The sequence below is a fragment of the Lactobacillus sp. M0393 genome (genome assembly GCF_016102025.1).
Lineage (GTDB): Bacteria > Bacillota > Bacilli > Lactobacillales > Lactobacillaceae > Lactobacillus > Lactobacillus melliventris.
Genome location: NZ_JACFPK010000002.1, coordinates 144,898 through 202,568, shown reverse-complemented (window position 1 = coordinate 202,568; position 57,671 = coordinate 144,898). Strand labels below are relative to the sequence as shown.

Here is a 57,671-nt window from a genome sequence, read left to right as displayed (position 1 = left end):
ATTCAGGACCATATTGACTGTATTTTTATCAATATCCTGCAGTAACATGTTAGATATTTTACTCAAACGAGATTCAGTATAACGCATAGCTGCGGGACCATCCCCGTCCATTGAGCCGTTATTACCATGCATTTCAATTAATGGCTCACGCATTTTCCAATCTTGTGAGAGGTGGACTAAAGCTCCATAAATTGAACTGTCACCATGAGGGTGAAAATTACCCATAATATTACCCACAGCTTTAGCTGCTTTTTTAAATGGTTTGTCGTAAGTATTGTTATCCTGGAACATGGCATAAAGGATTCTTCTTTGCACGGGTTTTAACCCGTCACGAATATCCGGTAAGGCCCGTTCCTGAATAATGTATTTGGAATATCTTCCAAAACGTTCACCCATGACCTGCTCAAGCGGCATTTCACGAATTCGTTCTTTTGTAGACATTAATTAAAAACCTCTTTTATTCATTTTCTTCTTCTAAAATTGAAGTGTTATCGCCTAATCTAAACTTAACATTTTCTTCAATCCATTTTCGTCTGGCTCCAGCCTTATCTCCCATTAATGTGGTAACGCGCCGTTCTGCCAAAGCAGCATCATCGATTTTGACACGAATAAGCAGTCTGGTTTCCGGATCCATAGTTGTTTGCCATAATTGCTCAGCATTCATTTCTCCCAGTCCCTTAAATCGCTGTAAAGTATAACCGCGACCCATTTTCTTTTCAGCGGCAGCAAGCTCTTCATCGGTCCAGGAATATTGCACTTGAGCCTTTTTACCACGACCTTTTTGCAGACGATAAAGAGGAGGCAGAGCAATATAAACTTTACCATGTTCAATCATTGGCCTCATATAACGGTAGAAAAAGGTTAACAACAAAATCTGAATATGGGCACCATCATCATCGGCGTCCGTCATGATAATTACCTTATCGTAATTGGAATCTTCCACGTTAAATTCGGCTCCGACTCCGGCGCCGATAGTGTAGATCATGGTGTTAATCTCTTCATTCTTAAAGATATCTTGGAGCTTGGCCTTTTGGGTATTCAAAACTTTACCACGTAAAGGCAAGATAGCCTGGAACTTACGGTCTCTACCTTGTTTTGCGGAACCACCAGCTGAGTCACCCTCAACCAAAAATAATTCGTTCTTTTTGGGGTTGCGTGATTGTGCTGGAGTTAACTTACCTGAAAGCACTTCTTTTTTGCGCCGTTTTTTACCATTTCGACTTTCATTGCGCGCTTTTTTGGCAGCTTCACGAGCATCCCTTGCTCTTTGCGCCTTTTTTACCAGCTCTTGAGCCAGCTCGCCTTTTTCCATTAGGTAGTAAGACATTTTTTCATAGACAATCGCATCAACTACAGATCTTGCTTGCGGAGTACCTAATTTACCTTTAGTCTGCCCTTCAAACTCCAATAGCTCTTCTGGGATCTTAACTGATAAAACCGCGCTTAAGCCCTCACGATAATCCGACCCGTCAATATTTTTATCTTTTTTCCCTAACAAGCCCTGCTTTTTAGCATAGTCGTTAAAAGCACGCGTAAAGCCACTACGAGCTCCTACTTCATGAGTACCACCGTCTGAAGTGCGCACATTATTAACAAAAGAAACCAGATTTTCTGAGTAGCTGTCACTGTATTGACCGCTAAACTCAACTTCAATTTCATCTTGTTTTCCGGAAAAATAAAAAACATCGCTTAAAGAATCTTTACCCTCATTGAGATATGAGACAAAAGCTTTAATGCCATCATCATATTTAAAGTCATCATGATGTTCGGGTTCACGTTCGTCAGTTAAAACAAAGCGTACGCCCTTTAACAGAAAAGCAGATTCCCTGATGCGCTCTTGAATAGTTTCATACTTATATCTGATTGTTGAAAAAATTTTCTCATCAGGTTTAAAAGTAATGGTAGTGCCTGTCGGCTCTTTAGTTTTACCCAAACATTTTAAAGTTCCAACTGGATGACCACCATCTTTGAACTCTTCTTCATAAGCAGTGCCTTCTCGCACAACTTTCACATCCATATAACTGGAAAGAGCATTAACCACAGAGGATCCAACCCCATGAAGTCCACCTGAAGTTTTGTAGTTTTGCTCGGTAAACTTACCCCCAGCATGTAAAACGGTTAAGATGACTTCAATAGTGGGCTTACCCGATTTATGCATTCCAGTAGGCATACCCCGGCCAAAGTCACGAACCGTCACACTGTTATCTTTATGAATCGTCACGTCAATTTCGTTACCGAATCCGGCCATTGCTTCATCAACCGAGTTATCTACAATTTCGTAGACTAGCTGGTTTAAGCCATGCACATCAGTCGACCCAATGTACATTCCCGGCCGTTTACGCACGGCCTCCAGACCATGAAGAATCTGAATTGATGAGTCATCATAAGAATTTATTTTTTTATTTGTTTTAACCAAATAGACTCCTCCAGTTAAAAATCATTTATTATTTAGCCCGCAAACGCAATAATCTCTGCTAAAATAGCATTAGACTTTAAGAGAGTGGGATAAAAATGATAAATTTAAATTTAATTCTGATATTTATTCTAGCATATTTAATAGGGTCTTTTCCTACAGGCGTGATCGTCGGTAAAATCTTTTTTGCTGAAGATATTAGAAACTATGGCTCCGGCAATATCGGTACCACCAACTCTTTTCGCGTCTTCGGACCATTTGCCGGCAGTGTGGTTCTCATCGTTGACGTTTTAAAAGGAACACTCGCTACCAACTTGCCAAGGATATTCCATCTTAATGTGCCCAAATATATCCTATTAATTTCGGGTGGTCTGGCGATCTTAGGACATACATTCTCTATTTTTCTCAAATTTAAGGGCGGTAAAGCTGTAGCAACCAGTGCCGGCCTCTTCTTAGGTTATAATCTCAAGTTCTTTGGCATTTGTGCTCTTATTTTTCTACCATTAGTTTTTATCACGTCTTATGTCAGCCTTTCAAGCCTGATTGCTGTGGTTCTGATATTTATTGCAACTTTCTTTTTTCATGATGTTTTTTTGGAGATCATTGTTGGCTGCATCATGATTATCTTGTTTATTCGTCACAGAAGCAATATTAAACGCTTATTGCAGCACCAAGAAAATATTATTCCCTTTGGCTTGTGGTATTGGTATAAGAAAAAGCACCACAAACTATAATTGCATAGCAAATAAATACGGCTAGCCTCAACAGCTAGCTATTATATTATAGATGTATGAACACTTGTTCGCAATATTTAATTTTTATTTTGGTGATATAAAAAAAGGAAGTCTGGTACTTCCTTTTTTGCGTCTATTATCTTGAACTCAAAATTTATTCGTCTTGGTCATGGAAAGCCATGCTAAAACCAGCAGTAAAAGTTTCTCCCGCTTCCAGATGGTTCATACCATACTTCTCTTCCAGCTTTTGGTTGGTATCAAAGCGGTCTGCTATCCCCCACCACGGTTCAATACAGACATAATCGGCAGTTGTTGGATATTGTGACCACACACCCACAAAAGGTGCATCTCGCAACCACACATTTACATGAAAATTATTAGCATCAGTTTTTAAAGATATCCTATTATCGTGGCCGCGCATTTGAAAAATCAGCGCGTCATTTTTAAATAGATGATCACTAAGAGTAATTAAGCTATTAGTAGAAGCCAACGACCGATTAGGCCAATCTAGAAATGCGCCCTTCAAAGGAATATGAACACGCGCACGAGAAGGTTTGGTACTAAAGTAAAAATCTTCCTTAGATAAGGTATTACTTGTAGGAATATTGAATCCAGGGTGACCACCAATACCAAAGATCATTTCGCTATCCGTTTTGTTAACAACAGAGAAGTTTTCTTCTAAGAGATTATTGAGTAAATTGTAATTCACTCGTAGTTCAAACTTGAACGGATAAACCTTCCTGGTCTCTTCAGAGTCAGTCAGCAAAAATGTAATACTTTCATCTGTATGACGCACCACTTGAAACTCTAAATCACGGGCGAAACCATGTTGAGTTAAATGATAGGTTTTCCCTTGGTAAGTATATTCGTCATTTTTTAGTCTGCCGACTATTGGAAAAAGAACAGGTGCATGCCGATTCCAGACTTGAGGATCTGCCTGCCAAATATACTCGTATCCACTATGTAAACTTTTTACACTTTGCACTTCAGCACCCTTACTAGCGATTTCAACTTTAAGAATGCTATTTTTGATAGTGTAATTCATGTTTAATCATCACCTTTGTTAAAGAATGAACTTAGTTAGATCTTTATTTGTTATTATATCACTAAGTTTTTCATTAACATATGCTTCAGTTACAGTAATTTCTCCCATTGTCATGTCCGGTCCTTCGTATAAGACATCTTCCAGCAACTTCTCAAGAATTGTTGACAACCGTCTGGCACCAATATTATCTGTTCCCTGGTTAACATCGTAAGCAATTTGCGCAATCCGCTCAACTGCTTCTTGTGTGAAGACTAACTTTATCCCATCGGCTTTCATCAATGCTACATATTGTTCTAATAATGAGTCCTCTGGGTCCTTAAGTATTTTAACGAAGTCATCCTTTGACAAGGCATTAAGTTCCACTCTAATTGGGAAACGTCCTTGTAATTCGGGGATAAGGTCACTCGGCTTGGACTCTGAAAAAGCGCCAGCTGCAATGAAGAGAATATGGTCTGTAGTTACCGGGCCATATTTAGTTTGAACTGTTGAACCTTCAACAATTGGCAAAATGTCTCTTTGCACACCTTCACGCGATACTTCACCGGAAGTTTTTTGGTTGCCAGCTGTAATCTTATCAATTTCATCAATAAAAATGATTCCATTATTGGCGGTACGTTCAATTGCCTTTTGATAAAGAGAATCATAATCAATCATTTTGCGGGATTCTTGCTGAATTAAAACTTCCCGGGCATCTTTGACAAGGAGAGTTCGTTTGATTTTCTTCTTAGGTACTAAATCATTGAGCATTGAACTCATATCAATTCCCATTTGCCCCATCATGTCACTCATCGGGTTAACCTTTGGTGCCTGGTCAACTTCGATTGTAACCTCACGATTTTCAAGGAGACCTTTATTCAACTGTTCTGAAACAGTCAATCTCTCATTGCGAATATCATCTGTTATTTCTTCTTGATCTGCTGGTGAATTCTGGTCATTGTTTTGACCAGCCGCCATAATCATCGACATCATGTCTTGCCATTCCTGCATTTGATTCTTGCGTTTGTCACGCTTAATTCCGGGCACAAGCAAGCGCACTAAAATTTTATTGGCTTCTTTAGCTGCCTGAGGGCGAACGCGATCAAATTGATCCTTTTCTTCCATACGAACCGCTTCATTGACCAAATCGCGGACCATCGATTCCACATCACGACCCACATAGCCAACTTCAGTAAATTTAGTCGCTTCTACCTTAACAAACGGAGCATTGACAATTGCGGCCAGCCTTCTAGCAATTTCTGTTTTACCAACACCAGTAGGGCCAGCCATTAACAAATTCTTAGGAGTAATATCCTCCTGCATTTTCTTTGGCAGTTGCATTCTGCGATAACGATTATACAAAGCAACAGCAACAGCCTTCTTGGCCTCATCCTGTCCGATTATATATTCATTAAGTAAGTTAACTATTTGTTTAGGTGTTTTGGTTTCCATATTTTTTACTCTCCGTTATTACAATTCGTCTGTGATAATCTGATCATCAGTGAAGATATCAATTCCAGAGGCTATTTCAACGGCTTCATGAGCAATTTCACTGGCAGTCATATTAGAAGAATGTCTGGTCATTGCAATTGCAGCCGCTTGGGCAAAATTTCCGCCAGAGCCAATCGCCACTACATTTTCATCGGGTTCAAGCACTTCACCGTTTCCCGAGATTAGCAAAAGATCTTTTTCATTAAACGCAATCAGCATTGCTTCCAGCTTTTGCAAAGTGGCATCCTTACGCCAAGCCTGGGCCATTTCAACGGCTGCCCTGCGTAAATCTCCACCAAAAGCTTCCAGTTTACCTTCAAGCATATCCTGCAAACTGACAGCATCGGCTACACCACCAGCAAAACCAATTACCACTTGATCATGATAAATTCGTCTTATTTTTTTAGCAGTAGCTTTGGCTATTACTTTTTCTCCTAAAGTAACCTGGCCATCACCAGCAATTGCGGTTTTACCATTAAATTTTACTGAACATATTGTTGTCATTATTTTGCCTCATCTTTCTTATCGTTGCGAGCAAAGTATTTTTCATAGTTTGCCTGCAAATGACTCATAGTTACATGCGTGTATATTTGAGTTGTTGACAAATTATCATGGCCTAAGAGTTCTTGTACACTACGCAAGTCGGCGCCGTTATTCAACATTGCCGTTGCAAATGAATGGCGCAACTCGTGCGGATGTACTTTACCATTAATGCCAGCTCCATTGAAAACTTTTTGCATGATATACTCGATACCACGTTCTGTTAGCCGCTTTCCTGTGTTGTTTAGAAATACATAGCCTAAATCTTCCTGATCATTTAAAAGTTGCTTGCGACCATCTTCCAAGTATTTGACCAAAGCAGCTTTAGTCTGATCGTCAAAAGCAACATACCGATCTTTATTACCCTTACCATGAACTAAAATTATCTTTAAATCTAAATCTATTTGTTTTCTTTTTAAATTGCTTACTTCACTGACCCTCATCCCCGTAGTATAAAACAATTCAATTAATGCCAAGTTACGCAAAGTTAACGGGTCAGTTCCAGATAATGAGTCAAAAACCTGCTTAAGTTCAGGAGCATAAAAGAACTGAGGTAGTTTGCGCTCTTTGGCACGTAGAATTATAGTCTGGGTTGGATCTATTTTAACAATTTTGCGTCTAGTTAAAAAGCGGTAAAACGATCTAAGACTAGACATCTTGCGCGACTGTGTCGAACGCGCTAAATTTTGATCGGCTAAGTGCTGCAGATATATTTCAATGTCTCTTCTACCTATTTTTTCCCAACCATCAAATCCCCCTGAATCCTGCCAAAACCTTTTTGCAGATTTTAAGTCGGTTTGATAGGAGACAATTGTTTTAGGGCTGTACTGACGCTCATTGAGTAAATAGTCGGTAAAAAGAACTAGTAAATCATCTTGTTGCTCATTCATTTAATTCAATACTTTCTGTTGAAATTCCTTTAAGTTCTCTAAACTTCTCTGGCTTATTTGTAAATGACGTTCTTTCTTATTACGGATCTTACGCCCTTCTAGTCCAGGAATTAGTGCAAAGCTGGCATTCATTGGCTGAAAATGCTTAATATCGGCGCTAGTGACATAATTAGCCATCGAACCTAAAGCAGTTAATTTGGGAAAAGTCACCGGTTCTTGACCATTAGCTCTTCTGGCAGCATTAATTCCACAAACAAGACCACTGCCGGCACTTTCAACGTAGCCTTCAACCCCGGTAACTTGACCAGCAAAAAATAAACCAGGCTGCTTTTTTGCCTCATACGCTGGAGTTAAAACTGCTGGTGAAGCCATATAAGTATTGCGATGCATTTTACCGTACCTAATAAAACGAGCATGAGCAAGTCCGGGAATCATTGAAAAAACCCGTTTCTGTTCACCGTATTTAAGATGCGTTTGGAAACCAACTATATTATACATTGTTGCTATTGCATTATCCTGCCTGAGCTGAACCACAGCATAAGGAATTTTACCAGTAGTCGGATCTTCTAACCCTACCGGCTTAAGGGGACCAAAAAGCATTGTCTTAGGTCCTCTTTTTGCCATGACCTCAATCGGCATGCAACCTTCAAAAACATCACTGTTTTCAAAGTCGTGAACTTCAGCCGTTTCGGCATTGACTAATTCCCGCGCAAAATTCTCATACTCTTGCTTTGTCATGGGGCAGTTTAAGTATGCAGCCTCTCCCTTGTCATAACGTGATTTCTTATAAACGATATTCATATCGATCGAAGCAGCAGCAATTATCGGAGCTGCGGCATCAAAGAAATGCAAACTTTCTGCACCAGAAAACCTTTGTATTTCTGCGGCAAGCTTGTCACTAGTTAAAGGACCCGTTGCAACAATGGCAATCGTGTCAGACGGGATTTGTGTAATTTCTTTTGTATGAAAATTAATGTTAGGTAAAGAGTGCAACTTGCTTGTGACATAGCCGCTAAATTCAGTCCGATCAACTGCAAGTGCTCCTCCTGCAGGAACTTGAGATTGATCAGCAGCCGCCATAATTAATGAATCAAGTTGCCGCATTTCTTCTTTTAATAATCCAACCGCGTTAGATAATTGATTCGAACGCATTGAGTTAGTACATACCAGTTCGGCCAGCTGGTCTGTTTTATGAGCAGGTGTCATTTTTTGCGGACGCATTTCATAAAAATCAACCGTGATTCCACGTTTGGCTAATTGCCAAGCTGCTTCACTACCAGCCAAGCCACCACCGACTACAGTTACTTTTTCAGGCATATCATCATATTCCTTTACTAAAATTATTTTCTTATATACAAGAATATCATCAAACCACAAATGATCTGATGATATTAACATAAATTTAACTTTCTATCGGGTTTTTCTCATTATTAGCTTCTTCTTTATAATCGCCGTTCGGACAGAGGACAACAGGCCCCTTTTTATTTCTCTTTTCAATGAGAAAATGACCACAGTTGGGACAATTACGGTTAATCGGTTTATCCCAGGAAACAAAATCACAATCCGGGTAGCGCGAGCAACCATAAAATTTACGGTTACGCTTAGACTTTTTCTCAATTACGTCACCCTTACCACATTTAGGACAGGTAACGCCTATTTTTTTCACTATTGCTTTAGTGTTACGACAATCAGGGAAACGAGAACAAGCATAAAACTTACCATAACGTCCCATTTTAATAACCATTGGTGCGCCACAGATGTCACAATTAAATCCTGCAGGCTCATCTTTAATTTGCACCTTTTTAATACCGGCATCGGCCTTGTCTAATTCTTTTTTAAAGGGATGGTAGTACTCATCAATGACTTTAACCCAGTTTTTCTTACCCTCTTCGATTCCGTCAAGGTCATTTTCGAGTTGAGCCGTAAAATCGATATTGACGATGTCAGGGAAAAACTGCTCAATTAAATTGTCTACGATCTCTCCCAACTCGGTTGGGACAATTGCTTTACCATCCAACTTCACGTAATAACGCCGCTGAATTGTATCAATAGTAGGCGCATAAGTTGAAGGCCGACCGACACCATTTTCTTCTAGCGCATGAACCAAACTTGCTTCGGTATATCTAGCAGGTGGCATGGTAAAATGTTGCTTATTATCTGATTTAGTCAGTTTGACTTCATCGCCATTATTTAATTCCGGCAGTTCAATATTGGTTTCCTGCTGGTTGTCATAAACCTTGGTAAAACCGGCAAATTTCATTTTAGAACCGGTTGTTCTAAAAATTATCCTATTTTGAGTGATATCTGCTCTGACCGTATCATATACAGCTGGGGTCATTTCACTGGCTAAAAAGCGGGACCAAATTAATTTATACAAACGATACTGTTCAGTTGTTAAAACGGATTTAAGCGACTCTGGTGTGCGATAGACGCTAGTTGGACGAATTGCTTCGTGAGCATCTTGAGCATCTTCTTGATTTTTAAAATGGCGAGTCCCTTTGGCAGCGTATTCTTTACCGTATTTCTCGTTTAAAAATTTGGAAGCTTCAGCCTGCGCTATGGGAGAAGTACGCTTGGAATCCGTTCTCATATAAGTAATTAGACCAACAGTACCCTGCTTACCCAGACTAATTCCTTCATACAATTGTTGAGCAATACTCATTGTTCTTCTAGTACGATAATTCAAGCGCTTATTGGCTTCTTGTTGCAAAGTGGATGTAGTAAACGGAGCAGCTGGTTGGCGCCGGCGCTCACGTTTAACCACATTCTCAACCTGAAAAATTTTCTTTTTATCGACTTGAGTTAGAACTTTTTGTACGGCATCATTATCAGGTAAATCAGTCTTCTTGCCGTTTATACCCCAAAATTGACCTTTAAAAGTCTTGGCCGCTTTTTTGAATTCGGCATCAATTGTCCAGTATTCCTGGGGCTTAAAGTTCTTGATCTCTTTTTCCCGATCAATCACCAGCTTTAAAGCAACTGACTGAACACGTCCAGCACTCAAGCCTTTTTTAACTTTTTCCCATAAAATAGGAGAAAGAGAGTAGCCCACAATTCTATCCAGAATTCTCCTGGCCTGTTGCGCGTTAACAGTATCCATGTCTATGGTTCGAGGATTTTTAAAACTGTTTTTGACGGCATCTTTAGTGACTTCATTAAAAGTAACTCGATTTTTGTCTTTTTGGTCTAAATTAAGAACATGGGCAACATGCCAGGCAATGGCTTCGCCTTCGCGATCGGGGTCGGATGCTAAATAAACATCTTTAGCTTTTTTAGCTTCAGACTTAAGTTCCTTAATGGTATCGCCCTTACCCCTAATTGAAATATACTTTGGCTTATAATTATGGTCGAAGTCAATTCCCATCTGTGATTTAGGTAAGTCACGAATGTGTCCTTTTGAAGCGATAACACGATAATTACGCCCCAAATATTTTTCAATAGTTTTAGCCTTTGCCGGAGACTCAACTATGACTAATGTTTTTTTACGTTTCTTTGGCTTTGATTTAGTAGGCATCAAAAGCCTCCTCATTAAATTCTTTTTTAAATACTTAATTGAGAATAGAATATTTAACTACTAATTGTCAAATCTTTCAAGTTAGAAATCAAAATCAGTAATGGGATAAGCTCCTGCTTGAATGAGTTTATTAGGTCCTTGAGAAAGCTCACTGGTAATTGGTCCCGGAACAGCATAAATATTACGATTTTCTTGTAAAGCTAAATTAGCTGTAATTAAAGACCCAGATTTTTGCTTGGCTTCTGTGACAATTACACTTTCAGCTATACCAGCTAAAATTCTGTTTCGTTGAGGAAATCTGAATGGCTTAGGCGGAGTATCTGGCAGGTACTCACTTACAATTAATCCTTTTTGTGCAATCTGTTCCTGCACATGACAATTTATCATGGGATAATAATGATTTAAGCCATTACCTACCACCGCTATAGTTTGACCATGATATTTTAATGTTGCTTTGTGTGCCATTACATCTACGCCTTTAGCCAAGCCACTGGCAATAACATAATCATTTTTTATTAAGTTAGGTACAATCTTATTCAAAACAATACTGCTGTAACTGGTTGCCTGGCGCGAACCGACTATTGTTACAATGTTTTTCTGCAGCAATTGCACATTACCCTGTAAAAATAAAATTAACGGTGGCTGGTATATTTGACGTAAGTTCTCAGGATATTCAGAATCAAAAAAACTGATAATTTGACATTGTTTTTCTACTCTTTTAATCATTTTGTCTGCACGCATGTCATTATAGGCATTAATGCAGGTTTTTATCAAGCTGTTTGTCAAGTCCAAATTTTTGATAGTTGAAATAGTGACCTCATCAACATTTAACTGACTTGCAACCCGTAACATCTTAACATAACCGATGTTTTTTTGTAATTTCAAGCGCAAAAGAAAGCTGGTAATTTTCATAAAAAAACCTCCTAAATACAAATACGTAAAAAGGAGGAATATTTTTTAATGATAAAAGGAATTTACAGGTGCAAAAGTCTTGCGGTGAATCGGGCATGGTCCGTATTTCTTAAGTGCTTGAATATGAGTTTGAGTGCCATAACCAGCATTTTCGTCAAAATGGTATTCAGGATAAATTCGGGCATAATCCGCCATCAATTTATCCCTAAAAACTTTAGCTACAATTGAAGCTGCGGCAATAGAGTTTGACTTAGAGTCTCCCTTAATTAATCGAATTTGCGGTAGATTAACCGGTACTTGCATAGCATCAACCAGCAAGGCATCAGTTTTAACATGTAAATCCTTTACCGCTTCAGCCATTGCCAACCGGTCTGCCTCGTATATGTTTACTTTATCAATAATCTCAGGACTTTTAACTCCAATTGCCACATCAACTGCTTTTTCTAAAATTAATGGATATAATTCTAAACGCCGACTGGCGCTTAATTTTTTAGAGTCATTAACATCAATTAGATCAAAACTGTTATCAATAACTACAGCCGCTGTCACGACCGGGCCCGCTAATGGACCTCTGCCTACTTCATCTACACCTGCAACTATTTGCTTTTTTGCCCAAAAAGTTTTTTCATATGCAAATCTTTTTAAAAAAGCGGCTTTCTTTTTAGCTAATTTTTGCTGACGATTATTGTAACTAAGTAGTAATTTCTGCACACCAACACGCGTATCATTTTTTAAGATATTCAAATCTTCTGGACTAACTGCATCCTTAGCAAGTAATTTTTTAATTTCTCCAATCGTCATATGCGATCTAATGTAATCCTTCCTACTTTTCCCTTGCGCAGCCTTTGTAATAGGTACATAGAAAAGCGATCATAATCATCACGCATGCCGTATTCTTCAGTTAATGCCAATAACAAATCAGTATCATTAATTCGTTCAATTTCAGCTTTTGGTGTGCGAGCAAACTTACTTAAATCGTTTAAATAATGTTTGCGCAATTTTGATAAAACAAATAAAGCAACATCATCGGCACTAAAAACAGTATCCTTGATGGCACCAAGAGCGGCAAGCTTTAATCCAACTGTTTGGTCTTCAAACTTAGGCCATAAAATACCTGGAGTATCTAAAACTTGAATATTTTCAGTAGTTTTTAACCAATTTTGACCCTTTGTTACTCCCGGTTTATTACCAACTTGAGTCACATTTCGGCCTACAAGACGATTAATAATGGTTGATTTACCACAATTAGGTATGCCGGCAATAGCCACTCTAATCACTGGGCTGACTGCCCCTTTTTGGGTCAACTTATTAATTTTATTAGCAGCAGCTTTTTTAATCATTTTCACTAATATCTGCATATTGGTGTTATGAAGAGAATCCAAAGCCATCACATATTTTCCTTTGGTGGTAAATTTTTTTTGCCATCTTTTAGTCATTATTGGATCAGCTAAATCTGCCTTATTTAAAATAATTAAGTGTGGCTTATCTCCCACCAATTTTTCGATCATTGGATTACGTGAGGATTGAGGAATTCTTGCATCCAAAACTTCAACGATGACATCAATCAAGCTCATTTTATCTTCAAGTTGATTCCGGGCTTTATTCATATGCCCCGGATACCATTGAATGTTAACCATTATCTGCCTTTCCCCAACTAAAATGGCTTCAAATTTCAAGGAAGCCTTAAATTAATACGTCATCTTTTCACGATACATTTGATATGCTTTATCAAAAATGCTCATACTTGGTAAATAGCCAGCGTTGAGCTCAAGATAATCAGATAATTTCTCATAATTCTGTTCTTGTTTAGGAAAAGTCTGATCATTTTGTGCGTTATTGGCAAATTGTGCAACTTCATCATTTGAATCAGCATTGCGCTGAGTCATCAAATAACGATAAAAACTTTCTCTATAGGCCAATTTCTACTCCGTATAATACAAAATTGCGTAAGCACCCATCCCTGCGTGTGTAGCAATAATAGGACTGGTTTCTCTCACCAAAACATCTATTTTGGAATTGATATCTTTAATTTTCTGGGCTAAATCAAGAAGCTTCTGCGGCGTACTACCATTTGCGACATAAGATATGCCAACTTCTTTAATTTTTTCTTTATTAGCTTCGATCTCATCTAAAATGCGCTTATCAAAAGCTAAAGAGAACTTCTTGCCGCGACCTTTTTTAGCAATTTTCAAATGGCCATTGGGCATCTGCAATTCAATTCTGATATTAAGCATGTTCACAATTTTGCCGGCTAAGGGACCCAAACGTCCACCCTTAATAACATTTTCTAAATTAACAACTAGTAAGTGTAAACGCTGAGTTTTTTTGATTTTTTCAATATGAGCTAAAATTTCAGGAATAGTCTTGCCTGCAGCTGCATCGCGTGCAGCAGCCAAAACCTGAAAGCCTTCAGAACGATCCGTCAATTCAGAGTCAACAATATGAACCAGATCAGATTTACCCGTTAATTTCACAGCCTGACGAGCAGCATCAATTGTTCCGCTTAACACTTTGGCTAGAAAAATGCCGATGACTTCACTGCCATCTTTAGTCAGCTCATTAATGGTATCAACTATTGTTCCGATTGGTGGTTGACTCGTGGTTGGCAACTTTTTAGACTCGCTCATTTTTTGGACAAATTGCTGTCTGGTTATTTCCACTCCATCAATATAGGTATTGCCGTCAATTGTGACCGACAAAGGCACAACGGTAATATGATATTTTTTTATTTCTTCTGGCGTTAACTGCGCGGAAGAATCAGTCAAAATTTTAATTTCTGACAACGTACTCGCCCTCAATTCTGCTTAGATGTTCTCATTTATGATAGAATGTGAACTGTATTAATTATAAATCATTATAGCAAAAAAACTTGTAAATAAAAGAAAGCGAACAAACTGTTTCATGATGAAATTGCAAAAGTTGTGGCAGGAACCTGCTCAAAGATCCAAAACATACTACTTAGTAGATAACATTTTAAGTGCTGTCACCCATGGTATCGGCTTCTGTTTAGCAGTAGCAGGTCTAGTTCTGTTAATCATTAAAGCAGTTTCAACCCATAGCCTCTTAAGAATCGTCACTTTTACTATTTATGGTTCCTGTTTGCTTCTCCTATATTTATTCTCTACACTTTTTCATAGTTTAATTTTTACCCGCGCCCGCAATGTTTTTCAAATTTTTGATCACTCATCAATTTTTCTGCTAATTGCTGGTTCGTATACCCCTTTTTCATTAGTCGCCATTGGTGGTAAATGGGGTATTTTACTGTTCAGTTTGGTTTGGATCATCGCTATATTTGGCATCATTTACTATATTTTTAATAGGGGTAAGCATGTAATACTTGATACTATTTTGTATGTCGCAATGGGCTGGCTCGTAATTTTGGCTGGCAACTACCTCTATGTTCGTCTCAGTCCCACGGGATTTTGGCTTTTAGTTGGCGGTGGCGTAGCTTATACAGTTGGTGCCCTTTTTTACACAATGAAAGGTATTCCCTTTATTCATGTAATCTGGCATCTATTCGTTATTTTAGGCTCAACCCTAATGTTTTTCTCCGTACTACTGTACGTTTGAATTACTTAATTTGCTCTAAATATTCTTGAATATCATCTTCAGAGTTGACTAATTCACCTGCAATGACTTTTTGCTTTATTTGATTAAGTATTTGTCCTAAGTTTGGTCCTGGCTTTACGCCATTAGCTATTAAGAATTGCCCGTCAATGGCAAGTTCAGACATTGATTTAATCGGCAATGCTGTATAGCGATCTACTAAAGCCTCAGAATTGATTGGTTGTCCTAAAATGTGAGCTACATCAATAGTGTTAAGGAGAGTCTCTTTACCAGCATTGAATAATTCAAGGTCAGAAGGAGATTTTGCAGAAATTAAATCAAACAAATTTACAATTTTTTTAACTTTTTCCGTCATGGCGTTTGAATTTTTCCAATCACGCATAAATTGAGTTATCTGATTATCCGTAATTTTCAATAAAATGATTATGATAGCCCACAAACTCGTTTCCATACTTGGGTTAAATTTCAATTTGGGATAGATCGCCAGCAACTCACTTTTACCAGCAAAATCTGGCACACCCTCACTTAATTTCGTCCGTAAAAAAACTTTGAAAGCTGCGCGTGAGTTGGTGCCAGTCCCCATTTTGACAAATTCATCACGAATTCTTTCAACTGAAATTTTGGGCAATAGTTGATGCATATCCATTACGGCTTTTTCAGTTTGAGGTTCCAGGTCAAAACAAAGCTGACTCATAAAACGAACAGCCCTCATCATCCGTAAAGCATCTTCATGAAACCTCTTCATTGGATCTCCTACTGCTTTAATGAGGTGCTTTTGTAAATCTCCTATGCCGTTGAAAAGGTCAATTATTTCACCCTTTCTATTCATCGCTAAAGCGTTAATGGTAAAATCACGCCTTTTTAAATCTTCAGCTAAATTTTGCACAAAAGTAACATGATCAGGTCTGCGAAAATCCTGGTAACCTGATTCTGTTCTAAAGGTAGTTATTTCATAGCTTGAACCGCCATGCAAAACGGTAACTGTACCATGCTTAATTCCGGTATCAATTGTTTTAGGAAAAAGCTGTTTAACTTCTTCTGGATAGGCACTGGTGGCAATATCAATATCATGTATCGGCCTTTTTAAAAGTAGGTCACGAACAGAACCACCAACAAAATATGCTTCATAATTTGCTTGTTCTAACTGTTGAAGTACGGGAAAAGCTGCTGTAAAAATAGCGGGTAAATTATTTATTTTCATCATTATTAAATCAACTCATTTATTAGTTTTTTTGTCTTTAATTTATGGTAGTCTTAAGGTAATGGTTTAGAAAAGAAAGTTTTTATTATGCAAAAAATTAACAAAAAAAGCATTATGGAACTGTTAATGATTATGATTGGCTGTGCGATTTATGCTCTCAGCCTTGACATGATTTCAGTACCAAATAAACTCACAGATGGTGGTATCAGCGGTATTACCTTGTTATTAAGACACTTCTGGGGCATTAATATGGGATTATCGTCCTTACTACTTAATATACCGCTAATCATCTTAGGATACCGTTTTATGGGCAAAAGACTGTTGGCCTATACTATTTGGGGAACATTATGGCTATCCTTTTTCCTATGGTTCTGGCGCTTAATTCCTATTATATCTCAATTAAACCTAGAACACGACCTCTTCTTGTCAGCAATTCTGGCGGGCACGCTTTCTGGCATTGGGTTAGGGTTAGTTTTTCGTTTTAATGGTACGTCAGGTGGTACAGATATTATCGCCAGAATTATGCAAATGAAATATGGCATATCTTCTGGCAAAGTTTTACTGTTTTGCGATACAATTATTTTATTATCTTCTTTAACATACCTTGACCTCAAACATATCATGTATACCCTAGTAGCAGCGTTTATTCTGTCTCGTGTTATGGACGCTGTTCAACAGGGTGCATATTCTGCACGTGGTCTGCTTATTATTTCTGATCATTATCAAGAAATTACAAAAATGATTGACTTAAAGCTTGATCGCGGTTTCACCTATCTTGAGGCTCGTGGTGGTTATAAAAAAACTAAAAGACCAGTAATTTACTTAGTAGTTTCTCCTAGAGAAATTCCCCTGGTAAAAGAATTAATAGCTGCAGAAGATCCCCAGGCATTTGTCAGCGTTATTGAAGTTCATGAGGTTTTAGGCGAAGGCTTTACTTATAAACAAAAAAGCCACCACCTGCTGATTAGGAAATAGCTTCATAAAGATTTAAAAAGGCAAATAACTCAAGTTTTTCGCAACTAGTTTATTTGCCTTTTTTAATTATTAAATTTAAGGTGGATGATTACAAAACTATCTGTTTTTTTCAAATCCAGGTAATCATATTAATTTAGCAATTATGACAGTAATTCATCATACATTTCCTGCATCTCAGTATCTTCGGGTTCGAGTTTTAGATATGCTTCTAATAATTCCCTTACGATGTCTTGAGAATTGGGTTCGGTATTAAAAAATAGTAGCATTTGCTTTAAAAAAGCACTATTATTTTTAAATTCTGGATAGGCTAATAAAAACTCACTTTTTGCTTTTGCACTTTGATCCAAATTTTGGTAAGAAAGAGCTAAATTCCAGTGAACCTGTGGTTCTAAGTCTTCATCGTCAACCTGGGCAAAAAGAGCAATGTTTGCTTCATTGTCATTTTCTCTAACGTAAAGATTAGATAACTGCAAACGCAAATCAAAGTTTTCAGGAAGTTTTTTTATTCCTTTTTGTAACAAGTTTTTAGCTGTATCTAAGTCATTCAACCTAACAGCTGCTTGTGCTCCTTTTTTATAAAGAACGGGGTCAAGTTCATTATATGCTATTCCTAATTGAGCCGAGCGTAATTCTTGTTCGTTATCGTTTTTATGCTCATATGCTGTAGTTAACAACCTGTAAGCATTAACATAATCAGGACTTTGATCGATTACTTCATTCAAATACTTAATTGCCTGGTCATCTTTATGCAGAGTTAACATTACCAAGGCAGCCTGATACTTACTGTCAATATCAAGAATATCATTGCCATTTTTAGCAATTACTTCCCCTGCCTCTTCGTAACGACCTAATTTGGCTAAAGTTTGAAACAGACGGTCATTTAAATTGACTTCACTAAATGTTTTATGACGCTTCAACAAATCTTGGTATCTGGAAAGTGCTTGTTCATAATGGCCACTCAGATAATCGAGTTCAGCCAAACCAAACTTTACGACATCTTCATCAGGTGCAATTTTTTCAGCTTCTAGCAGTTTTTGATAGGCCGTTTCCAGCAGACCGTTAGTCTGATAATAGTCAGCTTGAACAAGCAAGCTGTCAAGATAGGCGGAGGAGTCAGGACTAACATTATAAAGCAAAGTTAAACCATCATCATCTTGACCGTCATTTAATAATATCTCAGCTAAATAAATCTTAAACAAGTCTTCTTTGGGAAAACGGGCAATTAAACTGCGATAAATTTCCTTTGCTAGATCGGTAAATCCTAACCCCACCAAGTTCTCAGCTAGTGATGCTAAAATCTCTGGTTCATCTTTGTCCAAGGCTTTTTGTAATAATGACTTTTCTTGAGAAAAATCTTGCCGCTCAATTGCGTCAAGCAGCTTTTCCGAATAGCTCATTTTTCATTCCTCCATTATTTTATTTTAGCCGATCAGGTCAATTACAGCTACAAATAATATCAAACAAAAAAGATGATGGCGAATTAAGCCACCATCTTTTAAATAAAGTCATTGAGCTATTTAACAGCTTCCTTAAGAGCTTTACCAGGTCTAAATGCAGGTACAACACTTGCTGGAATTTGGATTTCATCGCCTGTTTGTGGATTACGTCCTTTACGAGCTGCGCGCTTACGCACTTCAAAAGTGCCAAAGCCAATTAATTGTACTTTTTTACCTTTAGCTAGATCTTCTTGGATAGAACTAAAAATTGCATCAACAGCTGTAGCTGCATCTTTTTTAGTTAATTTAGCTTTTGCTGCAACTTCAGTGACTAATTCTGCCTTATTTGCCATTGGGAATTCACCTCCTGTAACTTGAATCTCTTAGTAAGATCCTTATTTAATTCCTCAATTGAGGAACAGGGAATAAATGATTATTGGAACCACTTTTTTCCTTGATTTCAAAATAGCACAAAACCCTTGATACAACAAGCAATTACCTCTAAAAATGTGATTTTTGTGTCTTTGGTAGATACAAACTATTTTCTTTTTCGAGCAATAATTTTTATGGGAGTGCCGGAGAAGTCAAAATTCTCCCTTAATTGGTTAATTAAAAAGCGCTGATATGAAAAATGCATTAATTCAGGATCATTGACAAATACGACAAAAGTTGGTGGATTAGTGGCAACCTGCGTCATGTAGTAAACTCGTAATCTTTTTCCTTTAATCATAGGCGTCGGAACTAACTTACTTGTTTCTAGTAAGAGATCATTTAAAACGCTGGATTTAATTCTTTGTTGTTGATTATGAGAAACTCTTCGAACCATCTCTGGAATTTTAGCCAGATTCTGCCCCGTTTTTGCTGAAACAAACAAAATAGGAGCATAATCTAGGTACTGAAATTCTGAACGAATAATTTGTTCAAAATCCCTGCCACTGTTACTTGTTTTTTTAGGCAAATCCCATTTATTGACAACAATAATAATTCCTCTTCCAGCATCGTGGGCATATCCAGCAACATGCTTGTCCTGCTCTCTAATGCCTGTGCTGCCATCAAGTACTAGGCAGACTACATCAGAATGCTCAATTGCACCCATTGCTCTCATTACTGAGTATTTTTCAGTCTTTTCGTAAACTTTTCCCCGGCGCCTTATACCAGCTGTATCAACAATTCTAAATTTAGTACCATCTGTTTCAAAAGGGGTATCAACTGCATCACGGGTCGTTCCCTCTTCGTTATTAACAATTACACGATTTTCACCGACAAGGCGGTTGACAATTGATGATTTTCCTACATTAGGCCTACCTATTACACTAAAAGAAATTTGCTCCTTCTCATTTTGCTCCAAGTCTTTAGGCAAACTTTGCACTATTTGATCCAGCAAATCTCCAATACCCGTGCCATGCACACTTGAAACGGGAATAGGATCGCCAAAACCTAAGCTATAAAAATCATAAATGTCCATCCGCTGCTCTGGATTATCAGCTTTATTTACAGCTAAAATCACTGGCTTCTTAGTTTGATAAAGCATTTGGGCAATGCGCTCATCAAGATTTGTTACATGATTAGCGACATTAGTTAAAAAGATGATTACATCAGCTTCTTCAATTGCTATTTCAGCTTGGGCTCTTATTTCTTCTTCAATATTACTATTTTCCCAAGTTATTCCACCAGTATCAATCAAATCAAATGTGTGCCCCAACCATTCAGCTTGCGCATAATTACGGTCTCTAGTCACGCCAGGTTTATCTTCAACTATTGCTAACCGTTGATTAATAATCCGGTTGAAAAGCGTTGATTTACCAACATTAGGCTGTCCTACAATTGCAACTACGGGTAAAACCATTTTTCAGCCTCCTTTTACAAATAAAAAAACCGACTTAAGAGTCGGCTTTTTTATTAAATTAACGACGATCTTTTAATTGGTCACCTATGATGTCACCTAAAGCAAAGCCACTGTCATCATTGTTCATATATTTTTTATTTACTGAATTGCGGTTATATGAACTGTGTGAACGATTGCCTTCATTTTCAGAATTCTTGGGCTCAGCAGCCTTCATAGAAAGTGAAATGCGGTGCTCACCAGGGTCAATGTTTAAGACCTTGACTTTAACTTTTTGACCAACCTTTAAAACATCACTTGGCTTGTCTACGTGTTTATATGATATTTCAGAAACGTGAACTAAACCTTGAATATTATCAGCTACTTCAACAAAAGCACCGAAGTTAGTTAAAGATTTAACTTCGCCTTCAAACACATCGCCTTCGTGTAAGTCAGCTGTAGCTTGTTCAAAAGGAGAAGGTTCAGTTTGCTTAATTGAAAGGGAGATGCGATGTCTATCATCATCAATACCAATTACTTTAACTTTGACATCTTGACCAGCCTTTAAAACATCGCTTGGCTTATCAACATGTTTGTATGAGATCTCGGAAATGTGGACTAAACCATCAACACCGCCAACATCAACAAAAGCTCCAAAATTAGTTAAACGGGAAACCTTGCCTTCAACAACATCACCCACAACTAACTGTGATGCAACCTTGTCAAAAGCTTCTTCACGTTCTTCTTCAATTAAATCTTTGTGAGAAAGGATTAAGCGGTTCTTACTTGGATCAATTTCAGTAATTTTAAGTTTCATGGTTTTGCCGATAAATGGCTTAAGATCCGAAACATAACGGTTAGAAATTAATGACGCAGGCAAAAATCCTCTAGTGCCTACATCTACTAACAAACCACCACGAACTGAAGAAGTAACTGTGCCTTCAATTGTCTTTCCGGCTTCAAAATCTTTTTGCAGTTCATCGTATGCTTCTCTTTCCTTCAAGCGGGTAACTGAGAAGAAGAATTCACCATTCTCTTTGTCTCCGCCGGCTTTTCTTAAAACTAAAGCTTTGAGCTTATCGCCTGGTTTAACTGCTTCACGTAGGTCAACGTTGCGATCTGAAGTGTATTCACGACGAGGAATTACACCTTCAATACCGGCATTTTCAACACCAACATCGATTTGACCTTCTTCAACGTCTAAGACTTCAACATCTACAATATCTCCGACCTCAACTCCTTGCATTTGCTTTAATGCATCTAAAAATTGATTACTGTTTTCTGACATTATTTACCTCCCAATATCATACTCTAATTCTAAATGAAAGTTTGATATTTTTCTACTGTTTTATACCCTTTTTTTATAGTTTTTTTGACTTTTTTTAATTTCAGATAAGATTGCATTAACTACCTGGTCTATAGTCATAGAAGTTGTGTCTATTTCAATAGCATCAAGTGCCTTTTTTAATGGTGAAATTTTACGATGCGAATCTTTATAATCCCTTTCCGCTATGTCTTGTTCAATTTCTTCAAGGGACTGGTTAGTTTTAATTCCTCTTTCTTTAAAATCAAGCATTCTTCTTTGGGCTCGAGAATGAGCAGACGCAACTAAAAAGATTTTAACGTCAGCTGCAGGCAAAACCGTGGTCCCAATATCACGACCATCCATCACTACATTCATCTGACCGGCCATTTGTCTTTGCAAACTGACCATTTTAGTTCTGATACCTGCCAAAGCTGATACTTGAGAAACGTGAGCAGAAATATCCGGTGTACGTATATCTTGAGATATATCCTTATCGCCGGCAAAAACTTTTTGTTGGCCATTTTCGCTTTTCAGTTCAATTTTTTCTTTGTCAATAGCAGCCAATATGCCTTTTTCATCACTATAACTAAGTTTGTGTTCACGTGCTAACCAGGTAGAAGCACGGTACATTGCTCCCGTATCAATATACGTAAAGTTCAATTTTTGAGCTATTATCTTTGCTACTGTACTTTTTCCAGCTGAAGCTGGTCCATCAATTGCTACTTGCATTCAATAAAAAAGGGACTGCAGTCCCTATCCTTTCTAAGTTATTTGATACGCAGTACTTGTCCGATATCCACCTGACTGTTAGGATCAAGTTGATTTAACTCAGCTAACTGACCAACAGAAATTTTAAAACGACGAGCAATACTACTTAAAGAATCTCCACTTTGAACTATATATTGTTTAGTTTTCACGTGTTTCTTTTTATGCTTAACCTTAGGTTTGGGTTTTGCCTTCGGTTTGCTCTTAGTTTTATTTTCGATAAGTTTGTTTTTTGCAGGAGAAGCTTTAACGTTTGCTTTTTTGGCAGCTTTTTTATGAGTTTTGCGTACTTCAACTATTTTATTACTTGAATTATTATTCGCTGCTAAATGATGTACTACTGGAACAAGGCCAATTAGTATCATTATAAGTAAAACAATGAGTACAATCCAACGTTTAGAAACAGAGTTGTATGTTTCAACTCTGGTTTTTTGCGGACGTTTATAATGTTGATATGGTCCCTTAGGATTATTAGTCATCTTAAAAAGCCTCCTTACCTAACTTGTTTAATTTTAGCATATTTACCATTTAAGTGGATAAAAAAATCGGTCATTTAATAGACCGATTTCATAATTTCTGAGTTTAGTTTTTTAAATTGAAGTTTTTCCTGACAAATGGTTTGATTGTTCTCAAAACAGTTTCAAACAATAAGTAAACCACTGTACCATTTATTGCCCCTTTTAATAAATTAAACGGCACAATAATGCCAAAAATATAGGCACTCATTGATGGAATGTGGAGCAATTTGCCCAAATAAACTTTCTCAGTAAACGCCAATAGACCTGAATAACCATGAATAGCTGGCAAATTGGGTACCGTAGTTGCTGCATAAAAAGGTGTTAGAACCAGAGCATTTAAAACTGACAAAACAAAAGCCATCGCTATAATGCCAAGAACTATACCTAAGATTGGTTTTAAATGTTTTTTAGTAAAACTCTTTTCATCTTTATTGATATTTCTAGTCAAATAATAAAACGGCAAAGCAAATGAAATTGATGCTAAAAAGGCCGCAGATTGACCCACTAAACTTGGTAGCGCAAAACCTTTATATATTAAATTAATTAGCATTCTCACAAACGCGATGAAAATGCCGGGTAATGGACCAAATAAAAAAGTACCAATAGTAATTACAACATCAGAAAAATCAAATTTTAAAAAGCTGGTGACAGGCAATGGTATTTCCAAAAGCATTAATACATATGCAATTGTTCCAATTAAAGTATATGCTACTATATTGACCAAATTATTTCTGCCTTTTCTTTGCAAAATTCTTACCTCCAAAAAAACTCGGTCTGTTGCTTCTAGCAACAGACCGAGTAAAAGTAAGCTAAAGATCTTGGCTTTTAGTTTAGTCTGTCTTCTTTCATCTAGACTTTAACTATCGGTATCACAATAGATTCCACCACTTTCGTGGGTCGCGGACTCTCACCGCCGGTCGGGATTTTCACCCTGCCATGAAGACAACAAACTTAATATTTAATTTTCAATACCATCTTAATCTACGTCTTTTAATCTGTCAACTTCCTCATGGGATAATTCGCGAAAACTTCCGGAAATCAGAGAATCCAGGGTTAAAAAGGCGTATCTTTCACGTGCTAATTTTTTAACCTGATGATGAACAGCCTTAAACATTCTTTTTACTTGATGATACTGCCCCTCATGAATAGTTAACTGTACTATTTGGCTATTTTTTTTGCGGTCAGTTCTAATTACTTTAACTTTAGCCGGAGCACATCTATGACGATCAATTTTTACTCCGTGGGTAAGCTGACTGATTTCTGCAGGAGAAAGCACACCCGTAATTTTAGCAACATATACTTTGGCTACATTATTGCGTGGATGCATCAATAAATTTGCAAGCTCTCCGTCATTGGTCATCAAGAGTAAACCTGACGTGTCATAATCTAGTCTGCCAATTGGGTACAAGCGGTAGGGCAATTCTTTAAAGTATTCAACAACGGTTTTTCGGCCTTTGTCATCGCTGGCAGTCGATACCACCCCACGCGGTTTATAAAAAAGGTATGTGTGCAAACTTTCCCGCTCAATTGGTTCACCATCGACGGTAATATTACTAAATGTATCTACCTTAGTACCTAATTTTGTAACTACATTACCATCAACTGTCACCCGCCCTGCGGTGATCATTTTTTCAGCCTTGCGTCGTGAAGCAATTCCAGCTTCAGCAATTACTTTTTGTAATCGTTCTAACACCATTATGATTCTCCTTTTTGAGTTTTAGCAATATTCTTATCTGCTTGACCCTTAGCCGCAAATAAATCGATTTCACCTTCGGCATTAACACTTTCATCTTCAAAATCTTCAATTAGAGGTAAATCGGCTAAACTTTGATAACCAAAATACTGCAAAAAATAGTCAGTGGTCACGTATAAATTAGGGTGTCCCGGAGCCTCTTTTTTGCCATTTATCTTTACAAGACCCCGCCAAATTAATGTTTGTAAAGCACCAGATGAATTTACCCCTCTGATTTCATCAATTTCTATCCGAGTAATAGGCTGCTTATAAGCAACAATTGCTAATATTTCCAAAGCGGACTGACTAAGACTTTTAGTTAAATCTTTTTGAAAAAAGTTTTCAATTGTTTTGCTTACTTCCGGCCGGGTTGTTAATTTATAAGAATCGTTCAGTTGCTGTATTTGCAGACCTGAATCCGAATTTTGCTGTAATTTTTCCTGCAAGCTTTTAGTTAATTCGCGCAGTGCAGGCTTGCCAATTTGCAGCAGTTCACACAAATTAGTGCTTTCAATGCCATTATCACCGGCCACATACAATAGAGCCTCTAACTGGGCAATTTTAGTTATCATCGCTATCAATTCTTTCCAAGTTCAGATCGCCAAATGTTCTATTTTGTGTTACCCGCAATTCTTGCTTTTTACAAAGTTCAAGCAATGCTAAAAACAAACCAATAACATCAGATAAAGTTTTCATTTTTTGACAACATGCAAAAAAACTGACCTTTTTGCACTTTGCCAATTCGGTTTGCAAAAAAGTACTCATCTCTTTAACAGAGGTCTCTTTCACCTCAACCGAAACAATATCTGGCTGTCTGATCTTCATTCTTTGTAATACTAAAATAAACGTATTAGCCAATTCAGTGGAAGTAATTTGTCCTCGAGGTAACGGCTGAATCTTTTTACTAAGGGGCACGCTTTCCTCTTTAGCAGCAGTAATGGGAACCTTTTCGTTACGCTTTTTAAAGTAAACCGAGATTTTTTTGAATATTGAGTAGGTAATAAGCTGCTGTACGAGTTCATCCCTAGGATCTTCCTGTTCCTCATCATTTTCTATGAAATCATTTTGCGGCAGTAATGATTGAGACTTTATGCGTAACAACAATGATGACATGACAAAGTATTCACCGGCAATTTTCAAATTAAGACTTTGCATTTGATGTAAATAGGCTAAATATTGGCTGGTAATTTGGGCTATCGGAATATCATAAATATCAATTTTCTGTACTTTAATTAAGTGCAGCAACAAATCTAAAGGGCCTTCAAAATTGGGTAATTCCAAAGTAAGATTAGCACTCATATTTTTGAGTCCTTTTTTAAATATTTAATCAGATCAATATATTCAGGAACAGCCGTAATTCTTTTTTGGGGATTACTTTGAGCCAGTTCTTGTATTGCCTTTGCTTCGTATTTAGCTTTGCGAAAATCAGGAGCAAATGAAATGTAGCGAATGACAACAAATTGTTTATTCGCTTGCGTGCCAATCACACCAATAAAATTAGGATCTTTAGACCGATAAAGATATAGACAAAATTCAGCACTATTTTTATTTAATTGAATTTCATCCTTAAGATTTGCGAGATTTTTAAAATCCGGTAAATAGGATAACAAACCCATTGCTACTTTTTCCGTGTCATTTTTACATTCAATTAACATTTAATCACCTTAAATTCGGGGATGAGTTTTCTCGTATACTTGTATGATATGTTTCTGAGACAAATTGGTATAAATTTGTGTAGTACTAATATCCGAGTGTCCTAAAATTTCTTGAACCACACGCAAATCAGCCCCATTTTCAAGTAGGTGAGTAGCGAAGGTGTGTCTTAAAGTGTGAGGGGTAACGTTTTTCTGAATACCAGCCAACTTGCAGTAATGCTTGATAATTTGCCACACAGCTTGTCGAGTTAGAGAACCGCCGCGACTGTTCAGAAAAATAAAATCCGTGTTTTTTCCCACTTTCAATATCAAGGGATCACGTACTTTTTCTTTATAACTATCAATCCAGGACAAAGCAACTTTACTAATAGGAATCAACCGTTCTTTTGAGCCTTTACCAAAAACTTTGACTAATTTCAATTCTTCATGCAAGTCGGTAAATTTAAGGTTTATTAATTCGCTCACCCTTATTCCTGTTGCGTACAACGTTTCAAGTAAAGCACGGTCTCGTAATCCCAGTTTCTTTTTTATATCAGGTTGCTTAAGTAAGTCAGTAACTTCGACTGTGGTTAAAGCAACTGGTAAAGGACGACGTTTTTTGGGTGAGTCTATTTCAAGCATAGGATTCAATTTTTGAATATTTTGTCTTACCAGCCACTGGTAAAATTTTCGCAGACTTGAAATTAAACGACTAATAGAACTTGTTGCCTTCTTTTGATCGCGTTGCTCAGCCAAAAAAGCATCAATATCAATCGCTTTAGTCGGCCAGGAAGTTAAATTTTCCTTTTGTAAAAAATCAATGAAAGAGCTTAAATCCTGCTTGTAAGCAGTGATTGTATTAGCACTTAATCCTCGCTCAATCTGACTAAATCTTAAATAGTCCTCAACTTGTTCTGTTAACTTATTCATTTTTGTCTTCTTCGGGGTCGTTAACTAATGAAATTGTTCCAGTAGTTTTATCTTCCACTATGTATTTTCCCTTCAACAAGTGTCCTAATGCTCGTTTAAAAGCAGATTTTGAGATGCCAAAATAGCTTTTTATATCCTCTGCATCAGATTTATCATAAAAAGGTAATGTTTTATCTTTTTTTCTGCGCAAACTCATCAAAATCATCTGCGCATCTTCATCTATTTCTTCAAATGATCGCGGCAGACTGCTCAAATTTAGGCGGCCATACTGACTAACACCAACAACTCTACCCTTAAATTGTTCACCTAAACGTAGTGGCCGAGCCATTTGTGACGGATGAACAAAACCCAAATAATATTCTTTAGTAATTACAAATGCTCCTACTTCACGGGCTGAATAAACAGTCCCAAAAACATCTTTATTATTCATACCGTCTGGAAAATGAGCTGCAAGTTGTTCAAAAATATTTTCATCCGCCATTTTTGCCCAAATACGATCTTTTTCATCAGTTTCAAGATGAACTAGCAGTTGATCACCAACTTCAGGCCAGCGTTCTTTGTCATAAGGGAGATCATCCAAGGAAATCACTATATCTTTATCTGGCAAACCAATATCTACAAAAACACCTAAGTTATACTTGACTTCAGTCACTTTGCTCCAAGCATACTGATCTTCTTGAGCAAAGGGTAGAAACTGGGTCATTTCGCGATTATGCTGTTTATTATCGTACAGAAATCCTTTGATTTGATCTCCCAGTTTTGGCTTTTCTTCCTGAGTAATTTCCTTTCGTTTCAATTCATAAGTGAAACCTTCGACTTGAACAAAAAAAGAATTTTCATTTTGATCTATTATTTTTCCAGTTGCAATAGTGCCTAGCATGATTAATCTCCTAAGTCTAGATATTGGATCTGATAACAAGTATATCATTTTAATGGCTTAAATTGATATCAGTCAAACCAAATTAACTAATGATTTTAATTTAATTTACCCAGATCAAAAGCAAACAAAAATAGCCAGTACTGGCTACTGGCTATTTTCACATTTTACTTTAATTAAAGATTTGAAACTTCACCTTGGTAAATAGCACCACGACGAGCATCAACAGTAATAGTAATACCACTGCCAATCTTTTCAGTAGCACCAGTAACACCGACCACAACTGGAATTCCTAATGATAAACCGACAACTGCAGCGTGTGAAGTCAATCCAGAAGCTTCAACAACTAAACCTGAAGCCTTTTTAATAGCTGGCATGTAATCAGGATCAGTAGTTCTGGCAACCATGATGTCGCCCTCTTTAACCTTGCTGATAGCTTCTTCAGCACTATTAACAACAACTGTTTTACCAACAACTGAGCCGTTACCAACACCCAGCCCTTGAGCCAATTTGCTACCAATGATTTGTAATTTCATTAAGTTGGTTGTACCGGAGTCACCAACAGGAACACCAGCAACAATGATTACTAAATCACCATCTTTAACATAGCCTTGTTCCTTGGCAACATTAGCTGCTACTTCAAACATATCATCAGTCGAAGCTGGTTTGTCAGTAAGTAAAGGTTGAACGCCCCAAGAAATGCCAAGTGAGTGTTGGATCTTTTCGTCAAAAGTTAAGGCCAAAATATTGGCGTTTGGACGATATTTAGAAATCATTCTGGCAGTATAGCCTGAATTAGTTGCAGTAATAATGGTTTTAACACCTAATTCTTGGGCAGTCCGCACAACAGATTCACCAATAGCTTCAGTAACGTTTGAACCCTTGTATTCTTCAAATCTTTGCAGAGCCAAAGTATTACGCTTAAGAAGTTCTTGTTCAGTTCTTTCATCAATTTCAGCCATTGCAGAAACAGCCTTAACTGGGTACAAACCGTTGGCGGATTCACCAGAAAGCATAGTTGCATCAGTACCGTCAAGTACAGCGTTAGCTACGTCTGAAACTTCAGCACGAGTTGGACGAGGATTTTCTTGCATTGAGTCAAGCATTTGGGTAGCAGTAATAACTGGCTTACCAAGTGCATTTGCTCTCTTGATTAAATCTTTTTGAACAAATGGCACATCAATAAATGGAATTTCAACCCCCATGTCACCACGAGCAACCATTAAACCATCTGAAACTTGCAAGATTTCATCTGCATTATCGATACCTTCTTGTGATTCAATCTTAGGATAAATCTTAACATAATCACAACCTGCATCTTCACACAACTTACGGATATCAAGGATATCCTGTGCCTTACGTGCAAACGAAGCAAAAATAAAGTTAATGCCATGAGCTAAACCAAATTTGATGTCATCAGCATCTTTTTCGGTAATTCCTGGCAGGCGAATTTCAACTCCAGGTGCATTAACACCCTTTTTGGAACCGATAACACCAGTGTTTTGAGCTTCACAAACTAGCTCTTTCTTTTCTTCGTCTTTTTCTTTAATTAATAAGTCAACTAAACCATCATCAATTAAAACATGACCACCAACGTGGGTATCACCATAAAGACCTTCGTAAGTAACATGGATCATGTCCTTGTTACCCGGTTTGGAATCGTCCATTGATACACGAATTTGGTCTCCAGTATTAATGGTAAACTTGCCACCTTCTTGATCAGTGGTTCTAATCTCAGCACCTTTGGTGTCTAATGCGATACCAAGTACTAAGCCAGTTTCTTTTTCGACTTGACGAACCATTTTCATCCGTGACAGATGCTCAGCATGATCACCATGTGAAAAGTTGAAACGGAATACATTTACGCCTGACTTAGCCAAAGCTGTAATAGTTTCAATATCATTTGAAGCTGGCCCTAAGGTACTAACAATTTTAGTTTTCTTCATTATTTAAAAATCTCCCCAAAATCGACTAATTATTTAGTCATTTCTTCATTAATATCAATTAACGACTCTTCGCTGGCATGTTTTTCATCAAATAAATCCAGAATATCGTGGGTTTCCAGTTGGCCATTCTCCATGCCGACAGCTAAACCGCCTTTACCATCAAGAAGTAACTTAACCGCATAATTGCCCATCTTTGTAGCATTTATTCTATCCAAAACTGTAGGTGATCCGCCACGCTGCATATGACCAATAATATTGGCTCTGCAATCGAAATCGCCGTATTTTAAAAGCTCGGTTCTAAAATCAGCAGCATTCATGACACCTTCAGCCAAGATGATAATACCATTGTCTTTGCCGTCTTTGAAACCACGTTTTAATCTGTCTGCAATTTCTTTAATATCAAATTGCCGTTCTGGAACGACGATAGCATCCGCGCCGCTGGCTAAACCAACGCGCATAGCAATGTCACCACAATCACGTCCCATCACATTCACAACAAAAACACGGTGATGACTGCTGGCAGTATCACGAATTCTGTCGATGGCTTGCATGGCTGTATTGCAGGCGGTATCAAGACCAATTGTATATTCAGTGTATGGAATATCATTATCAATGGTACCCGGTAACCCAATAGAATTAATTCCCAAACGGGTTAATGCCAGCGCACCATGATATGAACCATCACCACCAATAACAATTACAGTATCGATGTCATGCTTTTTTAATTGCTCTACTCCCTTTTCCTGCACTTCTTTTTGTGCAAATTCCGGGTAACGGGCACTGTAGAGAAAAGTACCACCTGCATTAATCATGTGATCAATATTTTCAGCAGTTAAGGTTACAAAGTCACCAGCTACAAGCCCGGCAAAACCATAACGAATACCAACAACACCAAGTCCATGATGAATAGCGGTTTTAGTTACAGCCCTAACAGCCGCATTCATGCCAGGAGCGTCGCCACCGCTCGTTAAAATTCCAATTCGCTTCATGAATTCACCTCATCAAGATTTATTGTGTAATTTCTCACATCCACTAAATTTTAACATTCTTTCACGAAAAAATCTCACAAAAAAGGATTAAAATTCTTGATTTGACGGTCTTTTTTGATGTTAGCGGTAACAATACTTATTTGTTAACGCTTAACCAAAAACCCTACTCTTGTAAATTAACAACCTTTAAATTTGTTAAAATATATTGTTTTTTACTCGAATCGAAACGATTGTTCTGAACTCTAATGCCTAATAAATAAATATTACCCTCCTTTAAATTCGATTGAATTTTATCATAAACACCAGGAAAAATTACAATATCCTGCTTACTAGTCGTATCGGCAAAATTGCCAAAAGCCATGGTTTGCCCCTTTTTAGTTCTGACTAACTTTAATGACATTAATTTTCCTACGGCTATGCCACTTTCATGAATTTGAAATTCACTTAGTGCTTTTGCATTAAACTTTTGCGCGTATTTTTCTACCGTTATTAAAGGTGATGTTAACGTGGAAAAGCCCAAGGACTCTACCTCCATGACTGCTTTTTCCTGTTTACTTGGTTCAGGGGCATCTTTGACGGGTATGCCTCCCAGCCCTTCCGATAAAGCTAAATTTTCTCCTGTCAATTTCACATTTTCAATAGTTTCAGGGCAGTTTTGCAATAATTCGTTACGATTTTTGTTTATCCGATCAAAACAGCCCGCTTTAATAAGAGTTTCAATGACATTTGTAATACTATTGGCTTTAATAAATTTAGTATCAATTTGCCGTAAAAAGCCTGCTAAAGAAGTAAATGGTTTTGTCTGACGCTTAGCGATTATCTCTTTAAGAAAATCAATTCTAACACCCTTAATCGCTCTGAGACCAACTAAAATCTGACCATCAATTACCTGATACCATAAAGAGCTTTTATTAATATCAGGTGGCAAAATTTTAACGCCATCTTCTTGTGCTCGCATTATATATTCACTTGCTTTATTTTGATTACCGATATTGGAATTAAGCATAGCCGCATAAAACTCAGCGGGATAATGAACCTGTAAATAAGCTAGCCAAAAAGCGATCATAGTATATGCCACAGCGTGCGAGCGGTTAAAGCCATAATTAGCAAATTGTTCAATATAGTCATATACCCGAGTGGCAACTTGAGTGCTATGACCCTTTTTTACAGCACCAGAGATAAATTTAGCTTTTTCCTGTTCAATAACTTTTTGGTCCTTCTTTGACATTGCCCTGCGTAAAATATCAGCTTCGCCTAAAGAAAAGCCTGCTAAAACCTGAGCAGTCTGCATAACCTGTTCCTGGTAGACTAAAATTCCATATGTTGGAGCCAGGATTGTCTTTAAACTGGGATCAGGATATGTGACTTTTTGTTTACCCTTTTTGCGAGCAATAAAAGTGTTAATATTCTGCATTGGACCTGGACGATAAAGTGCATTGACTGCTACCAGATCTTCAAAATTATCTGGGTGCAGTTCCCGAAGCACATTACGAATCCCAGCAGATTCAAATTGAAAAACTAGTTCTGTTTCGCCTTTTTGAAAAATATTTAAAGTTGGCGGATCGTCCAAAGGAATCTGATTAAAAGCGATTTTTTTACCTTGATCACGAATCATTTTTGCTGTATCTCCAAGGATAGTCAAATTTCTTAACCCTAAAAAGTCAATCTTTAACAAACCCAGAGCTTCCACGTATTTTTTAGTTTGCTGCGTTAGCGGTATCCCCAGTTGACCCGCCTGTAAGCCAGAAATGGCTGCAATAGAATTATCACTGACAACTAAACCAGCAGCATGAATTGAGTAGTGTCGCGGTAACCCTTCTAAGCCACTGGCAGTTTCAAAAAGCAGTTTATTGCTATCACTAGCATTTACCAGCATTTGCATTTTTTTAGATTCCTTATAGGCTTGAGCCAGACTAATTTTACCCTTTGCAAAAGGCACGCTTTTTGACCATTCACTCAATTGCATTTCCTGCAAGCCAAAAACCCGTCCGGTATCACGCAAAACCTGTTTGGCCGCTAATGTACCAAAAGTAAGAATTTGTGCCGCGTGATCCATACCATATTTGGTAAACATGTACTTAATGACATCGTCACGGCGATTGTCAGGAATATCTAAATCAATATCAGGCATTTCGTGGCGAGCTGGATTAAGAAAACGCTCAAAAAGTAAATGATATTCAAGTGGATCAACCTCTGTGATGTTAAGTGCATATGAAACTAAAGATCCACATGCCGATCCCCGGCCAGGACCCATCACAATATCAGTTCGATGACAATAGTTTACTACGTCCCAAACAATCAAAAAATAGTCGTTAAAGCCCATTTGATCGATCACCTGCAACTCATAATTGAGCTGCTTTTGATAACTTGCAGGAACTTGGCGCTGCTTAAAACGACTCTTTAAGCCGTTCTCGGCCAAATACCTTAGGTAATCCTTTGAGCTCGTAAATTTTTTTTGCTTAAATTTCGGTAAGACAGGCGTTTGAAAAATAACTTTAGCATTACATAAGGATGCTATCTTTCCGGTATTACTTAATGCTTCATCCAAGTCTAGTTCATGGTAGCGCTTACTTAATTCCTGAACGGCTGGTAAATAATGTGAACCTGACTGCTTTGCCAGTTCAGCAGTATCTTGTAACACCTCTCCTTTTTTAATGGCCTGCAAAGTTTTGCGTAAAAACTGGTCACGCGGTTTTAAGTAACAAGTATCTTCAACGCTAACTAATGGTACTTCAAATTGCTTTGACAAAGTTTTAACATATTGAATGTATTTTTTTTGCTTTTCATTGCCATAGACACCAATATAAAGAGAACTTGACTTAGGTACTAAACTGATTAATTGTCGCAAAAAATCTGTCCCTAATTTGTCATTTTGTACCTGCAAGTTCAACAACTCACTGTGAGAATTTGCCGGTTCTATCAAAATCAGTTCATGCAAATCCTTAGTCAAATCTGCTAAAGTTAAGATTTTTTGCTTATTGCCATTATCCGTCAAAAGGTTAATTCTACTTGATAAACGCAAAATATTACGGTAACCTTCATCAGATTTTGCCAGTGCTATCAGATCATATTGGTGAGCACTGTCAATTAAGCCGTTTAATCTTAATTGCATCCCTAAAAGTGGTTTAATACCAACTTTTTGAGCAACTTCAAAAAAGTTAACTAACCCGTATGTGACATTGACATCGGTCAATCCAACAGCTTCATAGCCTAATTTTTTGGCAGTAGTAACCAAATCATAAATTTTTACTGGACTTTCTAAAAGTGTAAAAGAACTAAGATTCTGTAATGCAGCATATTTCATTTTTCGGGTCACCCTCCATATAATTTAGTATACCAAAAAGCTATCTTTTGGATTGAAAACCTGCATAATATTTGTTAGAATTCAAGGGTATGAAAGAAGGAAACGCTATGGGTCGATATATTGTAACTATTTGCTGGAGCGTCGTTTACATGCTAATTGTAGGCTTTATTGCCGCTCCGTTAACCCAACATGTTTTTAATTTTGGCGAGGCTGCTATTGTAGGTTTAATCTTCGGCTTGCTATTTGCAGCAATTATTCCTACAATTACAGCACATTCTCATAAAGACAAGAGCAAATATTCAAAACTTAAGTAAACAAAAGTCATTAGCATACTCGCTAATGACTTTTTTCTTTATTTAAAATGATAGTTATGTGTTACTTCGCTCGTAGGTCGACCTTTAGTTAAGTATTCCTGAAACATTTCTATATAATCTTTATCACCAATTTGCTCAATCTTACTAATACTGTATTCAGGATAAAACCCCCCACCCATAGCACGATAGTTATTAACAGCCAAGCGATATGTCTTGGGGGCTAAAATTGCTTGTCCGTGTAATTCCAACTTTGTCAAACGTTCACCTACTGGTTTTTGGATATCAGCTTCATAAACAAGCGGGTAAAACAAATCAAAATTAAAAAGTTGACTTTGATATTGCGGGGCAAAGCTAACCTGGCCATTGGAATCTTTAGTTAAAAATTTAAGTGAGTATTCAACAATATGGCGTAATTCCTTACCGGTTACTTTAACAACACATAACTGATTAGCAAAGGGATAATTTAACAAAATATCGCGCATTGAAACATTTTTGCCAAAGCCCTTGGCAGTTTCGCTCATTAATGCAGTTGCTGAAATATCTGCATGAGTAAAATAAAGCTGCATATTTTGCAGCAAATTGATAAAAGGTGAACCCTCAATTCTTGCCTGATTAGCATTTGCTACAAGTGCAGGATTATCTAAATGAGCGATTGGCTGATCAAGCCATTTTTGCGTCTTTTTGTCTAAAGATAGGCAGACTGAATTAATTGCGGCAGCGGGCTTATAAGCACTTACATCAATTAATTCAGCTGACATAGCTTTGATCTTCTTACTATGCTTGTCAATCTCCAGCACTATCTTGCCCAGAGCTTCTCCACGATAACCCGGCTGGACTAGCGCCGTTTTATTTATTACTGCACTCAGTTTGCGATGCTGATGCCCAGTTAACATTAGATCTATTTCAGGAATTTCTTGTAAAAGACGATAACCCTCATTCTCCCCTGTAGCTGGTTCGGTGTTAATTCCTGATTCAATATCAGCCTCGAAGCCGCCATGATAAAGGACAGCTAAAACATTAACTTTTGGCCTTAAAAAAGGTATTAAATGCTTAACCTGTGCAAAAGCAGACTTAAATTTCAAGTTTGCAACATGTTCTGCTGGTTCCCAAAAAGGTATTCTCTGCGTAGCAATTCCGATAATTCCCACCTTTATGCCATTTTTATTTATAATGATATAATCTTGACCAAAAGCCGGTCGACCAGTTTTTTCAGCTAAAATATTACTGTTTACAAAGGGCGCTTTGCTATATGAAAGATACTGTTTTAAATAATCCAAGCCAAAATTAAAATCATGATTACCCAAACAGCGCGCATCATAGTTAATTTGGTTATAGCACTCAGCAAACTTTTTTAATGCAGAGTTATTTTTGCTTTCGTGAACATAGGCTGCTAAAGGTGAACCCTGCAGGCTGTCACCTGCATCCGTAATTATCACGTTTTCAGGTCCATATTTTCTTTTCTGCTCTTCTATCACGCTTTTTAGCCGGCTAAGTCCGAAAGGAGCTGAATAATCATTCTGGTTTTGATAGTCAGTAGGCATAATAAAGCCATGAATATCGCTGGAATGTAAAATTACTAATTTCATTTCGTCTTTTTAATCTTTCTAATCAAACTAAGCAAGTAAAAAGCAGTATCTTTTGGCACAAAAAAAGACACCGCTTCTTGGTGCCTCTTAATTATTGATTGTCATTTGAGTTAGCTTGACTAACAACTTGACGACCCTTGTAATATCCTTTAGGTGAAACGCGGTGGCTTAAGCGATATTCACCAGTAGTTGCATCATAGTGCATTGCTGGCACAGTTAACTTAATATGACCACGACGTGAACGTTTCTTTTGCTTAGAAGTATGTCTTTTAGGAACTGCCATTTAACTGATCTCCTTTTTTGTAGAATTACGATTTTAGGCTGCTTTTAAGCGCCCAAAATACTTCACGCTTGTTAATGATACTATTGTATCCCAAATAAATCAAGCTATATTAGTTATTCTTGTCTTGATTATGACCATAGGAGCCCCAAAAGTAACCAATCAAAACTCCGATTATAATCATTAATACTAAAATAATGATCAAAGGTAATTTCAGTTTGAACAAGCCAAAATTAATAGCCACATTATTAGTATTCAAAACAACGAATACCACTGCCAATAACGTTAAAATTAAGGTAAAAATAAGTTTAATTTGACTAGTTTTACTTTTCATAATCCGCACTACTTTCTGGAAGCAAACTTAAGGGACAGCTTGTCACCAATCTTCGGAAACAAGTTATATAATTTCGCCAAAACAGCCAGACTGACAGGTAAATTCAGTTCCCGTTTATTACTGCCGAAGAAATGAACTACTTGCCAAGCAACATCATCGGGATCCAGCATAAATTTTTGCACATTGTCGGCATAATGGCCGCTAGTATCTGCAATATTGAAAAAATTCGTGTAAACAGGGCCAGGATTAACCGTCATCACCTTAACACCAAATGGTTTTAGCTCCAACCGCAATACATTGGAGAACTGAATAACTGCCGCTTTTGACGCGCTGTAGGCTGCCGATTTCACAGTAGGAATTTTGCCGGCAATTGAACCAATATTGATGATTTGACCTGATTTTTGTTCCATCATTAGGCGGCCCACTAAACGACTAAAATACATTAATCCTAAAACGTTAACTTGAAACATCGCAGTGACTTCGCGCCGATCTGATTCCACAAAGTTTTCAAATTTGCCAAAACCAGCACAATTGACTAAATAATCAATATGCTTAGTTAATTTAATAATTTCAGTAAAAGCAGCATCAATTTGGTCACTTTGACTCATGTCCGTTACTATTGTATAAGAAGCAGCTCCCGACAATTCATGGGCTTCAGAAGCCACTTTTTCCAGTTTAGCTTTATTTCTGGCAATCAGAATAACCGTTGCGCCTCTACCAGCACTTTCGAGCGCAATAGAGTGACCTATTCCACTGGAAGCGCCAGTAATTACCACTACTTTATTTCTAAGAGAATCACTCATTTTTTTCCCCTTTCATAGGAATTACAATCCGATCAAAATCGTTAGCTAATTTAGTGTTTGAAAAAACTTTTTGTGCCTGATTTTCCAATTTTTTAGCCTTAGCGCCCAAATACCTGGCAGAAATATGATTTAAATATAAATATTTAACATTATTATCGCGTGCAATCTTTGCTGCTTCAACGGCTGTAGAATGATAGTACGAATGAGCTAAATTAGTTTCATTACCCGCAAAAGTTGATTCATGTACCAAAACATCCGCATTTTGTGCCAACTGGGCTATTGCAGGAGTTGAGCGCGTATCATAGATAATAGTAACTATTCTGCCCTTTTTATCAGGTCCCAAAAAGTTCTTACCATCTAATATAGTACCATTTTCTAGAGTTATTTCTTCCCCATTTTTAAGTTTACCAAGTAACGGACCATTAGGTACATTATATTGCGCTAATTTATCCATTAAAAGTTCTCCCGGTTTATCATCTTCAACTACACGATAGCCAAAACTAGGTATTCGGTGGGCTAATTTTTCTGTATAAACTCTAAAACCTTTTCCTTGATAGATTAACCCACCTTCGTCCAAAACGACAAATTTGATTGGATAACTAATTTTTGTACGAGAAATTTTTAAAGCTGTCCGTACAAATTGTTCTAAGCCAGCAGGACCATAAATGGTAATTGGTCCCACGTCACCTTGAAAAGATCTCGTTGCCAGTAATCCCGGTAGCCCAAAAATATGATCACCATGATTGTGGGAAATAAATATTTTGGTGACTTTACGCAACCTAATATTGGTTCGTAAAATTTGGTGTTGTGTTGCTTCTCCCACATCAAATAACCAAATTTCATTGATCTCATCAAGCATTTTTAGCGCAATACTTGATACATTACGTTTCTTTGAAGGTTGTCCTGCCCCAGTTCCTAAAAATTGTAACTCCATCTTATTCCTATCTAATACTTAGCTTTTTCAACTATTTTTTTAACAATTAAGACGCTATAATGCTTCGATCCTAATGGCGTAGGGTGTGTTCTATCTTCATAAAACCAGTCAGGATGCTTTTCTGCATCAGCGTGCCAATCAATTACTACAAAATTATGATATTTTTTTGCAGCTTTGGCTAATAAGCCGTTAACCTCATTTTGCCAGGGTTTAGCCGGCACATAGGTATTAATCCAAAATACTTGTCGTTTATTTCCTAATTGTTTCATCAAATCATCTATATCGGACATTTTGAAAGGGCCATTAGTTCCTAAGCCGATTAAGACATTTTTACTTAAAACTTTTTTATTTTGATATTGTTTTAATAAGCCAAAGGAAACATTCAGCTGCCGGGAAATTGCGGCATCAATCACAGCTTTAGGCAGCAGACGATTTAAGTCTGCACTCGAACCCGCCATGACAGAATCACCAATTGCAGTTAATTCTACCTTTCGTGCCAACTGTAACTCCGTTTGTGAAATACCAAATTTTGTAAAAGACTTATTAACGGGATGCTTTTTTGCAGCTCGCTCAGCTTCTTTTAATAGTTTAGCTTTTTTTTGCTCTTTAGGCCTAATTTTTTTATATTGTGCTATTAACTCATTATTATCTCTTTTTTGTTGTTTGCGATTAGCTCTAATTCTGCGCGCTAATTGACTTTGATTAAAGTTTTGCGCTTTAACTGCTGGTGAAATCAAAATTGCAGTACTCCCTGTAAGAAAAATTAAACCTGCCAGTACCGCTTTTGCTTTCATTAGATAATTTTTAGTGTTTTTATCCCAAATTTGTTGCCAGTATTTTTTAACTTTTTGCCCTGAAATTTTTCCACAAGGCTTTTCTACCAGCCTGTACGCAGCTTCACTTAAAAAAATGATTAGAACAAGCTCAATTAGATGGTAAAGTTGCACGTGATCGGCCATGTCAAAAACTTTATCTTCAAAGAATATCATTACGGGAAATTGGTAAAGATAAATTTCATAGCTTCGAGATCCAATCCAGTTAAAAATTGGATTAGTTAACCACCTGTTCCAGCGACTTGCCGGATGAGCAATTATACCAACAAGTACAGTTACGAGCAGCGTAAACAAAAGCATTCCCCCGCAATATGTAAAGGGCTTTTCAGCAGCCATTAACGGATTAAACAGCAAAGCGATTATACCAACGAGACAAATCATACCAATGATATCCAAAATAATTGAATCATTATGCTTTATAGTAGTTTTTAACTTGTCCATTGGCCAAATAACTGCTAAAGCCGCCCCTAAGCCCAAAGAAAAAAATCTAGTGTCGGTGCCATAATATATGCGATTGATGTCGGCGCCAGAGTTGTACAATACCGTCATTTCAACTGCAGAAAGTAAAGTGAAAAACAAAATAATTTTAAAAATGTTTTTTCTCTTTTTACCGTACTTCACTAATAAAAAAATAACTAGCGGCCATAATATGTAAAACTGACCGTTAATGGACATTGTCCATAAATGAACAAAAGGTGATTCATTAGCTGCAAAACGTTCAAAATAACTTTGTCCGTTTAAAATCTGCCAAAAATTATAAACATTGAGTAAATTAGTCACGACTATTTGACTTAACTTGGCCAATAAATTGCGTTGAAACAGAATTATATATGCCGCAGATAGCCATAATACCGCAATTAATGGCGGATAAATCTTTTTTAATCTGCTCAAGTAAAACTTTTTAGTATCGTAAAAGCCACTTTCCTCATATGACCTAAGCATCTGACAGGTAACTAAATATCCTGATAGTACGAAAAAAATCGGTACACCAAGATAGCCGCCTGCAAAAGTATTAGGGTCGAGGTGATAAAGTATCACACCGATTACCGCTAAAGCCCTAAGTCCAGAATATCCTGTAATGTATCGATTTTTTGCCATATTTTTCAAAACTTTTCTACTTTATTGGACAAATTCAAAATTGAATGAGCCAATGATTACATCATCGCCGTCAACGGCTCCTTTTTCACGCAGAGCATCATCTACTCCTAGATTTTTAAGCTTTCTAGCTAATCTCATGACACCATCCTGGTAATCGAGATTGGTTCGAGCTACTAGTCTTTCCAAACTCTCACCTTTAATTTCAAAAACATGATCTTCCAGTTTTGTGACTGTAAAAGTGTTCTTTTGCTGTGTTTGATACTTATATTCTTTTACAACTTGCTGAGATTGTGGTTCCTGCTTTTGCTGCTCTTTTTCTACCTGCTCTATTAGTGATGCTGTATCCTGCATTAACTGATCAACGCCTTGATGTGTCACACTGGAAACAGCATATACAGGTTTTTTAATTTGTTGATCTTCTAAGTCGTGTTTAAATTGCTGCAACTTTTCAGCGGAACCTGGAAGATCCATCTGAGTAGCTACGATAATCTCGCGCCTGTTTTTAAGACTTTGATCATATTCAAGTAGTTCTTGCCTAACAGTCTGGTAGTCTTTGATTGCATCTCGCCCATTGTTAGGATCCATACTTACTAAGTGCAAAATTACTTTTGTTCTCTCAATATGACGCAAAAACTGTAGACCGAGCCCGACTCCCTGACTGGCTCCTGCAATTAAGCCGGGTAAATCAGCCATTGAAAAATCTCGGCCATCAGGTAAAATTACCATACCCAAATTTGGTGTTAGGGTGGTAAAAGCATACGCTGCAATCTTCGGCTTAGCCTTAGTTACGACTGATAATAATGTTGACTTACCAACTGAGGGAAAGCCCACCAGTCCGACATCAGCCAAAACTTTCAATTCCAGGCGTAAAACACGGTCTTCTCCCGGTTCCCCATTCTCTGCAATTTCGGGCGCAGTATTGACACTCGTTGCAAAGTGAATGTTGCCGCGACCACCACGGCCACCGCGGGCAACAACTAATTCTTGTTTATTCTTAGTTAAATCACCAATTTCTTCATTAGTGTTGAAATCATAAACAGTCGTTCCAATTGGCACTTTTAAGTATAAGTCCTTAGCTCCGCGACCATATTGGGACTTAATACGACCATTTTCACCATTTTCTGCTTTAAACTTACGGCGATAGCGAAAATCCATTAATGTTCTAAGGCCACTATCGGCAACAAAAATAATGCTTCCGCCGCGGCCACCATCGCCGCCGGCAGGGCCACCATTCGGCACATATTTTTCATGGCGGAAAGCGACCATGCCGTCTCCGCCTTTACCAGCTTGGACTTCAATCTTAGTTTGATCGACAAATGTAGGCATATAGAATCTCCTTCCGTCTTTCTTAACTACATTACTATACCACACTATTATGTTTAATATCACTTGTTATAAGGTTAACTTAACTGTTTGCGCCTGAGGCAAAGTTAAACCAGCAGAACGTAACTCGTCAATAGAAGCTTCCTTAATCTTCTTTAGAGAGCCAAATTGTCTTAGAAGCTTATTTCTACTTTTTGGACCTATTCCTTTGATCGCATCTAGTTTACTGGACAAAGCATTTTTAGCATGTGTTCTTCGGTGAAAAGTGATTGCAAATCTATGTACTTCATCTTGAATTCTAGTCATTAAATAAAAGCCTTGAGATTTAGGATCTAAAGGAATTAGTTTCAAGGGTATACCATTAATAGGATCGCCATAAAGTAAATGATTAGTCCTGTGCTTGTTATCCTTTACCATACCGGCAACAGGAATATTAAGATTTAATTCATTGCGTAAAATATCCTCACAAGCATCTACTTGGATTTGGCCACCATCCATCAAAATCAAATCTGGCATGGGTTTATGTTCTTTAAGTAGTCTGCTGTATCTTCTGCGCACCACTTCACGAGTGTTGCGCACTTCATCGCCACCATTTTGGTGTTCTACTTCACCTTTTAGTTTATATTTGCGATAGGAATTTTTATCAGGTTCACCGTCTTTAAAGACAACTAGAGCAGAAACGGGGTCGGCTCCCTGAATATGCGAATGGTCAAAGCTTTCAATCACGTGACCATATGGCAGTCCTAAAGAATCGAAAATTTCTTTTTGTGCGCCTTTAGTTTTCCTATTGCCCAGCTCTAAGAGACGAAACTTTTCATCTAATTTAAGTTTGGCATTATCCTTAGCCATATTTAACAAAGACCGTTTTTGCCCTCTCTTAGGCGTTCTGACCGGTACATGCAAAACTTCACTTAGGGCTTCATTATCAATTTTAGCAGGTACTAAAACTTCTTTAGGTACGATTCTGTTTCTTTGCCCGTAAAATTGAACAATAAATGAGGAAAATGTATCTTCGGGGTCATTAGTATCAGTCAAAGGATACATTCTGGTTTCACTTCTAAGCAACTTTGCCTGCCTTAAAAAGAAAATTTGAATAGCTATCCATGATTTATCAACGTAGAAATTGAAAATATCACGTTGAGTATTATCGTGAGAAATAATTTTCTGCTTCTCAACTGTTTCTTCAATGTAATTAAGTTGATCACGAATTTCGGCAGCACGCTCAAATTCAAGATTTTTGGATGCAACAGCCATTTTTTGGTTAAGGTCTTTTTTAACCCAGCCAATATCACCGTTTAAAAAGCTTTTGATCTTTTTTATTTGTGCCTCATAAACAGACTTTGGTACTGTTTTAAAACAAGCACCTAAACATTGTCCCATATGATAGTACAGGCAAGGTCTTCCCTGTTTGCCATGACAGCGCCTTAAAGGGAAAACTTTTTGAATAAACTTAAGAGTTGCCTGTGCAGCGTAGACATTTGGATACGGTCCGAAATAATAGCCTCCGTCTTTTCTAATAATACTAGTTAATTTGGTCTGGGGATCCCGCTCGTTAGTAATCTCAATATAGGGATAGCCAGTACCTTGCTTTAACTGCACATTATAATACGGTTGGTATTTTTTAATTAAAGTTACTTCAAGTAGAAAGGCTTCTTTATCGGTTGAAACGGTGATAATATCATAATCGCGAATATTTTCGACCAGTTCTGCCCTTCTGCCAACTTGGGTACTCTTAAAATATGACCGTACACGGCTTCTAAGATTTTTCGACTTACCGACATATATTACCTTACCGTTAACATCTTTCATTAAGTAACAGCCTGGTTTAGCCGGCAAAAGTTTTAATTTGTTTTCAATTAACTGAGTTGCCAAAAAATCACTCCCCCCAAATTCGCTATCATATTTTAACATACAATTCGTAATTTGAAATTTGCTTTTGCTTAACGAATCAGATTAAGTAAAGGATGAAAATATTTTATTATAAATTATTTTACATAAAATTAATTATTTCAAGTTAATTAAAACCTGTTTTTCTAGCTTGTTAATGCTATTTTTAATATAATAAAAATAGAAAGGAAAATTATTATGGGTTTAACTTTTAAAAAACAAGATGAATTAGAAAAATTATTTGATAAATTTGCTACTGTTCCTGAAGATAAAAAGAAAAAAATATCTAAAAACAATCAGAAAGTCAAAGATAATAAATAAAAATGGTTCTACAACGAGAACCATTTTTTCTTACAAATTTACAGATTTTCTTCTATCCATTGCCATACTTCTTTTACATGCAACTTTTGAACAGAACTAAAAGTAATTGCACTTACATTGTCATAATTTAAGTTTATCTTTTGTTTTAAAGTATTAATAACTTGATTTTGCTGATTTTTCTTGACCTTATCAATTTTGGTACAGATTATCAAAATAGGTAAATTCAGATAAAGTGCATAATTATACATGGCCACATCATTTTTGGTAGGTTCATGCCGTGAGTCCATTAAGATAATTAGCCCTTGCAAGTTTGCTCGCGTTTCAAGGTAATCCTGAATCATAGTTCCAAACTGCTGTCGCTTTTTTTGCGAAACTTTAGCATAACCATAACCGGGTACATCAACTAAGTAAAATTCTTGGTTTACCAAATAAAAATTTAGTGTTTGAGTTTTCCCAGGCTGTGCTGATGTTCTTGCTAAGTTTTTGCGACTCAGCAGTGTATTTATTAAGCTGGATTTACCTACATTTGAACGACCGGAAAGCGCGATTTCAGGCAAATTATCTGTTGGATACTGGTCTTCACGCACGGCACTAATCGCATACGAGCTATTTTTAATGATCATTGGCTGCCTTAATTTCTTCTCCGTCGTCTTGTTCATCATTTGAGCGACGAGATACTACCGGTTCGGCACTATCTTCTATCACTTCTTTTGTAACTCTGACACTCTCAATATCAGGCTCACTCGGTGTTTGATACATAATACCCATCATTGCATTTTCTATAATGGTTCTTAAACCACGAGCCCCCATATCGCGTTCAATTGCCAAATCTGCAATAGCGTTCAAAGCACTTGGTGTAAACTCCAAGTTAACTTGATCAAGTGATAGCAATTTTTTATATTGTTTTACCAAAGCATTCTTTGGTTCGGTTAAAATTCTTACAAGATCGTTTCTGTCAAGTTTATCAAGTGTTGCGATAATCGGAATACGTCCAATAAACTCTGGAATCAGACCAAATTTGACGAGATCCCCGGTTGTCAAATGTTTCATCCAGGAATCATCTTGAACCTTATTAAGTTCTTTTTCGGCACTGAAACCGATTATTTTTTTGCCTAGACGACTTTTAACGATTTGCTCAATACCGTCAAAAGCTCCACCAACAATAAATAAAATATTAGTAGTATTTATTTGAATTAACTCTTGTTGGGGATGTTTACGCCCGCCCTGAGGGGGAACAGAAGCAACAGTTCCTTCCAAAATCTTCAGTAAAGACTGTTGAACGCCTTCACCTGAAACATCTCTTGTAATTGAAACATTCTCAGATTTTTTGGAAATCTTATCAATTTCATCGATATAAACGATGCCACGTTCTGCACGTTCAATATCGTAATCGGCATTTTGCAAAAGCTTAAGCAAAATATTTTCGACATCTTCACCGACATAACCGGCTTCTGTTAAAGTCGTTGCATCAGCAATCGCAAAAGGCACATCCAAAATTCGTGCCAAAGTTTGTGCCAAATAAGTTTTGCCAGAACCAGTTGGTCCTATTAAAGCAATATTCGATTTTTGCAATTCTGTTGAAGAGTCAACATCCATTTGAGTAATCCGTTTATAATGATTATAAACGGCTACTGAAAGAATCTTTTTGGCACGCTCTTGGCCAATAACATATTGGTCAAGCTGCTTTTTGATTTCCATTGGTTTAGGTAAATCTTGTGCTTTTTTCAAAGAATCAGATTTTAGTTCATCATCAATTATTCTTTTAGACAGATCAACACATTCGTTACAAATATAAACCCCGTTACCCGCAATCATCTTTTTAACTTGATCTTGTGTTTTGTCACAAAAGGAACATCTTATTTCCTCTTGATCAGTAAATTGTGATGCCATTCTTTTCCTCCTAATATCTACAAGTCCTAGATTAGCATAAATTGCGCTATGTATATGAATTATTTGCTTGGAGAAAAATAAAAAGGCAGTTTGACACCACCTTTTTACCTAGATATTAAAATCTTATTTTTCGTCAGACTTTTTTTCATCTTTTTTTGTTTTGGATTTAGCAACTTGCTTTGCGCTGTCAGCAACAATTTTAATAGCCTTACGAACATTGATATCATGTGAAAGCATATCATCAGTCAAAGTATTGCGCACAGTTTTTTCATCCATGTTGTATTCGGCTGCCAGGTCCTTAATTTCCTTGTCAATTTCTTCTTGTGAAGCTTTAATATCTTCTTTTTTGACAATAGCTTCAAGGACAAGGTTAGTTTTAACCCTTTCTTCAGCATCTTTACTGAATTGTGAACGCAATTGTGCTTCTGTCGTATTAGTTATCTTGTAATATGTTTCAGGGCTGATGCCTTGGCGCTGCATATTGCCTAAATATTGATTCATTTGCGTGTCGATATCTTCTTGAATCATAGCATCCGGAATCTTATCGATAGTAGCATTAGCAACTGCACCTTCAATAGCAGCTTGTTCGATTTCGTCTCTTGCAGCCTCTTCTTTTTGAGACTTTAAGTCCTTCTTGATTTTTTCTTTTAAATCATCAAGAGTATCAACTGAATCGTCTACATCTTTAGCAAATTCGTCATCTAGCTTAGGCAATTGCTTAGTTTTAACTTCATGAATCTTAGTAGCAAAATGAGCTTCTTTACCAGCTAAGTCTTTTGCACCATAGTCTTCAGGAAATGTGACAACAACATCAACTTCGTCACCGGCCTTATGACCAACCAATTGATCTTCAAAGCCTGGTATAAAAGTATTTGAACCTAAACTAAGTGAATAATCATCAGCTGAGCCGCCTTCAAATGCCTTACCATCAACTGTTCCCTTATAATCAATAGTAACAGTATCTCCGTTAGCAGCTGCGCTCTTCTTCAATACTAATTCAGCGTTCTTTTCACGCTCTTCTTTTAATTTGGCATCAACATCTTTAGCATATACACGAGTGTTTTGTTTTGGAACTTCAACTCCCTTGTATTCACCCAATTTTACTTCTGGCTCAATAGTAACAGTGGCTTTCATTTGCCAATCTTGACCTTTTTCCATTGAAACCGGCAAAATTTGGGGTTGACCTACGGCAGCAATACCAGCTTCTTTAACCGCTGCAGAATAAGCATTTGGCAGCACAATGTTTAATGCATTTTCATATAATGATTCCTCACCGTAATATTGATCAAAGATCACACGAGAAACATGTCCCTTTCTAAAGCCAGGAACACGCAGGCTGCCCTTTACCCTTTTAAAGGCTTGATCTAGCCCACGCTTTACATCAGCTTGGGGAATATCAAAAGTAAGTTCACCGGTAGTTTTATCGGTTTTATTCCATTTTACAGACATTAATTAAATACCTCCAATGTCAAGTTAAATTGCATCGTTACATACTAAATTATCTTACATTAAACGCTCGCAAAAAACAAACTTAGGCAAAAAAAGATGTACTTCTATGAAGAAGTACATCTTTTTAAACTGTTTTTAACGAACTAGTCAAGAATTTCAGTAACTTGACCAGCACCAACAGTACGACCACCTTCACGGATAGTGAATTTAGTACCCTTTTCAATGGCTGCTGGTTTAATTAATTTAACAGTAAATTCTGTGTTATCGCCAGGCATAACCATTTCAGTACCTTCTGGTAATTCAATTTCTCCAGTAATATCTGTAGTGTGGAAATAGAATTGTGGACGGTAATCTGAGAAGAATGGGGTATGACGTCCGCCTTCCTCTTTCTTCAAAACGTAAACTTGGCCTTTAAACTCGTGGTGAGTTTGAATTGAGCCAGGTGCAGCCAAAACTTGTCCACGAACAACTTGGTCACGGTCAATACCACGAAGCAATACACCAACGTTGTCTCCAGCTTCACCTAAGTCCAAAGTCTTGTGGAACATTTCCAAACCAGTTACAACTGATTTAAGAACTTTATCTACCAAACCGACAATCTCAACTTCATCACCAATCTTAACTGTACCACGATCGATACGACCAGAAGCAACAGTACCACGACCAGTAATAGTGAAGACATCTTCAACTGGCATCAAGAATGGCTTATCAGTTTGACGTTCAGGAGTTGGAATGTATTCATCAACTGTGTCCATCAACTTCATGATAACTTCTTCTTGTTCCTTGTCACCTTGTAAAGCTTTCAATGCTGAACCACGGATAACTGGAATGTCATCACCAGGATAATCGTATTCAGTCAACAAGTCACGAACTTCCATTTCAACCAAGTCAATTAATTCTGGGTCGTCAACTAAGTCAGTCTTGTTTAAGAAAACAACAATGTAGTTAACACCAACTTGACGAGCAAGTAAAATGTGTTCACGAGTTTGTGGCATAGGACCATCAGTTGCGGCAACAACTAAAATAGCTCCATCCATTTGTGCGGCACCAGTAATCATGTTCTTGATGTAATCGGCGTGACCTGGGGCATCCATGTGGGCGTAGTGACGATTTTCAGTTTCGTACTCTACGTGAGCGGTATTAATAGTAATACCACGTTCCTTTTCTTCTGGAGCTGCATCGATTTCTGAATAATCTTCTGCCTTAGCCAAGCCCTTTTCTGATAAAACTTTAGTAATAGCCGCTGTTAAAGTGGTCTTACCATGGTCAACGTGACCGATAGTACCAATGTTTACGTGTGGCTTTGTTCTAACGTAATGTTCTTTTTCTGCCATTAAAATGACCCTCCTGTAAATTTGCAAGAAGTCCGTTGAGTAAGTAACGGATAGTTCTCTGTTGAATATTGTACTACTTTCATAGGCAAATGCCTAGTATTTTAATGCATAGAGCCATGCCTAATGAAAACGTCCTTTGCTATTATACTAAATACTTTGAAAAAGTAAAGACATTTTATCCAATTTTATTCGGATATATTATTATCGATTTTCTCAAACAGTTTTTGATTGCTTCGGCCATCATGATTTTCAATATAAGAAGCAATATCGCTGGCAAAACTGTCGGGATTATCAACATACTTATATAGTTTAGGATAAAGACTGCCTAAAATCAAATTTACTTCGCCTAAAACTGCAGGAAGCTGGCTCGGTTTATGATAATACCGAGAGCCGATGCCTGATACAACTTCTCGATATATCGCATCTTTTTCGAGTAAATTTATTTTTTGTGGAATAAATTGCTCTTCCTGCCCCAATACCAAAACCCTAAATGTTTCCTGAAGTCCCAGTCGAAACAAATCCTCAATTAAAACCAGACGAATTGCAAAGTTTAAACTGGGATCCAGCAACAAACTCTGAGCAAAATTTTTAAAATTTGGTAAATCTAACTTAAATAATTGTTCGTAATCAAATTTTGTCGGCTTGCTTTTTTGCTTGAAAGTAACCATTATTTGCTGCTGCTTCGTCTTACTAACAGGTTCAACTAAATCCGGTAACTCATAGGCAGTAATATTTTTTACCTCTAATGCTTCAATAGAAAAGTGATTCATTTTCAGAATTCTACTGTATTCGCGAAAAATTTTAGGATTAGTAAACAAGTCTTTTTCTTCTTTAATTAGCTCATAAGCTGAATAATTTTGTTTATCTTTGAGATAAAGCTCGCAAAGACTAAGTACGACTTCATTACTTGGTCCAATTCTTAATGCCTCTTCAAGATTTTGTATTGATTGAGCAAAATCTCCTTTTGCTGCGGATTTTTGGGCTAAACTAAGCAGATTTTTTTGACTTAATGAGGTCATTTATTTATCTTTCTTGATAATTCTTTGACCGGTTTTATTGACATCAACAGGATGATGAGTTTCTTTCTTGGGCAACTCGCTCTTGCTGTTTCTCTTCTGCATAGCACGATGGCGGTTTTGGTTAACTTCCATTACTACTGGTAAAACTACTGGGCGTCTATTCGTTTTGCGGTATAGAAACTTTTCCAAATCATTTCGAACATCCTGCTTAATTTCAGTCCAATCAAATTTTTTATGTTCAAAGTTATTAGTGATAGTTTTTTTAATCAGTTCAATGCTGTCACGCATCAGTTGCTGATTGGCCTTAATGTAAACAAAGCCTCTGCTGGTAACTTGTGGTTGAGCAATAATTTTTTTCTTACGGCGATCAATTGTGACTACAGCAATGAAAATACCGTCATCTGATAATACTTCTCTGTCTCGTAAAACAATATTACCAACATCCCCGATGCCAGAACCGTCAATCATCGTATCCTCACCTGGGACCGGATCTGTTAAATAAAGGCGCTTTTGATTGAAATCGTAGTTTAAGCAATCTCCATTCTTGGTAATAAAAATATTATCTTTATCCATTCCTGCCCTAATAGCCAAGTCCTTGTGTACTTCAAGCAGTCGATATTCACCAATAACGGGAATTAAAAATTGCGGTTTCAAAATATCAATAAGTAGTTGCAAATCACGGCCTGTCGCGTGTCCACTGGTATGCTTTGCCTTACCTAATTGAATAACGGTCCCACCAGAACGATAAACCAGATCACTGGTTTGTGCCACAACCGTTTCCACAGAATGAGAAGGTGTCGTCGCAATAAAGACTAGGTCTCCCTTATGAATTGTGATCATGCTGTGACGGTTCTTAGCCATTTTTTGCAATGAATTTAAGGGCTCACCCATTTGACCGGTTTCCAAAATAACTGTCTTTTCATCTGGAGTTTCTTTTAAATTTTTAACCCTCATTAATAAACCTTTAGGGACATTCAAATAACCCAGATTCATTGCAGTACGAACGATTTTGGCTAAATCTCTTCCAGTCAGTAAAACATGTCTACCCGTTTGATAGGCAGCGTTTAAAACTTCTTGAATTCTAATCAAATTCGAGGCTTTTGCAGCAACAATTACCCGACCATTTGCATTACGAAAAACATTTGTAACATAATCTCCAATGTCCTGTTCAGCAACATTTGGTAAAGCTGCCTCTGCATTTGAAGAGTCACTTAATAAAGCCAGGACCTTTTTTTGACCAATTTCAGCTAAGCGATCCAGATCAGTCCGGTATTTAGGAGCAGCGGAAGGATCAAATTTAAAATCGCCTGTGTAAACCACCTCTCCAGCTGGAGTATGCACGTCAATGCCAAGAGAATCAGGTATGGAATGCGTAGTTGGGAAAAAAGAGATGTTAGCGTTTTTAAATTCAATCTCTGTTTCCGCATCAATCACATGAAAGAGACTGTTTTTACACCGTTTATTCTCACGTCTTACTGTTATTTTGGCCAATTCAATTGTTAATTGGGAGCCAAAAACTGGAATGTCATATTTTCGTAGAATATAAGGTAGTGCCCCAATTGAATCTGCATGTCCATGTGTCAAAAAGATGCCGACTACCTGATCACCATATTGCTCGAAAAAATCCAGATCTGGAATAACCAGATCTATTCCAAACAATGTACTGTCGGGATATTTAAGGCCGGCATCAAGAACAAAAATTTCATCATTAACTTGAACAGCGAACATGTCTTTTCCTTGCTCACGAACACCGCTCAGAATCATAATTTTAACTTGATCAGTCATTATATTTCCTTTTCTTTAATTGCTATTCAGTTGTTATTTATGGATCAGATGATCACAACGTAAAAAGTATCTTTTTTTATTCTAGCATAAAATGGTATTATGACAAAAATAAAAAAGCCGATTCAATACTCGAACCAGCTTTTTTAGATCTCAATTAAAATTAACGACGTAAGCCTAACTTCTTAATTAATTCACGATAACGATTAATATCTTTGTTTTGTAAATAACGAAGCAAGTTACGACGGTGACCGATTTTCTTCAACAGGCCAACATAAGAATGGTGGTCATGTGAGTGATTTCTCATATGCTCAGTCAGATTGTTAATATCTGTAGTCAAGATTGCCACTTGAACCTCAGTTGAACCTGTATCACCTTCGTGAGTCGCAAATTTTTGAATGATTTCATCTTTTTCAGCTTTTGAAATTGCCATAATATTTTCACCTTTCACTAAAATAATTGCCGTTAACAACGTTAACCGTCAGGTGTGAGCGTGCAAACAGCGTTAACGGTTCACAACAATAGTATAATACAGACAATTTTTTTAAAAAGCAAGTATAATTTATCTTGCATCTGCAATTATCTTTCAGTATAATCTATAAAGTAGAATTACGATCAATGGAGGTGAATTTTATGCCACAAATCAAATCAGCTATTAAGCGTGTTAAGACTCAAGATGCTGCTAGAAAGCGCAATGCTGCTCAAATGAACAAGTTAAGAACTGCCGTTAAGAAGTTTAAGACTGCTCAAGCTGCTGGTGCTGATAACGCCTCCGAATTACATGTAGCTGCTGCTCGTGCTATTGACAAGGCAGCTTCAAAAGGACTTATTCACAAGAATAAAGCTAGCCGTGATAAGAGCCGTTTAGCTAAACTTGCAAAATAATAATTTGATTAAATGATAATCAAAAAGACAGAAGTGAAAATCATTTCTGTCTTTTTATTTACCAAAATTTATACGTAATTAGACATTAAGAATAAAGAGCTTCAAAAAATTATCGGCTCGATATTGACCATTTTTATAATTATAATCCAGTTTAATTGCTTGCTCTAATAGCTGTGCTACTTTTTCTTTTGCTAACTTATTTTTTAGCGCCAGCTTAACACGATAAGGATGAACACCAAGTTTTCTTACAATTTCAGCTTCACTTCTCCCTCTTGCTTTAAGTATTTTAACTATCAAAATCATTTCTAATTGGTTTTCAAAAACCGCAAGTATTTGAATTGGATTATTTCCGTTTTGAAGTTGATTATTTAACCGAATGATAGCTTCTTGGTAGTTTTGGGCTAAAGCTGAATCTAAAATTGCAAAAATATTTTGTGCTAGTGATAAATCAACATTCTTTTCAACTATTTCAGTAGTGATATTTCTGTCAACAGCTACCATCTTCAGCTTATTATAATTACTTAAAACTATATCTAAAACCTGGTCACTGCATTCAAGCAACAATGTTGCAGCAGAATTTGTAATATGATAGCCCTCGGTCGTTATAATTGCTTTAATTACTTTATTCAGATCATAAGGACGAACTTGAGTCTCAACAACGTTAAAATTTTGCGTGACAGACTTCGTTATTTTTTTGCGCCGATCTAATTTTTCATAAGAGGCGATAATAACTATGATATCTTCAAGTTTTGCAGTATTTACAAAAATATTTTGCAGCTGGGTGATCTGCTTTTGATATTTTTGGGGAACCTTTGACGTTAAGAAAAAAGGGTTCTTAATTGTTATTACTTTTTTCTGGCTAAAAAGACTTGATTCAGTAAGATCAGCAATTAATTCGTCTAGCCCCTCTGCTTCGCAATCAACGGAAACTTTTTCATAGTCTGCGAAAATCTCATCATGTATATACGAGCTAGTTAGATATTCATTTAAAAAACTATCATTTCCATTAATTAAAGTATGCAAAATTTTTTTATTTGAGTTTTTAAATAAAGAAAGTAATGTCATTTTTTAATCACCGGCAAAAATCTTTTAAATTTGGGTTTTATTAAAACACCATAGTTCCAAGTTATCATACCACAGTCCTGAGTCGAAGCCCATGGAATATGTTGGCTTCGAAGAGTAGCAATAGTTTCTGGATGAGGGTGCCCAAAGCGATTCTTGCGGCCAGCAGAAATAAAGACTCTTTCTGGTTGCAAAGCTTGCAAAAATTCTTTATTGGAAGCGGTTCGACTTCCATGATGTCCTAACTTAAAATAATCAGCATGTAAATGATAACGGCTCAATATCTCCAGTTCCCCTTTTTGGCCCAGATCTCCAGTAAAAAGCCAGCTTTTGTTTGCTAATCTAAATAGTAACGAAAGTGAATCTTCATTTTTACCAATACCTGGCTTAAAGGGGTATACAACTTTGAAAGAAATTTGTGGCTCATTTATTGTTTCACCGGCTAGCAGCTGTACAATCTGTTCTTTTTGAATCCGGCCTATTATTCTTTTGCGAAATGACGGATTTCTGATCAATCCCTCCGCCATATACAATTTCTTTACTCGTATTTGACTCAAAAGTGGCCTTAAGTCCCCTACATGATCGGCATCCTGATGGCTAAGAAAAATTCCATCAATTTTATTTATTCCCTGTGCTTTTAAAAAAGGTACAGTGATTTTATTGATCTGTGGGGTTATTTTTTTACCGTTAAAATTTAATTTTCCACCAACGTCAATGAGATAAACATGCCTAAAAATGGGCGTAGAAATTAAGATACTATCTCCCTGTCCTACATCAATAAAAGTTACTTGACCTTTGAGGGGAAAATGAATCGTTAAGAAGATTAGTCCGTATATAATTAAGGCCAGCTTAAAAAGATGTCTGATCAGTTTTTGACTTTTAGACTTTTCATTTATTAACATTAACAATATAGCAGTTAACAGTAATAAAAACAGACATTGCCACCAATTAATTTTCCCGAATGTTAAAAGACCAATTTTACTATTAGAAACCTTCGCAATTACTTTCTCTCCCTGTTCAAGTATCTTTTCAAGAAAGTAACTGCTTCGTGAACTAATGCTAAAGATAATTAAATTAAAAAAAGTCAAAGGCATAACAACCCAGTTAAAATATGGCACAACCAACAAATTAAAAAAGACCGTTAGCAGATTAAACTGAAAGAAATGAAATAAAAGTAGTGGCAATAACAAATTGTTTAAAGCCCAGGACTGTCTAAACTTAGTCAGGCTTTTAGTCATTTCAAGGCCCAAGGCTAAAGTGTAACTTAAAAGAGCTCCAGTACTCATCATGAGTCGAGGATTGACGGACATATGCAAAACAGCCGTTAATCCTAGCAGATCTGCCTTATTAATTTTTAGCTTATGCAACGAAAAAATTTGCCCCAAGATATAGGTTAAACTCGCTCTAATAAATCCAGCTTGACCATTACTTAGAAAAATACCGACTAATAAGATAAACAAGCAAAAAATGAAAGTTTCTTTTTCAGTTAATTTACAGTAATAGCACATTGTGCTTATTACTAGCGTGTAAATACCAACATGCAAACCAGAAATGCTTAAGATATGAATGACACCGAGGTCACGATAATTATTGAGTATTGTTTGGAATTTCTGGTCAGGGCTTTCTCCCAATATAAGTTCATTACTAAAAAAAGACAAAATCGGTGGAAACTTTTGCAAAAATTTCTTTAACTGAAAACGCCAGTAATGTAGGTAATTTGCTAATCCTCCTTTCTTAATTTGAATCTTAAAGCTCGTTAAATTAACTTGCTGAGTAATCTTTTTACTGCGGTAATATTTTTGCTGGTCAAATTCTCCATAATTAGAAGCTGGTTCAATTGGGTTAACCTCACCAGACAAATCATGTAATATAACTTTATAGCCATAATTTAATTGCTTTAGCTGACTTGAACTCAATTTACCAGAAACTAAAATCTTACTTCCAGTCGTCTGCCCTTCAACCGTAAACCAGTCATCAGAAATCTTCATTTTGTCTGGAAAAAAGGTAATAGCTGTATTAGGTTTAAGTGCAAAATTAGTTTTACTCATGTCAGAGTGAAAACCAAAAATAGTTGCCAAAAGAATAATAAAAATTAGCCATTTTAAAGAATTAAATTTAAATAAAAGTAAAAAACCTAAATAAAAAACTATTAATAGGCAAGTACATTTTTGCACAAAGGTATAGCATTGATATTCCAAGAAACTTAAATTAATTAGTAATAAGGCCAGTAACAGGAAAAACCCAGGTCGCAGAATATCAAATTTCCAGTTGGTCTTTAAGCGCAGCAAAAGTCTTTTCTCCAATTCCTGATACCTGCATTAAATCTTCAACAGATTTGAATTCTCCGCTTTTTTGACGGTAAGCAATAATTTGCTGAGCCTTTTTTTCACCAATACCATTTAGTTGTTGCAGTTGACTTACGTTTGCAGTATTAATATTCACCTTGTTACCGGCATTAGTTTGGTCATTTGTTGTCTCAGGGGCAGAATTAGAAGCATTGGAAGAAACCGATTCAACGACTTGTTCTGCTTTAATTTTTTCACCTTTGTATGGAATGTGAATTTTATCTTGATCTTTCAATATCAATGCTCGATTAACATTCTTTAGCTGCGCATTATTCTTAATCCCCCCTGCGGCCGCAATTAAATCGTTTAAACGTGCTCCACTTTTTAAAGTGTAGACGCCTTGGTGATTAATCGCGCCTGATATATCACAGGTCACATCTTTAGGCTTAGTCGCGGCTACCTTTTTGGTAACAGATTCAGTATTTGACAACTGTTTACTTGCGTCACTGCCGGACTGATTTTTATTTTGCACAGTATTCTCATTTTTATAATCTAATTCGTCAAAAGTGTCATTTGAGTTTGGCCTTTGAGACCAAACTACTAGAACAATGCCCAAAAGGACTATCCCAATGAAAAAATATTGTTTGTGTTCCTCAATAAAAGCTTTAATTTTTTCCCAGTTCATTTTTTCAACCCCCATTTATAAGTACGCAAAAAAAGCCCAAAAACTTGGGCTTTTAGTAATTATTGATATTTTCGTTGTAAATAATGGAGTGCATCATCAAAAGTACGAACGGGAACAATTTTCATTCTAGTACCAATCTGCTTAGCTGTTTTTTTAGCTAATAAATAATTGCTGGTGACTTTTTTCATTCCTGCAGTATCCGTCGGGGCAAAAAACACTTCAGCGCCGGCTTTGTCAGCAGCTACTACTTTTTTATCTACACCGCCAATCATGCCAACTTTGCCAGTAGGACTGATAGTTCCAGTCCCAGCTATTTTATGTCCTGGAGCTAAGTGTTTACCTGAAAAGACTTCGTAACTGGTCAAGGTAAACATTAAACCAGCTGAAGGACCGCCAATTGCGCCAGCATTAATCGTTACTTGAGGATTGGTTTCTACCTGTAAATGTTCGACCAATTGAATGCCAATACCTGGCTTTCCTGTCCCTGCAACTTTAACGATTTTGCCTTTAAAATCTATTCTTTTCTGTTCACGCAAAGCATTAATCACAACTTCAGAGCCAATCTTTTTCTTTTGAAAGTAATTGATCATTTCTTCAGTAGAGCGAAATTTATGACCATTTGCTCCCAAAACGGTATCTCCTATTTGCAACTTATTTCTAAAACTGGAACCCTTTTGCACCTGCATCACATATACGCCTTTATAATGCAGTTTAGGCTTAAGGCCTGCCTTTTTAGCCGCACAATAAAGTGCATTTTGCTGACTTGTTTGCATATACCAATTTTGTAGTTCCTGATACTGACTGTTACTTGAATTACCCAGTAATTCAGACTTGGGAATGCGACTGGCATATTTTTGAGTATAACTAAAAAGGTACTCCCAGACTGATGCCGGCTGGCTAGTTTCACTAACTGTAACAAGATAGAAATTATTGGGCGCCTTGGCCTTACTTTTCACAAATTGTCCTACTGGAACTGCGCTTCCCGGCATTTCAATATAATAATTTGTCGGCCAGTTCAACCCAATAAAAACTAGAAAAAGAGTCAGAATA

General features: G+C 37.0%; 55 protein-coding genes and 1 riboswitch (2 of these 56 only partly in view). Of the genes, 6 read left to right on the top strand and 49 right to left on the bottom strand.

Annotated elements, in window-relative coordinates; translation table 11 throughout:
- Both parC and parE read right to left on the bottom strand, forming a co-directional pair.
- Positions 1–441, bottom strand: the 5' end (the start) of a protein-coding gene (gene parC / locus H3R29_RS02330) for a DNA topoisomerase IV subunit A (protein ID WP_198202467.1). 2,013 nt of this gene lie to the left of the window's left edge; 441 of the gene's 2,454 nt are visible here — the first part of the coding sequence; its start codon is at positions 439–441; its stop codon lies off the left edge, out of view.
- Positions 442–457: 16 nt separating this feature from the next.
- Positions 458–2,416, bottom strand: a complete 1,959-nt coding sequence (gene parE / locus H3R29_RS02325; RefSeq protein ID WP_194240777.1) for a DNA topoisomerase IV subunit B — start codon at positions 2,414–2,416, stop codon at positions 458–460.
- Positions 2,417–2,511: 95 nt separating this feature from the next.
- Here parE and plsY point away from each other — a divergent pair, with 95 nt between their 5' ends.
- Positions 2,512–3,147, top strand: a complete 636-nt coding sequence (gene plsY / locus H3R29_RS02320) for a glycerol-3-phosphate 1-O-acyltransferase PlsY (protein ID WP_046324815.1) — start codon at positions 2,512–2,514, stop codon at positions 3,145–3,147.
- Positions 3,148–3,301: 154 nt separating this feature from the next.
- Here plsY and H3R29_RS02315 read toward each other — a convergent pair whose 3' ends face one another.
- From H3R29_RS02315 to H3R29_RS02265, 11 genes are all read right to left on the bottom strand, one after another.
- Entirely contained in the window at positions 3,302–4,192 is an 891-nt protein-coding gene (locus tag H3R29_RS02315) for an aldose 1-epimerase family protein (RefSeq protein WP_198202466.1), read from the bottom strand.
- Between the two features lie 18 nt (positions 4,193–4,210).
- Complete coding sequence (gene hslU, locus H3R29_RS02310; protein ID WP_198202465.1) at positions 4,211–5,620, bottom strand: ATP-dependent protease ATPase subunit HslU; 1,410 nt, start codon at positions 5,618–5,620, stop codon at positions 4,211–4,213.
- Positions 5,621–5,638: 18 nt separating this feature from the next.
- On the bottom strand, positions 5,639–6,163 hold the full coding sequence (gene hslV, locus H3R29_RS02305) for an HslVU peptidase proteolytic subunit (protein ID WP_046324812.1): 525 nt from the start codon (positions 6,161–6,163) through the stop codon (positions 5,639–5,641).
- Complete coding sequence (gene xerA / locus H3R29_RS02300; protein ID WP_198202464.1) at positions 6,163–7,089, bottom strand: site-specific tyrosine recombinase/integron integrase; 927 nt, start codon at positions 7,087–7,089, stop codon at positions 6,163–6,165. The genes hslV and xerA overlap by 1 nt, the downstream gene beginning before the upstream one ends.
- Positions 7,090–8,406: a methylenetetrahydrofolate--tRNA-(uracil(54)-C(5))-methyltransferase (FADH(2)-oxidizing) TrmFO gene (gene trmFO / locus H3R29_RS02295; RefSeq protein ID WP_198202512.1), complete on the bottom strand. Its 1,317-nt coding sequence runs from the start codon at positions 8,404–8,406 to the stop codon at positions 7,090–7,092.
- 85 nt (positions 8,407–8,491) lie between these two features.
- On the bottom strand, positions 8,492–10,603 hold the full coding sequence (topA, locus tag H3R29_RS02290; protein WP_198202463.1) for a type I DNA topoisomerase: 2,112 nt from the start codon (positions 10,601–10,603) through the stop codon (positions 8,492–8,494).
- A gap of 81 nt (positions 10,604–10,684) precedes the next feature.
- The gene (gene dprA, locus H3R29_RS02285) at positions 10,685–11,515 is read right to left on the bottom strand and encodes a DNA-processing protein DprA (protein ID WP_110446067.1); all 831 of its coding nucleotides are present in this window, start codon (positions 11,513–11,515) and stop codon (positions 10,685–10,687) included.
- Positions 11,516–11,560: 45 nt separating this feature from the next.
- Positions 11,561–12,316 (bottom strand): ribonuclease HII, encoded by a 756-nt coding sequence (locus H3R29_RS02280; protein WP_198202462.1) that lies wholly within the window; start codon positions 12,314–12,316, stop codon positions 11,561–11,563.
- Positions 12,313–13,152, bottom strand: coding sequence for a ribosome biogenesis GTPase YlqF (gene ylqF, locus H3R29_RS02275; protein ID WP_198202461.1), 840 nt, complete (start codon positions 13,150–13,152; stop codon positions 12,313–12,315). Before ylqF ends, H3R29_RS02280 begins: the two co-directional genes overlap by 4 nt.
- 51 nt (positions 13,153–13,203) lie before the next feature.
- On the bottom strand, positions 13,204–13,434 hold the full coding sequence (locus H3R29_RS02270; protein ID WP_046324806.1) for a YozE family protein: 231 nt from the start codon (positions 13,432–13,434) through the stop codon (positions 13,204–13,206).
- Positions 13,435–13,437: 3 nt separating this feature from the next.
- Positions 13,438–14,298 carry a DegV family protein gene (locus tag H3R29_RS02265; protein WP_110446064.1) on the bottom strand — a complete coding sequence of 287 codons (861 nt, stop codon included), beginning with the start codon at positions 14,296–14,298 and terminating at the stop codon, positions 13,438–13,440.
- A gap of 121 nt (positions 14,299–14,419) precedes the next feature.
- Here H3R29_RS02265 and H3R29_RS02260 point away from each other — a divergent pair, with 121 nt between their 5' ends.
- Positions 14,420–15,085: a hemolysin III family protein gene (locus tag H3R29_RS02260; RefSeq protein WP_110446703.1), complete on the top strand. Its 666-nt coding sequence runs from the start codon at positions 14,420–14,422 to the stop codon at positions 15,083–15,085.
- A gap of 1 nt (position 15,086) precedes the next feature.
- Here the strand turns inward: H3R29_RS02260 and H3R29_RS02255 are convergent, their stop codons facing one another.
- On the bottom strand, positions 15,087–16,286 hold the full coding sequence (locus tag H3R29_RS02255; protein ID WP_198202460.1) for a CCA tRNA nucleotidyltransferase: 1,200 nt from the start codon (positions 16,284–16,286) through the stop codon (positions 15,087–15,089).
- A gap of 84 nt (positions 16,287–16,370) precedes the next feature.
- On the opposite strand from H3R29_RS02255, the gene H3R29_RS02250 reads away from it, so the two are divergent.
- On the top strand, positions 16,371–17,258 hold the full coding sequence (locus tag H3R29_RS02250) for a YitT family protein (RefSeq protein WP_198202459.1): 888 nt from the start codon (positions 16,371–16,373) through the stop codon (positions 17,256–17,258).
- Between the two features lie 140 nt (positions 17,259–17,398).
- Here H3R29_RS02250 and H3R29_RS02245 read toward each other — a convergent pair whose 3' ends face one another.
- From H3R29_RS02245 to H3R29_RS02170, 16 genes are all read right to left on the bottom strand, one after another.
- Positions 17,399–18,655, bottom strand: a complete 1,257-nt coding sequence (locus H3R29_RS02245; protein ID WP_198202458.1) for a tetratricopeptide repeat protein — start codon at positions 18,653–18,655, stop codon at positions 17,399–17,401.
- Positions 18,656–18,771: 116 nt separating this feature from the next.
- Entirely contained in the window at positions 18,772–19,047 is a 276-nt protein-coding gene (locus tag H3R29_RS02240) for an HU family DNA-binding protein (protein ID WP_046324801.1), read from the bottom strand.
- Positions 19,048–19,232: 185 nt separating this feature from the next.
- The gene (gene der / locus H3R29_RS02235) at positions 19,233–20,540 is read right to left on the bottom strand and encodes a ribosome biogenesis GTPase Der (RefSeq protein WP_198202457.1); all 1,308 of its coding nucleotides are present in this window, start codon (positions 20,538–20,540) and stop codon (positions 19,233–19,235) included.
- Positions 20,541–20,598: 58 nt separating this feature from the next.
- On the bottom strand, positions 20,599–21,804 hold the full coding sequence (gene rpsA, locus H3R29_RS02230; protein WP_046324799.1) for a 30S ribosomal protein S1: 1,206 nt from the start codon (positions 21,802–21,804) through the stop codon (positions 20,599–20,601).
- Between the two features lie 60 nt (positions 21,805–21,864).
- A complete protein-coding gene (cmk, locus tag H3R29_RS02225) occupies positions 21,865–22,551 on the bottom strand; it encodes a (d)CMP kinase (RefSeq protein ID WP_198202456.1) in 687 nt (228 codons plus the stop codon).
- Between the two features lie 38 nt (positions 22,552–22,589).
- Positions 22,590–23,066: a LysM domain-containing protein gene (locus tag H3R29_RS02220; RefSeq protein WP_198202455.1), complete on the bottom strand. Its 477-nt coding sequence runs from the start codon at positions 23,064–23,066 to the stop codon at positions 22,590–22,592.
- Between the two features lie 103 nt (positions 23,067–23,169).
- Entirely contained in the window at positions 23,170–23,856 is a 687-nt protein-coding gene (locus H3R29_RS02215; RefSeq protein WP_046325202.1) for an ECF transporter S component, read from the bottom strand.
- An 82-nt stretch (positions 23,857–23,938) separates the two neighbouring features.
- A riboswitch (FMN riboswitch) is annotated at positions 23,939–24,053 on the bottom strand.
- Between the two features lie 28 nt (positions 24,054–24,081).
- Positions 24,082–24,798, bottom strand: a complete 717-nt coding sequence (locus tag H3R29_RS02210) for a pseudouridine synthase (protein ID WP_370567377.1) — start codon at positions 24,796–24,798, stop codon at positions 24,082–24,084.
- Positions 24,799–24,800: 2 nt separating this feature from the next.
- A complete protein-coding gene (scpB, locus tag H3R29_RS02205; RefSeq protein ID WP_198202453.1) occupies positions 24,801–25,409 on the bottom strand; it encodes an SMC-Scp complex subunit ScpB in 609 nt (202 codons plus the stop codon).
- A complete protein-coding gene (locus H3R29_RS02200; RefSeq protein ID WP_122037561.1) occupies positions 25,399–26,136 on the bottom strand; it encodes a ScpA family protein in 738 nt (245 codons plus the stop codon). Before H3R29_RS02200 ends, scpB begins: the two co-directional genes overlap by 11 nt.
- Entirely contained in the window at positions 26,133–26,492 is a 360-nt protein-coding gene (locus H3R29_RS02195) for a reductase (protein WP_110446055.1), read from the bottom strand. Before H3R29_RS02195 ends, H3R29_RS02200 begins: the two co-directional genes overlap by 4 nt.
- A 9-nt stretch (positions 26,493–26,501) precedes the next feature.
- On the bottom strand, positions 26,502–27,401 hold the full coding sequence (gene xerD / locus H3R29_RS02190) for a site-specific tyrosine recombinase XerD (RefSeq protein ID WP_198202452.1): 900 nt from the start codon (positions 27,399–27,401) through the stop codon (positions 26,502–26,504).
- On the bottom strand, positions 27,394–28,281 hold the full coding sequence (locus tag H3R29_RS02185; RefSeq protein ID WP_174794434.1) for a S1 RNA-binding domain-containing protein: 888 nt from the start codon (positions 28,279–28,281) through the stop codon (positions 27,394–27,396). Before H3R29_RS02185 ends, xerD begins: the two co-directional genes overlap by 8 nt.
- A gap of 173 nt (positions 28,282–28,454) precedes the next feature.
- Complete coding sequence (gene pyk / locus H3R29_RS02180; RefSeq protein WP_110446053.1) at positions 28,455–30,224, bottom strand: pyruvate kinase; 1,770 nt, start codon at positions 30,222–30,224, stop codon at positions 28,455–28,457.
- Positions 30,225–30,253: 29 nt separating this feature from the next.
- Positions 30,254–31,213 (bottom strand): 6-phosphofructokinase, encoded by a 960-nt coding sequence (gene pfkA / locus H3R29_RS02175; protein ID WP_046324790.1) that lies wholly within the window; start codon positions 31,211–31,213, stop codon positions 30,254–30,256.
- 163 nt (positions 31,214–31,376) lie between these two features.
- Positions 31,377–34,517, bottom strand: coding sequence for a DNA polymerase III subunit alpha (locus H3R29_RS02170; protein ID WP_198202451.1), 3,141 nt, complete (start codon positions 34,515–34,517; stop codon positions 31,377–31,379).
- Positions 34,518–34,624: 107 nt separating this feature from the next.
- Between H3R29_RS02170 and H3R29_RS02165 the strand changes: the two genes are divergently transcribed.
- Positions 34,625–34,831, top strand: coding sequence for a YjzD family protein (locus H3R29_RS02165; protein ID WP_046324788.1), 207 nt, complete (start codon positions 34,625–34,627; stop codon positions 34,829–34,831).
- A gap of 38 nt (positions 34,832–34,869) precedes the next feature.
- On the opposite strand, the gene H3R29_RS02160 is transcribed toward H3R29_RS02165, so the two are convergent.
- The 8 genes from H3R29_RS02160 to uvrC all read right to left on the bottom strand — a co-directional run bounded on the left by H3R29_RS02160 (position 34,870) and on the right by uvrC (position 43,894).
- On the bottom strand, positions 34,870–36,417 hold the full coding sequence (locus tag H3R29_RS02160) for a bifunctional UDP-sugar hydrolase/5'-nucleotidase (RefSeq protein ID WP_198202450.1): 1,548 nt from the start codon (positions 36,415–36,417) through the stop codon (positions 34,870–34,872).
- Positions 36,418–36,508: 91 nt separating this feature from the next.
- Positions 36,509–36,700, bottom strand: coding sequence for a 50S ribosomal protein L32 (gene rpmF, locus H3R29_RS02155; protein WP_122026021.1), 192 nt, complete (start codon positions 36,698–36,700; stop codon positions 36,509–36,511).
- A gap of 109 nt (positions 36,701–36,809) precedes the next feature.
- Complete coding sequence (locus tag H3R29_RS02150; RefSeq protein ID WP_046324786.1) at positions 36,810–37,031, bottom strand: lipopolysaccharide assembly protein LapA domain-containing protein; 222 nt, start codon at positions 37,029–37,031, stop codon at positions 36,810–36,812.
- 8 nt (positions 37,032–37,039) lie between these two features.
- The gene (locus H3R29_RS02145; RefSeq protein WP_198202449.1) at positions 37,040–37,834 is read right to left on the bottom strand and encodes an SDR family oxidoreductase; all 795 of its coding nucleotides are present in this window, start codon (positions 37,832–37,834) and stop codon (positions 37,040–37,042) included.
- Positions 37,827–38,768, bottom strand: a complete 942-nt coding sequence (gene rnz, locus H3R29_RS02140) for a ribonuclease Z (RefSeq protein WP_046324784.1) — start codon at positions 38,766–38,768, stop codon at positions 37,827–37,829. Before rnz ends, H3R29_RS02145 begins: the two co-directional genes overlap by 8 nt.
- An 11-nt stretch (positions 38,769–38,779) precedes the next feature.
- Complete coding sequence (locus H3R29_RS02135; protein WP_198202448.1) at positions 38,780–40,699, bottom strand: acyltransferase family protein; 1,920 nt, start codon at positions 40,697–40,699, stop codon at positions 38,780–38,782.
- A 21-nt stretch (positions 40,700–40,720) separates the two neighbouring features.
- Positions 40,721–42,025, bottom strand: coding sequence for a GTPase ObgE (gene obgE / locus H3R29_RS02130; protein ID WP_046324782.1), 1,305 nt, complete (start codon positions 42,023–42,025; stop codon positions 40,721–40,723).
- Between the two features lie 66 nt (positions 42,026–42,091).
- Positions 42,092–43,894 carry an excinuclease ABC subunit UvrC gene (gene uvrC / locus H3R29_RS02125; protein ID WP_046324781.1) on the bottom strand — a complete coding sequence of 601 codons (1,803 nt, stop codon included), beginning with the start codon at positions 43,892–43,894 and terminating at the stop codon, positions 42,092–42,094.
- A gap of 213 nt (positions 43,895–44,107) precedes the next feature.
- On the opposite strand from uvrC, the gene H3R29_RS09185 reads away from it, so the two are divergent.
- Positions 44,108–44,230, top strand: a complete 123-nt coding sequence (locus tag H3R29_RS09185; RefSeq protein WP_255409580.1) for an SPJ_0845 family protein — start codon at positions 44,108–44,110, stop codon at positions 44,228–44,230.
- 38 nt (positions 44,231–44,268) lie between these two features.
- On the opposite strand, the gene yihA is transcribed toward H3R29_RS09185, so the two are convergent.
- The 7 genes from yihA to rpsO form a co-directional block, all read right to left on the bottom strand.
- The gene (gene yihA, locus H3R29_RS02120) at positions 44,269–44,853 is read right to left on the bottom strand and encodes a ribosome biogenesis GTP-binding protein YihA/YsxC (RefSeq protein ID WP_187157149.1); all 585 of its coding nucleotides are present in this window, start codon (positions 44,851–44,853) and stop codon (positions 44,269–44,271) included.
- Positions 44,843–46,120: an ATP-dependent Clp protease ATP-binding subunit ClpX gene (gene clpX, locus H3R29_RS02115; protein WP_198202447.1), complete on the bottom strand. Its 1,278-nt coding sequence runs from the start codon at positions 46,118–46,120 to the stop codon at positions 44,843–44,845. The genes yihA and clpX overlap by 11 nt, the downstream gene beginning before the upstream one ends.
- Before the next feature lie 123 nt (positions 46,121–46,243).
- A complete protein-coding gene (tig, locus tag H3R29_RS02110; RefSeq protein WP_046324778.1) occupies positions 46,244–47,569 on the bottom strand; it encodes a trigger factor in 1,326 nt (441 codons plus the stop codon).
- A 143-nt stretch (positions 47,570–47,712) separates the two neighbouring features.
- The gene (gene tuf / locus H3R29_RS02105; protein WP_045928030.1) at positions 47,713–48,903 is read right to left on the bottom strand and encodes an elongation factor Tu; all 1,191 of its coding nucleotides are present in this window, start codon (positions 48,901–48,903) and stop codon (positions 47,713–47,715) included.
- Positions 48,904–49,088: 185 nt separating this feature from the next.
- Positions 49,089–49,922: a tetratricopeptide repeat protein gene (locus H3R29_RS02100; protein ID WP_198202446.1), complete on the bottom strand. Its 834-nt coding sequence runs from the start codon at positions 49,920–49,922 to the stop codon at positions 49,089–49,091.
- Entirely contained in the window at positions 49,923–51,707 is a 1,785-nt protein-coding gene (locus tag H3R29_RS02095) for a ribonuclease J (RefSeq protein ID WP_198202445.1), read from the bottom strand.
- A gap of 160 nt (positions 51,708–51,867) precedes the next feature.
- On the bottom strand, positions 51,868–52,137 hold the full coding sequence (rpsO, locus tag H3R29_RS02090; RefSeq protein WP_034979304.1) for a 30S ribosomal protein S15: 270 nt from the start codon (positions 52,135–52,137) through the stop codon (positions 51,868–51,870).
- 200 nt (positions 52,138–52,337) lie between these two features.
- On the opposite strand from rpsO, the gene rpsT reads away from it, so the two are divergent.
- The gene (rpsT, locus tag H3R29_RS02085; RefSeq protein ID WP_046324775.1) at positions 52,338–52,589 is read left to right on the top strand and encodes a 30S ribosomal protein S20; all 252 of its coding nucleotides are present in this window, start codon (positions 52,338–52,340) and stop codon (positions 52,587–52,589) included.
- 78 nt (positions 52,590–52,667) lie between these two features.
- Here the strand turns inward: rpsT and holA are convergent, their stop codons facing one another.
- The 4 genes in view from holA to H3R29_RS02065 are tightly spaced (at most 59 nt apart) and all read right to left on the bottom strand, a layout consistent with a single transcriptional unit that may run on beyond the window.
- Complete coding sequence (gene holA, locus H3R29_RS02080; RefSeq protein ID WP_198202444.1) at positions 52,668–53,654, bottom strand: DNA polymerase III subunit delta; 987 nt, start codon at positions 53,652–53,654, stop codon at positions 52,668–52,670.
- On the bottom strand, positions 53,651–55,939 hold the full coding sequence (locus tag H3R29_RS02075) for a DNA internalization-related competence protein ComEC/Rec2 (protein WP_198202511.1): 2,289 nt from the start codon (positions 55,937–55,939) through the stop codon (positions 53,651–53,653). The genes holA and H3R29_RS02075 overlap by 4 nt, the downstream gene beginning before the upstream one ends.
- Positions 55,908–56,621, bottom strand: coding sequence for a helix-hairpin-helix domain-containing protein (locus tag H3R29_RS02070; RefSeq protein ID WP_198202443.1), 714 nt, complete (start codon positions 56,619–56,621; stop codon positions 55,908–55,910). Before H3R29_RS02070 ends, H3R29_RS02075 begins: the two co-directional genes overlap by 32 nt.
- Before the next feature lie 59 nt (positions 56,622–56,680).
- Positions 56,681–57,671, bottom strand: the 3' portion of a protein-coding gene (locus tag H3R29_RS02065; RefSeq protein WP_198202442.1) for a SepM family pheromone-processing serine protease. 59 nt of this gene lie beyond the right edge of the window; 991 of the gene's 1,050 nt are visible here — the last part of the coding sequence; the start codon falls outside the window, past its right edge; the stop codon is at positions 56,681–56,683.

Coding starts and splice junctions, on each gene's coding strand:
- H3R29_RS02260 (WP_110446703.1), top strand. CDS start 14,420: ATGAAATTGCAAAAGTTGTGGCAGGAACCTGCTCAAAGATCCAAAACA.
- H3R29_RS02135 (WP_198202448.1), bottom strand. CDS start 40,699: ATGGCAAAAAATCGATACATTACAGGATATTCTGGACTTAGGGCTTTA.
- rpmF (WP_122026021.1), bottom strand. CDS start 36,700: ATGGCAGTTCCTAAAAGACATACTTCTAAGCAAAAGAAACGTTCACGT.
- tig (WP_046324778.1), bottom strand. CDS start 47,569: ATGTCTGTAAAATGGAATAAAACCGATAAAACTACCGGTGAACTTACT.
- holA (WP_198202444.1), bottom strand. CDS start 53,654: ATGACATTACTTTCTTTATTTAAAAACTCAAATAAAAAAATTTTGCAT.
- pyk (WP_110446053.1), bottom strand. CDS start 30,224: ATGAAGAAAACTAAAATTGTTAGTACCTTAGGGCCAGCTTCAAATGAT.
- H3R29_RS02200 (WP_122037561.1), bottom strand. CDS start 26,136: ATGAGTGCTAATCTTACTTTGGAATTACCCAATTTTGAAGGCCCTTTA.
- H3R29_RS02195 (WP_110446055.1), bottom strand. CDS start 26,492: ATGTTAATTGAATGTAAAAATGACACGGAAAAAGTAGCAATGGGTTTG.
- H3R29_RS02245 (WP_198202458.1), bottom strand. CDS start 18,655: ATGAGCTATTCGGAAAAGCTGCTTGACGCAATTGAGCGGCAAGATTTT.
- topA (WP_198202463.1), bottom strand. CDS start 10,603: ATGCCTACTAAATCAAAGCCAAAGAAACGTAAAAAAACATTAGTCATA.
- H3R29_RS02240 (WP_046324801.1), bottom strand. CDS start 19,047: ATGGCAAATAAGGCAGAATTAGTCACTGAAGTTGCAGCAAAAGCTAAA.
- H3R29_RS02150 (WP_046324786.1), bottom strand. CDS start 37,031: ATGAAAAGTAAAACTAGTCAAATTAAACTTATTTTTACCTTAATTTTA.
- obgE (WP_046324782.1), bottom strand. CDS start 42,025: ATGCCTACATTTGTCGATCAAACTAAGATTGAAGTCCAAGCTGGTAAA.
- H3R29_RS02095 (WP_198202445.1), bottom strand. CDS start 51,707: ATGACTGATCAAGTTAAAATTATGATTCTGAGCGGTGTTCGTGAGCAA.
- hslU (WP_198202465.1), bottom strand. CDS start 5,620: ATGGAAACCAAAACACCTAAACAAATAGTTAACTTACTTAATGAATAT.
- H3R29_RS02220 (WP_198202455.1), bottom strand. CDS start 23,066: ATGACTAATAATCCTAAGGGACCATATCAACATTATAAACGTCCGCAA.
- rnz (WP_046324784.1), bottom strand. CDS start 38,768: ATGGAGTTACAATTTTTAGGAACTGGGGCAGGACAACCTTCAAAGAAA.
- dprA (WP_110446067.1), bottom strand. CDS start 11,515: ATGAAAATTACCAGCTTTCTTTTGCGCTTGAAATTACAAAAAAACATC.
- rpsA (WP_046324799.1), bottom strand. CDS start 21,804: ATGTCAGAAAACAGTAATCAATTTTTAGATGCATTAAAGCAAATGCAA.
- rpsT (WP_046324775.1), top strand. CDS start 52,338: ATGCCACAAATCAAATCAGCTATTAAGCGTGTTAAGACTCAAGATGCT.
- pfkA (WP_046324790.1), bottom strand. CDS start 31,213: ATGAAGCGAATTGGAATTTTAACGAGCGGTGGCGACGCTCCTGGCATG.
- der (WP_198202457.1), bottom strand. CDS start 20,540: ATGGTTTTACCCGTAGTTGCAATTGTAGGACAGCCTAATGTTGGTAAA.
- xerD (WP_198202452.1), bottom strand. CDS start 27,401: ATGAATAAGTTAACAGAACAAGTTGAGGACTATTTAAGATTTAGTCAG.
- H3R29_RS02160 (WP_198202450.1), bottom strand. CDS start 36,417: ATGAAATTAGTAATTTTACATTCCAGCGATATTCATGGCTTTATTATG.
- H3R29_RS02145 (WP_198202449.1), bottom strand. CDS start 37,834: ATGAGTGATTCTCTTAGAAATAAAGTAGTGGTAATTACTGGCGCTTCC.
- scpB (WP_198202453.1), bottom strand. CDS start 25,409: ATGATAACTAAAATTGCCCAGTTAGAGGCTCTATTGTATGTGGCCGGT.
- xerA (WP_198202464.1), bottom strand. CDS start 7,089: ATGAATGAGCAACAAGATGATTTACTAGTTCTTTTTACCGACTATTTA.
- H3R29_RS02280 (WP_198202462.1), bottom strand. CDS start 12,316: ATGACGATTGGAGAAATTAAAAAATTACTTGCTAAGGATGCAGTTAGT.
- cmk (WP_198202456.1), bottom strand. CDS start 22,551: ATGCAAGTAGCAATTGATGGACCAGCTTCAGCTGGAAAAAGTACAGTA.
- H3R29_RS02250 (WP_198202459.1), top strand. CDS start 16,371: ATGCAAAAAATTAACAAAAAAAGCATTATGGAACTGTTAATGATTATG.
- yihA (WP_187157149.1), bottom strand. CDS start 44,853: ATGATCATTAAAAATAGCTCGTATGCGATTAGTGCCGTGCGTGAAGAC.
- tuf (WP_045928030.1), bottom strand. CDS start 48,903: ATGGCAGAAAAAGAACATTACGTTAGAACAAAGCCACACGTAAACATT.
- clpX (WP_198202447.1), bottom strand. CDS start 46,120: ATGGCATCACAATTTACTGATCAAGAGGAAATAAGATGTTCCTTTTGT.
- H3R29_RS02185 (WP_174794434.1), bottom strand. CDS start 28,281: ATGCTAGGCACTATTGCAACTGGAAAAATAATAGATCAAAATGAAAAT.
- trmFO (WP_198202512.1), bottom strand. CDS start 8,406: ATGCCTGAAAAAGTAACTGTAGTCGGTGGTGGCTTGGCTGGTAGTGAA.
- H3R29_RS02170 (WP_198202451.1), bottom strand. CDS start 34,517: ATGAAATATGCTGCATTACAGAATCTTAGTTCTTTTACACTTTTAGAA.
- H3R29_RS02165 (WP_046324788.1), top strand. CDS start 34,625: ATGGGTCGATATATTGTAACTATTTGCTGGAGCGTCGTTTACATGCTA.
- H3R29_RS02255 (WP_198202460.1), bottom strand. CDS start 16,286: ATGATGAAAATAAATAATTTACCCGCTATTTTTACAGCAGCTTTTCCC.
- ylqF (WP_198202461.1), bottom strand. CDS start 13,152: ATGGTTAACATTCAATGGTATCCGGGGCATATGAATAAAGCCCGGAAT.
- H3R29_RS02315 (WP_198202466.1), bottom strand. CDS start 4,192: ATGAATTACACTATCAAAAATAGCATTCTTAAAGTTGAAATCGCTAGT.
- H3R29_RS02100 (WP_198202446.1), bottom strand. CDS start 49,922: ATGACCTCATTAAGTCAAAAAAATCTGCTTAGTTTAGCCCAAAAATCC.
- rpsO (WP_034979304.1), bottom strand. CDS start 52,137: ATGGCAATTTCAAAAGCTGAAAAAGATGAAATCATTCAAAAATTTGCG.
- hslV (WP_046324812.1), bottom strand. CDS start 6,163: ATGACAACAATATGTTCAGTAAAATTTAATGGTAAAACCGCAATTGCT.
- H3R29_RS09185 (WP_255409580.1), top strand. CDS start 44,108: ATGGGTTTAACTTTTAAAAAACAAGATGAATTAGAAAAATTATTTGAT.
- plsY (WP_046324815.1), top strand. CDS start 2,512: ATGATAAATTTAAATTTAATTCTGATATTTATTCTAGCATATTTAATA.
- H3R29_RS02070 (WP_198202443.1), bottom strand. CDS start 56,621: ATGAACTGGGAAAAAATTAAAGCTTTTATTGAGGAACACAAACAATAT.